The following is a 57,671-nucleotide window of genomic DNA, read 5'->3' as shown; positions in this document are numbered from 1 at the left end:
GCCCTGGAGATTCAACAACTTCGCCAGTCACGATCACAGAACAACCAGCGGTTAGCTTAAGAACATCATTCTCATAATTGGAAAGGGTATTAGGCGCTACGGCTTGCACGGCGTCAAAACATGAGCCGTCGTGTACCGCTAAAAATGAAAGACCTGCTTTTGAATCACGACGAGTACGGATCCAACCCTTGATAGTAACTTGTTGACCAACGCTGAACTTACCGCCCAAAACGTCTGTCACTGAGGAATGCGTCATAGCAAACAACTGCTCCAATCTGATAGTGCTAATATTGTAAGGGAACCAATGTTACTTCTTGAGGCTAAAGACTCAAGTAAAAATTGATAAAACACAGGAAATCTATAAGTTATGTTAATGAAAAGGACTAACAACGGGATTAATTAGGGTAGGAAATGCCACAAAATAGAAAAGAACGAAGAAAAGGCCCCGACGGTTTACAAAAATTGTTTGTGTTGTTCTCGCTACTCGCTTGGACAATGTTTCTCGGTTCGCTCATCGTTTATCACTATGCTAGACCAGAAATTGCCTATAGCGCCTTTCAGCCATCAGACGGGCAAGGGTATCGCGACCATTGGCATGAAGACTTACGCCAAATATTTGTTTATTTGTTGTGGGGCTGCTGTGGAATTACCCTTGGGGGAATTTTTATAAACTGGAGCCGCTCTCGCCGCAAAACTGACCATTTTAAAATCAATATGGGTTTATTGGCGATGATTGTGATTACTGTGCTGCTTTCTTATTACTTAAAACTGTTCAACTAATTAGTCACTCAGTACTTGGTAAATGGCCGAGCACAGCTTGGCTAATTGAGTTTCGCTAATCGTGTAGGGCGGCATAATGTAAACCAACTTACCAAATGGCCTAATCCAAACACCTAATTCAACAAATTTAGCTTGTATACTGGCTAAATCATTAGCGGTTTTGGTTTCAACCACACCTATCGCGCCTAGTACCCTAACATCAGCGACGGTGCTTAATTGCCTACATGCGTTTAGTTGTTGTTTAAGTTGTTGCTCAATTTCAGCTACGCGAGCTTGCCAATTACTATCTAGCAGTAGCTTTATGCTGGCGTTAGCTACCGCACAAGCTAAAGGATTACCCATAAAGGTGGGACCATGCATAAACACACCCGCTTCGCCGCCACATATTGTATCTGCAACATGTTTCGAGGTGAGGGTAGCCGCTAAGCTCATATAGCCGCCGGTAAGGCCTTTACCTAAACACAAAATATCTGGGGTAATGTTGGCGTGTTCGCAAGCAAACAGCTTACCGGTTCTGCCAAACCCAGTTGCAATCTCATCGGCGACTAATAGCAAACCATAGTGGTCACATAGGGCTCTTAACTCGCTCAGATACTGTGGATGAAAAATCCTCATTCCGCCTGCACCTTGCACAACAGGCTCGATAATTACCGCAGCGATGTCTTTATGATGCTTATCCAACATGGTTTTCATCGGGGCGATATCTTGTTCTTGCCATGGTTCATTAAAACCAATCTGCGGGGCTTCACAGAATAAGTGCTCAGGCAAAAATCCTTGGTAGAGTTGATGCATTCCCCCTTGTGGATCACACACCGACATCGCGCCAAAGGTATCGCCGTGATAGCCATTTCGGACAGTGGCAAACTTAGCGCGTTTTTCACCTTTGGCATGCCAGTATTGCAAAGCCATTTTTAAGGCAACTTCTACGGCTACTGACCCTGAATCGCTAATAAAAACTTGTTCTAAATTGCCAGGGCTTAAGGCGACAAGGTGTTTGGCTAAATCTACAGCGGGTTGGTGGGTTAAGCCACCAAACATTACATGAGACATTTTACTTAGTTGCTCGCTGGCGGCCTTATCAAGTTGCGCAACTTTATAACCATGAATGCACGCCCACCAAGAGGCCATGCCGTCTACCAAGCGTTGACCGTTTTCTAATTCAATCTCACATCCTTCGGCCGATGCCACTGGATAACAAGGAATAGGATTGATTGAAGAAGTATATGGATGCCAAAGATGTTGTTGGTCGTAATGTAAATCTATGCTCATTTAATAACCGTCGGTAAAGTTGTTGGTTTTAAAAAGTTGACAGCGAGGTGGCTGTGGATAGACTAACGGAATATTTTTTCTAAAGAAAGCTTAACCAATGACTCAAGCACTCCGCCACGATTGGACCGTACAGGAAGTAAACGACTTGTTTGCTTTGCCATTTAATGATTTGTTGTTTCAAGCCCAGTGCGCTCATCGCGCAAACTTTGATCCAAACCAAGTACAGGTTTCAACGCTACTTTCTATTAAAACGGGTGCATGCCCTGAAGACTGTAAATACTGCCCGCAAAGTGCACACCATAAAACCGATTTAAAAACAGAACGCTTACTAGAAGTAGAGCACGTGTTAAAAGAAGCAGAAAAAGCCAAAGCAAACGGCTCAACCCGTTTTTGTATGGGCGCTGCTTGGAAAAACCCCAAACAACGAGATATGCCTTACCTAGTAAAGATGGTAGAAGGCGTAAAAGAGATGGGAATGGAAACCTGTATGACTTTAGGCATGTTAGAAAAACAACAAGCCGATGAGTTGGCAGTAGCGGGCTTAGACTATTACAACCATAACCTTGATACTTCGCGTGAGTACTACCAAGAAATTATTACTACACGGACTTATGATCAGCGCTTAGACACGCTTGATAACGTGCGTTCAGCCGGAATGAAAGTATGTTCGGGCGGAATTATGGGCATGGGCGAAACCGCTACAGACCGCAGTGGTTTGTTGGTGCAACTGGCTAATCTGCCACGTCACCCAGAAAGTGTGCCGATTAACATGTTAGTTAAGGTAAAAGGCACCCTACTAGAAGATGTTGATGACATGGACCAATTTGAGTTCATTCGTTGTATTGCCGTTGCTCGAATCATGATGCCTCGTTCACATGTGCGCTTGTCTGCAGGGCGCGAGGAAATGAATGAACAAGTGCAAGCCTTGTGTTTCATGGCCGGTGCTAATTCAATATTTTATGGTTGTAAACTGCTTACCACACCAAACCCTGACGAAAACCAAGATATGCAGCTATTTAAAAAACTGGGTATCCGCCCTGAGCCTGCGGCACTAAAAAACGGTACTGAGGAGCAGGAAGAAGCGCTTTATCAAACTTTAGTGAAGCAACAACAGCAAAGCTCCCAGTTTTATGACGCATCTTAATGGCCTTTGAGTTTGTTAAAGAACAGCTAGTAAGCCGTAAACAGCAACAGTTATTGCGGACCAGGCGCTGCCAAAGTAGCGCACAGGGCAGGGTTATCGACATTGCTGGCGAGCGTTTATTAAACTTTTCTAGTAACGACTATTTGGGTTTATCTCATCACCCTAAGGTGATTAATGCCTGGAAAAAAGGGGCCGAAAAGTATGGCGTGGGCAGCGGTGGTTCGCCCTTGGTCACCGGATTCCAAACGCCACATTATGCGTTAGAGCAACAACTGTGCGAATGGCAGGGGCGTACAGGTGCGTTACTATTCAATAGTGGTTTTTCCGCTAACCAAGCGGTGATCAAAGCCTTGTTTAAAAAGGGTGACTTATTAGTTCAAGATAAGCTCAATCATGCATCCTTACTTGAAGCGGGTATGCTGTGTGAAGCACAGCAAAAACGCTTCGCTCATAACGATATAGATCAATTGAATCATCGATTATCTTCCCATGGAAACAATAAGTTAGTGGTCACCGAAGGGGTATTCAGCATGGACGGTGATCTTTCTCCTTTAAAAGAAATAAGCTCACTGTGTAAACATCACAATGCTTGGCTAATGGTAGATGACGCTCATGGCGTAGGCTGCCTAGGAGCCCAAGGTCGGGGCAGTATTAGTGACGCCAACATGCGCGCCGAAGATGCTCAAATACATATGTTCACTTTTGGTAAAGCACTGGGCGTATCTGGCGCGGCTGTATTATGTGATGAAGAACTTAAAGATTACTTGGTTAATTTTAGTAAGAGTTATGTGTATTCCACCGCTATGCCAGCAGCACAAGCGTGTGCGGTCAGTGCTGCTATCAAGGTAGTGCGCACAGAACCTGAATTTCAAACTAAATTACAAAATAATATTGGTTTATTTAAACGCTTAGCTGAACAGCTTGGTTTAACGCTAGCTAATTCTAATACTGCCATTCAACCCATTTTGTTAGGTTCAAGTGAAAGAGCTTTGGCGATCAGCCAACAATTACAGGAAAAGGGCTTTTTTGTTAGTGCTATAAGGCCACCTACTGTGCCCAAAAACACCGCGCGTTTGCGTATTACCTTAAGTAGTCACCACTCAACGCAAGACATTAGTGATTTATTGACGGTGTTGGTTGGTTTATTAAGCGGTGAAAAATGATTATCGATAAAGAGCAAGTTGCTAGGCACTTCTCTAAAGCAGTTGATACCTATAATGATTTTGCGGGCTTACAGCGTGATATTGGCCATCGCTTGTTACAAGAAGTGCCAAATAAGCACTATTCGCTAGCAATGGACCTTGGTTGCGGTACAGGTTTTTTTGCTAAAGCACTGCAAACTAGAAGTAGTCAGGTTATTGGTATTGATTTGGCCCACGCCATGGCCTCGCAAGCTAAACGGGCTAACACTGGGATCGTTGCGGTGGTTGCTGATGCAGAGCAACTAAGTTTAGCGAACGATAGCGTAGATTTGGTTTTTTCTAATTTAGCGCTGCAGTGGTGCAACGAATTAAGTACTGCATTAAGCGAAATTAAGCGCGTTCTAAAACCTGGTGGAGTAGCAGTTTTTTCAACCTTGCTAGACGGAACGTTGTATGAACTCAAACAAAGTTGGTCTGAACTTAACCAATACCGACATGTGAATCACTTTATAAGTGCTGATGACGTCGCAGCTTGTATTCAATTATCGGGATTTAAGAATTCTCGATTGATATTTGAAACCGAGACGCTTTGGTACCAACAAGCACTAAGTTTACTGGCTGAGTTAAAAGGCATTGGTGCTAATTATGTGATTGACGGTAAACCCAATGCCAGTAACGCCACTCAGTTGAAAAAAATGGTGAGCAGCTATAAACAGCAATTTGCTAATCCTGCCAAGGGTAATCGAGTCAGCGCGACTTACAAGGTGTGTTACGGAGTACTAATTAATGACTAAGGCTATCTTTGTCACTGGCACTGATACAGAAGTAGGTAAAACAGTGGTGAGTTGTGGGCTTATTAAGGCCTTACAAAAACACTCTTCTGGACTGATGGTTAATGGCTTTAAGCCGATAGCAGCGGGGGCCGAGCAGAGTGAGCAAGGTTTAGTCAATGAAGATGGCTTAGCCATTCAAGCAGTATCGTCTTCTTCGCTAAGCTATCAAGCCTTCAACCCAGTGGTGTTGGAGCAGGCTATTGCCCCCCATATCGCTGCTCGGTTTGCCAAAAAACCGATAGACACCCACTTAATGGATAGAGGCTTGAATGAGCTTAAAGCCTCATCTGATTGTGTCGTTGTAGAAGGCGCTGGCGGTTGGCATGTGCCATTAAACGATAACGCTGGCACCATGTCTCAATGGGTGGCTAATCAACAGCTCCCGGTGTTGTTGGTGGTAGGGGTAAAGCTCGGTTGTTTAAATCATGCTCTGCTGAGTGTCCAAGCAATTAAAGCCAGTGGCGTGCGCTTGATAGGTTGGGTTGCGAACGTGCTAAACGATGATGAGCAAATCTCTATGCTTAACATTGAGTATTTACAAGGTGCTATTGAGGCACCATGCGTGGCCACCGTTCCTTATAAAACTGACCTCAAACCTCAATCAATAGAAAAATATTTCGATATCAATAAACTTATTGGTGAAATGTAAATCAAAAAAAGTAGTTGTTAAACCATTGAAAATTGTGAGCTATGCCCAATATTATAGTAGTTGGGCTTTTCCACGTTTTTAGAGGAAGACGATGAAACGTATATTGTTGTTTTTAGGTACTAACTTAGCGGTAGTTTTAGTGCTAGGTATAGTGATGAACATAGTATTCTCTGCTTTGGGTATTTCTACTCAAAGTATTGGTGGGCTATTAGTATTTTGTGCCATTTTTGGTTTTGGTGGCTCAATTATCTCCTTACTTATATCTAAGTGGATGGCTAAGCGTTCTACTGGCGCTCAAGTCATTACCACCCCAAGAAACGAAATCGAGTCTTGGTTAGTTAACACTGTAGCCAAGCAAGCAAAAGCTGCCGGTATTGGCATGCCTGAAGTAGCTATTTATCACGCTCCAGATATGAACGCTTTTGCGACAGGTGCTAAACGCGATGCAGCTTTGGTGGCAGTAAGTACCGGTCTATTAGAAAATATGAACCGTGAAGAAATAGAAGCGGTTCTGGCTCATGAAGTGAGTCATATTGCTAACGGCGACATGGTTACCCTTACCTTAATTCAAGGCGTAGTGAATACTTTTGTAATGTTTTTCGCTCGAATTATTGCCAATCTCATTAGCTCATCAATGAGCAACAATAATGAGAATGGCCAAGGTATGGGGACTTTAGCCTATATTGCTACTGTGTTTGTGTTAGAAATGGTATTTGGTATTTTAGCCAGCATTATTGTTATGTGGTTTTCTCGTCAGCGAGAGTATCGAGCAGATGAAGGCTCGGCTAAGTTAGTTGGTAAAGAGAAAATGATTAACGCCTTACAGCGTTTAGGCGGAAGTCGAGAGCCCGAGATGGAAGGTTCAATGATGGCGTTTGGTATTAATGGTAAGCGCGCAATGAGCGAACTGTTTTTAAGCCACCCTCCACTTGAAAAACGTATTGCTGCTTTGAAAGCGAGATAAGCCTCTGCAGGAAGACCGTAAACTTTAGTAAAAGTGCCGTTTTAACGGCACTTTTTTGATCTTAAGCTTAATTTTTGAGCGTAAACATTTAAGTTTGTAATATCGGCGTAAATTTTTACACTGTTCGCTTTCTTTTTAGGCTAAGCGCAAGCAGAATGGTTACATCAGTTTTGGTTGTGTACTCAGGACGAGTAAAGCACTACGCAGGGATATGAAACTTTCGCTTTTATTAAATAGTTATTTCAAACAAGGGCTGTTATTTGTACTCGGCTACTTGTTGGTTGCTTGTCAAAATCAAACCCAACAGCTACGTGTTGCCGTATCGCCGTGGTTGGGTTTCGAACCCATTTACCTGTCTAAGCAACTGGCTTACCCCGGTTCAGACGAGTATCAAGTTAATGAACTCACCACGCCAAGTCATGTAATGCATGCTTTAAAAAGTGCACAAGTAGATGCTGCATTTTTAAGCCTCACTGAAGTGATTAGCCTTTTAGCTGAACGTGTAGATTTAACTGTGGTTGCGGTAATTGATCGCAGCGTAGGCGGGGATGCCTTAGTCACTCAACAGCCTATTAACGACATAACTCAACTTAAGGGTAAACGCATCGGCTATGAAAGCTTATCGGTTGCCTCTCTAGTGATGGACGATTGGCTAAAAGATACTGACGTAAATGCCGATGATTTTGTTCTCGTTGAAGCAAAGCTGGATGAGCAATTAGGCTTATTTCGCCGAGGTGAAATAAGTGCAGTAATGACCTCTGGTCCTATACAAAGCCGCTTGGTAGACAATTTATCGGCCAATGTCCTTTATCAAAGTGCTGCTCAGGGCCAACCTTACTATCGTGTGTTAGTTGTAAGAACGGCGGTACTACAAAATAAACGCCAACAGGTTTCAAAGCTGCTGACTAATTTCTATGCTGCAAATAATTGGCTAGAAGAGCACTCACGAGAAGGGTTTAAATTAATTGCTAAACGCACTCAGTTATATAGCAAAGAAGTAAGACAAGCCTACAGCAAGATTCAAGTACTTAACGCTCAACAAAGTATCGCCTTGTTTTCTAGCAAATTTATCTTAGGGCATGCCCAAGAAAAAGCGCAACGAATGGCTGAGCTAGAATTAATTCATCGAGCTCCTGATTTGTCTCGTAACTTCAACAGTCAGTGGTTGATGGAGTTAACTGGTGTTTAAGTTTAAACGTATATCTCTCAGTGTAGTAATACCCATTTTGGCGTTGGTATTATTGCTTATTGCCCAAGGTTTGTTATTGCTGGGAACCTTAAACGAGCAACAGAATAAAATGGCTGATCACGCAAGCCAACGTTTGCTGCATATTGGTTATCAATTGCAACAAAGTTTGTCAGACAGTTTGTCCCGTCATCAGTGGGATATTGCTGAACGGCAGCTAACCTTAGTCGCACTCAATCAACAGCTAGATTCCTTACAAGTTATTGATCCGCAGGGCTTGGTCCAGCTTTCAAATAAACGAGCAGAAAAAAGCTTGTTTGCTGCCGATAACGCCAACTACTTTAACAGCGAGTTGTTTAATCAAGTTAAAACCAAACGTTCTCCAGTGACTCAAGTTTTGCCAGAGCAATGGCAGGTTAATTTGTATTTGCCGCTAGATATGGGACCAAGAGAAGACAGCTTACGCAGAGCTGATCAAGGTGCCATCTTCGTTAGTTATAATCTTAAAAACACCTGGTTAGTTAAGCGCCAAATTATTTTAGACGAAGCAGTAAAAACCTTTGTCTATATGGCAGTCGCCATGCTGTTACTGGTATTGATGCTAAATAGAATGCTGGTTAAGCCTATTAACAAATTAGTAGGGCGCACTAAGCAAATTCAAACGCATAATAACGCCAATATTAACGCTAAGAGTCAGGGCGAAATTGGTGCTTTAGAAAACGCTATTGGAAAAATGGCCAGTGGTATTCACACTAGTTTTGCTCAATTGCAACGCAGTGAACAGCGCTGGCAGTTCGCCTTAAGTGGATCTGGCGACGGTATTTGGGATTGGAACCTGATAACAAACACTGTTTATTATTCACCTCAGTGGAAAGCCATGCTTGGTTATCAAGAGCGTGAAATTGGTGAAAAGATTGAAGAGTGGGAATCTCGCATTCACCCCGATGATCTAGACAAAACCTTAAATGAACTTCGTAAACACCTTAAAAAGAAAAACAAAGTTTATGAAACGATGCATAGGGTTAAACATAAAGATGGCCATTACCTATGGGTACTATCTCGAGGCATGGTAGTAGAGCGCAGCGAGCGTGGACTGCCATCGCGGGTCATTAGTACTCAAACCAATATCTCAGAAGTACGCTCAGCGCAAGAGCTTGTGCGTTTCCAATCATCACATGACGATATTACTCGTTTGTCGAATCGCCGTAAGCTTCTTGAAAACTTAGATTTAGAAATTGAGCGAGGCCGCAAGAGCAATAAAGTCGGTGCGTTAATTTACTTAGACATCGACCACTTTAAAAATGTTAACGATATGCTTGGTCATGCCGCAGGGGACTTACTGCTACGGTTAATTGCCCACCGTTTACGCGAAGGGCGCAGTAGTTCAGAAACTGTGGCGCGCTTAGGTGGTGATGAATTTGCCTTATTGGTTCCTAATCTGTCTAGTAATAGAGAAGAAGCTCAAGAACTTGCCAGAAAAATGGCTGAGCATCTCGGTAGAGTTATTCATAAAGAGTTCGTGATCAAAGGTAATCAAATTTCGTTAAATTTGACTACTGGTGTTGCGCTATTCCCTAATCATGACAACAACGCTACTGAGATTTTACGCCAAGCGGATATTGCACTTTACCACGGTAAAGATAATGAACGTTCAAGCGTGCATGTATTCTCAGACAAAATGGCTGACGAAATTCAAGAGCGCCACGTACTTACACGAATGATGCGAGAAGCCTTAGAAAACGAAGACATGGTGGCTTACTTTCAACCGCGTTATAACGACAATTATGAAATGGTGGGCGCAGAAACATTGCTACGTTGGTTTGATGCCAAAATGGGCTGGATTTCGCCAGGCCGCTTCATTCCTCTTGCCGAAGAGACTGGCCTTATCGTGACGCTAGGTGAATGGGTAATGCGCAGTGCCTGCGAAACCCTTAAAACCTGGCAAGACCGCGGCTTACCCGATAATTTTAAAACCCTGTCGATCAACGTAAGTCCTAATCAGTTCCACCGGGACACTTTTGTTAAAGAAAGTTTAGCTATTATTCATGCCTCGGGCTGTGATCCTAAGTTAATTGAATTAGAGATTACCGAAGGTGTATTGGTAGATAATGTTCAAGATACCGTAGAAAAGATTCAAGCTTTGCGCGATATTGGTGTACGTTTCTCAGTAGATGATTTTGGTACCGGGTACTCATCGCTGGCCTACCTTAACAAGCTGCCAATTAACTGTTTAAAAATTGATAAGTCATTTGTTAGTGAGTTACAAAGTGGTGGTAGTGAGTGTGCCATTATTACTACTATTATTTCTATGGCAGAAAACTTAGACCTAGAAGTGATTGCTGAAGGGGTAGAAACGGAGTACCAACTAGAGTTTCTTAAATATCGTCGTTGTACTGTGTATCAGGGATTCTATTTTAGCGAAGCGCTTGAGCCGGAGATATTTGAAGAGAGATTGTTTGTTGGCCAGGCTGAAACGGAAATAGCCTGACCATTATTACCAAGGCCTAAAGCTTAGGCCTTTCTTGTCCATTTATGAAACTTCTCTAAATACGATAACACCTTCTCTGGAGCGTGATTGCGCTTCCATTCACCGGCTACATATTTATTGGCTTCCATCATAGTCGGGTAGGCGTGAATCGTGCCCAATATCTTGTTTAGGCCTAAACCATGTTTCATTGCCAAGGTAAACTCTGCTAATAATTCACCGGCGTGTTCAGCTACAATTGTCGCACCCAATATTTTGTCTTTACCGGGTACGGTGAGTACTTTAATAAAGCCATTGGTTGCTCCCTCTGCGATTGCTCTGTCTAGCTCTTCTAGCTGAAACTCTGTTACCTCGTAAGCAATCCCTTGTAGTTTCGCGTCTTGTTCATTGATCCCTACGCGAGCAACTTCAGGGTAGGTGTAGGTTGCCGCCGGTATTACCGAGTAGTCAGCTTTAAACTTCTTAAAACGCCCAAATAGCGCATTAACTGCAGCGTACCACGCTTGGTGTGCGGCAAAGTGCGTAAATTGGTAGGGGCCTGCCACATCGCCTACAGCGTATATGTTAGGGAAGTTTGTTTGCAGGTGAGCATTAACCGCTACTGTGCCGCGTTCCGAGTTTTCAACGCCGAGTTCTTCTAGGCCGAATCCTTTGGTATTTGCTACGCGACCTAGTGCGAGAATGACCTTATCAAACTCTATTTCTTGTTGCTCTTCACCTTTAGTCAGCTTAACGCTTTGTACTTGGTTGTTATTGTGGAAGCTAATGGCTTTCCAGCCCAACATCAGTTCAATACCTTCTTTGGTAAACTGTTCTTCAAGTAGCTTACTCGCTTCAAGGTCTTCGCGGATCAATAAGTGGTCAGCCATTTCTATTTGGGTTACTTGAGCGCCCAATCGTGCAAAACTTTGGGTCAGTTCACAACCAATTGGACCGCCGCCTAATACCAATAGCTTTTTAGGCAGTTCACTTAGTTGCCATAAGGTATCAGAGGTTAAAAAATCAACATCTTGTAAGCCGGGAATAGGGGGCACAAGAGGGCGAGCACCGGTAGCAATAACAATGTTTTGCGTGGTTACTGTTTTACCATCTATCTCAACTTCCCATGGGCTACGAATATGGGCTGTTCCTTGTACACAGTTAACGCCCAGCTTTGTGTAACGCTCTACAGAGTCATGTGGTTCTACTTGCTTAATTACTTGATGTACTCGCTCCATCACTTTTGTAAAGTTAGCTTGAGCGTCTACTTTCTCGTAGCCAAAGTTTTCAGCATTTTTCGCTTCATATGCAAACTTTGCGCTGCGGATTAAGGCTTTAGATGGGACACATCCTGTGTTTAGACAGTCACCTCCCATTAAATGTTTTTCTACTAAGGTGACTTTAGCTTTAACCGCGGCAGCAATGTATGAACTCACCAGCCCGCCAGCGCCAGCGCCAATTACCAATAGGTTATTGTCAAAGGTTTTGGGTTTGTTAAAAGGCGCATACACTTTACGCTGCTTAATGCCATTTAGGATGGCTTTGCTGATATAAGGCAGAATGCCTAGTAGGGTAAAGGCAACCAATAATGAAGGAGATAAGATTCCAGATAAACTGTCTAGCTTCGCTAACTCGGTTCCAGCATTTACATATACAACAGTGGCCGGGAACATACCTAATTGGCTTACCCAGTAAAATGTTTTTAATGGTAGCTTAGTTAATGCCATAACTAAGTTAATAAGAAAGAACGGAAAAATTGGGATTAAACGTAAGCTTAATAGATAAAACGCGCCTTCTTTTTCTATACCGCTATTAATGCTTTTTAGTTTTTCAGCATAGCGTTGCTCTAGACTGTCTCTAACTAAATAGCGCGCCACAATAAACGCCAAGCTAGCACCAATGGTACTGGCGAACGACACCATAATCACACCATTTACAACGCCAAATAAAGCGCCGGCTAACAGTGTTAATAGAGCAGCTCCGGGGATGGAGAAGGCAGTTACAAATACATATAGGAAAAAGTAACCGATAATCGAAATAAGGAAATGTTGTTCTACGTTAGCCTGCAAGCTTGCTTGGCTTTGCTTAATTGTGTCGAAATTAAGCCATTGTCCTAAATCAAACCACCATATCAGGCAGACAACAACGGCAAGCACCGCAACAACAATCAGTTTATTTGGTTTCATATTTAATTCTCTGAACGGTAGTGTCAGTTTATAGACCTTTAAGTGAATGATTCTATTTCACTATTTTTTCACTGTTAGTATAGGTCACAATAAAATCACACACTGCCTTGGGATCATTTAAATCAAATTTTGGTAGATGGCTACTTAGTTCGTCGGTACTAGCAATGGCAATAATTTGAGCATCGTTTAAAGACAGCAAAGGTTTGTTTAGCGCAGACCTATGTACTTCAATTTTGGGTATTTGACTATGGCGATAACCTTCTACTAGTACAAGATCACAAGCCTGCCAGTTAACCCAATGTAGTTGCTCTTGTATCTCGTCGTGTTGTTGCTGTTTGCTAAAGTGGTAGCGCTTGTGAGGGCAAGCCAAAATCACTTCGCTCGCGCCAGCAGTAACAAACTGGTGGCTATCTTTACCTGGTTTATCTAATTCTAATTGGTGGTGGCTGTGCTTGATCACCGATACCTCAAGCCCTCGTTGTTTAAGTAGAGGAATGAGGGCGCTTAGTAAGGTGGTTTTTCCACTTCCGCTATATCCCGCTAAACCTAACACCGGTTTTGGCCATTTTTTATCCATTTAGAAACACCTTTATACGTTTTTAGCTCGATTATTAGAGCTTACCTAGATAAGTAGTTTTAAACTGTAAAAAAATCTTTAAACTTAAGCATTCATGGATGTTTATTCGAGGAAGAGTGCAATTGTTTTTTCGCTTGTGGCCGATATTGCTAGTTTTGTTTACCGCTTCGGTAACAGCGATTGATTTTGATTACCAAGGATTATCAGGCGAAACCAAAGATAACGTAAAAGTGTATTTGGAAGCACAAACTTTCCCAGAAAACAGTAGCGTACGTCGCATCTCATCTGCCAGTGCTGAACAAACTAAACGTGCCTTGCGCGCGTTGGGTTATTACCAAAGCAAAATAGATGTTAGCGAGAAAGAAAAAGATGTTTACTTGGTTGAGGTGGAACTAGGCGAACGCTTAGTGATAAGCAAATTCGACTTTACATTTGAAGGCGAAGCCAACAAAGACAGTCGATTCACTAGCGCTGTAACAAAGAGTGGGCTAGCTGATGGGCAAGTGTTCTCTCACGCTGCTTATGATGGCTTAAAGTCAGAGTTTAATCGACTGGCCGCGCGATATGGATATTTTGACGCTGAGTACCACCAATCCGAAGTGAAAATCAGTATTAAAGAAAACACAGCCAGTATTTATTTAAGTTATGACTCCGGTCATCGTTATCGTTTCGGCGACATCATATTTACCAATCCCGATTTACCTAAAACAATTTTTGCTAATCTTGCCGAGTTTAACAAACAAGATCGTTATGATTCGAAAAAAGTCGGGGAGTTTAATCAACGCCTGGGTGAGACTGACTACTTCCAAGTCATATCAGTAAGGCCAGATCTAGAAAATCGCCACGACGACAAGATAGATTTATTGGTGGGATTGGCACTAAAGCCTCGAGACACCTTTGAAGTGGGTGGGGGTATCACTACTGATATTGGCCCGCGGGTACGGTTAAAGTGGACTCGACCTTGGGTAAACGATAAAGGCCATAGCATTGCCTTTGAAATTGAAGCTGCCGAGCCAAAACAAAGCGCGTTGTTTGTATACCGTATTCCCATGAACAATCCGGTTGATGATTACCTTGATATTCAAACCGGCTACATTCGCGAAAAAACTAACGATACTGAAAGTGAAAAGACCGTTGTGTCTACCACTAGGCAGTGGCGCTGGGATAACGACTGGAAGCCTTCCATTTTCCTTAAGTGGCAACACGAGGAATATCGTCAGGCAGACCAGTTTGATGTTACCGATTTGGTGCTGCCTGGTTTTAACTTTGCTCGCTTACGTACGCGCGGTGGATTAGATCCATATTGGGGAGATAACCTTCAAGCCAGTGTGGAAGTCGGGCATCCATATTGGGGCTCTGATGTTGAAATGTTGCGCTTAGCCACTATTGGAAAATGGCTCCGCTCTTACCAAAACCATCGACTGTTACTGCGTGCAGACGTTGGTGGAATATTGGCCGAAGACATTACTGACGTTCCAGCGTCTATGCGTTTCTTTGCCGGTGGTGACCAAAGTATACGCGGGTACGATTACAAAACAATTAGCCCAAAAAACGAAGAAGGCCAACTGATTGGTGGTAAATACCTCACTGTGGGAAGCATAGAATACAATTATCAGTTTGCTGAAAAATGGCGCTGGGCAACCTTTGTAGATGCGGGTACTGCAACTAATGATTTCTCAGAGCCTGTGTCGGTTGGCGTGGGAATGGGTATTCGATGGCTTACCTTAATTGGTCCGCTGCGGATAGACGTGGCAAAAGGTTTACAAAATGAATCGGATCCATGGCGTGTCCACTTCTCGTTAGGGCCTGATTTATGATTTTTAAAGCTTTAAAGTACTTGCTGGTTTCAATTAGCGCGCTGTTATTTTGTCTGATTCTCGGTTTATCGTTAACTCCTAGTACTCAGTGGATTTTAGGAAAAGTGAGTAACTTGGTTGATGGACTGACCATTACCCAGCCAGACGGAAACTTATATAAAGGCATTTCAGCAAAACAGGTTATTTGGCAACAAGCCGGGTTGCGTGTAGAGCTGGCCGATCTTGATCTCGCCTTAGATTGGGTATGTATGAGTAAAACTCAGCTTTGTGTAGAAAGGTTGTTAAGCACAAAATTATTGGTTGCCGTTGATACCGCGGCCATGGCTGCAGCCTCTAACATTGACGACCCTGAACCACCGGTAGAATCCAGTACCGGACCGTGGACACCACCTTTCCCCTTTGTGTTAAACCGCTTAGCATTAAATAACGCTGCAATTACCGTTGATGGTATTGATATTTCTTGGCAAAGCTTACAAGTTCAAGCCAACTGGCAGAAAAGTACTATTAGTGTTGACCAGTTGTATTTGGATAAATGGAAACTAGCACTGCTTAATCAAGATAGCGCAGCTAAACCATCTAACGAGACATCTGAATCTAAGCCTCTTGTTCCTCTGCTTATCGAGGTGCCTGACGTGACGATGCCTTATCAAGTGATGGTCAATGACTTAGTACTTACTCAAGGGGAGTTAGCACTAAGTGAGCCTGCCTTGGCGTTTCCTTCACTGGAGCTAATAGGGAAGTTAGATTTTTCTTATCTGGAATTAGAAAAGCTAAATGCAATAACTCCTTGGGGAGAGTTAACACTAAAGGGGAGTCAAGGTTTCCAAAAGCTTTACGCATCTGATTTAGCAGGTCGTTGGGATATGAAAGTTGACGAGCAGCCCTTAGGTGTAGACTTCCAACTGGTAGGTGATGGCAAGCAGCTAGATGCCGAACTGTCGAGCGACGGATTCATCGCTTCAGAAGTTGGGTTAAATATAGCCTGGCAGAAAACCAACATTCCCTTCGAAATAACCACAGAGCTAAAGCAAGCTTTTAGTGTTTTGCCAGAACAGCTTTCGGTTAACGCGCTTAGCTTGCATGCCGACGGTGATTTGTCTGGTTACCAGATGCAGCTGCAAAGTGATTTGTCTGGCTTGCAAGATCTATGGTTAAACGCCCAACTCACTGGTGATTTATCGCAAATTGAGCAACTGGCCATTCAGGGTGAACTGCTAAAACCCAAGACCCTATTGGGCAGTAGTCAAAAGAATGGTGAAGAAAAGGCTAGCAAAGCAAATGAAGTCGAAGCTACCGGCTTAGTTGTCGAGCAAACAGCGGTTCGCGACCAACAAGCGATTGGTGGATTTAATATTTCCGGTTCTGCGGCATGGCAACCTGAGTTGAACGCAGAGATCGCTATCAGTTTAGATAACTTGCAACTCAGTCATTGGGCTGACTTAGGCGAGGAAATGGCGCTGCCTGATTTAGACGGTGACATTAAAGCCAAACTAGTGGCTAACCTCTGGGAATTACAGCAAGCCAGTTTAAGTGGAGAGTGGTTAAACTTGCCGCTTAACATCGAGCTAGTGGGCAAGGGTGATGTAGATAAGCAGGCTCACCAAGCGAAGTTAAACCTTAATCTGGCTAATACTCAAGTTAAGGCAGACGCAAACACGAATGCTGAAAACGTAGAAGTAACTGTTAATGTTGACGCTAAGAACTTGGCTGAGCTCCCTTGGCTAGACAGCGGTGTGCTGGATGCAGATATAAGCGTTGCTGGCGCAGTTGATAACCCAGTATTCACTTGGCGTATTGCGGGTGACGAGTTAAATAACCAGGATTTCACTTTAGTTAAGCTCAATACCCAGGGAAATCTATCCTTGGACGAAGCCTTTACTGGTCAAATTGATTTAGCGATATCGCAGTTATTGGTGGCCGGAGAGACTATTCAAACTGCTGATTTGAACTATTTCAGCAAAGATACAAAACAACAGTTAGCGATTAATGTTGAACAAGCTCAACGAAGTGCCCATGTTAAACTTGCGGGTAGTGGCGGTTTAGAAAGCTGGCAAGGGCAGTTAGCCAAAGCTGACCTTAACGCCGAACTCGGCAATTGGTCGCTGTCTAACCCCGTCGATATAGATTATCAGCAAGCGGTGGCCACTATCGGAACACACTGTTGGTCTAGAGAGCAAAGTGAATTTTGTTTGTTATCTCCTTTTGTGAGTGACGGAAACAGTGAAGTGGACCTTACCATTAAACAATTCGATTTTGCTGTGCTGAACAAGCTCATTCCAGAAGACCTCCATCTTGAAGGACAGGCGTCTGCTGAAATATTTGCGAAGCTGAATCAATGGACACCAGAAACAGCCCGTTTAGCGCTTAAACTAAGCCCTGGTTCACTTACTCAAGATGCCGAGAGCGGCGAAATAACTTTAGCTTATGAATCCCTTGATTTAAACGCAGATATTAAAAATGAAAAACTACATTGGCAGGCTTTGTTTAGCTCAAAGCAACTGGGCGAATTAGTCACTTCAGGAGCCGCTTCAATTGATAAAGAGGGAAGTATAGACGGTGAGTTACAGTTAAATCATCTTACCTTATCGCCGTTACTGCCTTTTGTTAATGTGTTAGATGAGCTGGATGGTGACATCAATGGTTTGGTAAAGGTATCGGGTAAGCTAAAGTCACCGGTATTGCTCGGCGAAGTTAAATTGGAAAATGGTTTGGTATCGGGTCCTGATGTGCCCCTTACGATAGAGCAACTGCACACAGAGCTGAGTTTCGATAACCAATTAGCGCGTTTAAACGGTGGCTTTAATAGCGACGGGAAAACCGCTCAGTGGACTGGTGAGTTTAGTTGGCCTAACAATCAGTTGTTTGGTCAACTAGATATAGATGCTAGTCAACTCCCCATTAACGTAGACCCTTATGCCAGTTTATCTGTTTCTCCAGATGTGAGTATTAAGTTTGCTGATAATCTGATTGATGTAAGTGGCACCATTGCGGTAGAAGACGGAGCGATCGTAGTGAAGTCGCTACCCGAGTCAGCCGTATCAGAATCATCTGACGCCATTGTGATTGAAGAGCAATCGGAAACGGTTGCCTTACAGAAAACCAAGATTGACCTAAATGTCACATTATCGGAAACCATTACCTTAGAAGCCTTAGGCCTTAATACTAACCTTAAAGGCCATTTAAACTTAAAACAACAACCTTTAGAGCCGTTGCGAGCCAATGGTCGGATTGAATTAGTTGATGGTAGCTTTAAAGCCTACGGACAAAACTTATTGATAGAAAAAGGTTGGTTAATGTTTACCGGGCCTTTAGAGCAACCCTATCTAGATTTTGAAGCGGTGAGAAACCCAGACACTATTTCAGACAGTGTTACTGTGGGCGTTAAAGTTGTAGGTTTAGCTGATGCCCCTCAAGTTACGTTGTTTTCAGATCCATCTATGTCGCAAAACGAAATGTTGTCTTACTTATTGCGCGGCCGGGCCTTAAGCGACAGCGAACAGGATGATAATGCTCTTTCTTCTATGTTACTTAGTGCGGGAATAGGCAGGGCAGAAGGGTTAGTCGGTAATGTGGGAAGTACCCTAGGTTTAAACGATTTAGCCTTAAGTACCGCGGGTTCGGGCAGCACGACTCAAGTTGAGGTGAGTGCCTATGTATTACCTGGCGTACAAGTTCGTTATGGCATGGGGGTATTTGATCCGGTTAATGAATTAACCGTGAAATATGAGATTTTACCTAAACTGTTTATTGAGGCATTTTCTGGCTTGCATAGTGCGTTAGATGTTTATTACGAGTTCTATTTAGATTAAGTGTTAGCGTGGTCTCGGTTAATTAGAGTGAGGGTTGAAGAATACATGAACAAAAAAATTGCTAAACGGGCGCTGCTGGTAGCGTTAATAGTCGGGTCTTTATTAAACCTAATAAACCAGTGGGCTGTTATTAATGGCGCCGCGGCTAATTGGGGAGCGCTGCTATTTACTTACTGTGTGCCATTTATCGTTTCTTACTTTAGCGGTGTTATGGCTAATCAAGCGCCTGCCGCCAATAGTAATACCGCTAAACAGCCACCAGCAGAAACTGTATTAATCCAAATTAACCAGTCGTTGTCTGAAATTGGTCAAAAATTACGTTGTTCTATCAACGATACCGGTGATTATGAAACACTCGCCGACAATGCTGAAGAAACCATAAAAGACTTAGCAATCCAACAACAAGCTTTGCTAGCGGTCGTTAAGGCATCTAAACCGTCACAATAAAGTAACCTCTTATTCATCTAACAAGCGGCTCGCTTTAACCTAAGTCGCTAATTTGACCTTGTGTTTCTGTTTATTAGCTGACAAAAACTTTTCTATAGTTTGCTGTACCTCACACTAGATATATATCGTAATATTCGCAACCCTTAACATAATAGTCTGACAATTCTTCGTCAAAGAGAATACTACTCGACAAAACATGTTTTATTGCGGAGATTTTATGAGCACAATTAACCTAACGGTTAAGGAAAAAATTGCCTACGGCTTGGGCGACACGGGATGTAACTTTGTATGGCAAACTGTCATGCTATTTTTGGCTTATTACTACACCGATGTTTATGGTTTATCACCTATCCATATGGGAACTATGTTTTTATTGGTTCGGTTTATCGACGCTGTCACTGATCCCTTAATGGGCTCGTTGGTTGACCGCACTCGAACCAAACACGGACAATTTCGTCCTTATATTCTTTGGATGGCGGTGCCGTTTGGCGTGGCGTGTATGATCACTTTCTACACGCCTGATTTAGGCTCTACCGGCAAAATTATTTACGCATACTGCTCGTATATTCTGCTTACCCTAATGTACACCGCGATTAACGTGCCTTATTGCGCTATGGCTAACGCTATGACTAACGACCCTAAGCAGCGAGTTTCATTGCAGTCTTATCGTTTTGGATTAAGCACTGCGGGTGGTTTAGTTGTGGCATTAGTGGCTTTACCTTTGGTTGACTACATTGGGCAAGGAGATGAGCAGAAAGGCTATTTAGGCGCCATGATCATAATGGGCATTGGTGCAATGTTGTTATTTTTCTATTGCTTTGCCAATACAAAAGAACACCACACAACAGAGCCTAGTGAAGCGAAGAAAGGTTCAACGTTTAGTGATGTAAAACTACTGTGGAAAAACACCCAGTGGCGAGTATTGTTTATTTTAAATATTGTGCTGCTAACTGGCATTGTGCTTAAAGCAGCTTCAACGATGTATTACGTAAATAGTGTAATGGGTCGCCCTGATCTAGCGACGATGATGATGGTGGCTGGCATGCTCGCTAATATTGTTGGTGCACTTGCTTCTGCGCCAGTACTAGGGCGTTTTGACAAAATAAAAACCTATAAAGTGCTGATTGGCATCTCTGGTATTTTATCAGCGTCGATGTTCTTTATTGGACCCACTAACATTATGTTGATCTTTGTGGTGATGATAGTGCTAAGTGTGGTTCAAATGAGTACCACGCCATTGCTATGGAGCATGATGAGTGACGTTGTAGATTACGAGAAATCGCGCAGCGGTCGCTCGCTAAGTGGAATGGTATTTTCAACTAACTTGTTTGCGATTAAAGCCGGTATTGCAGTAGGTGGCGCAATGGTAGGTTGGATACTAGCTGGAGCCGGTTACGTTGGCGGAGCGGAATTACAATCTAACCAAGCAATTACGTGGATCAACTTACTGTATACCTTTATCCCTGGTGTGTTCTTTATCTCGTTAGTTTTTGTTATGCACTTTTATCGTTTAGACGAGAATAAACTGCAACTGATAAAACAACAAAATGAACAAGCGGAAACCAAGTTACAAGCTCAAGTTGTTTAATCTGTTTTGAGTATCCCAAAAAAGCCAATATCAGTGATATTGGCTTTTTTAGTTTGGCGCGCTTTGATGTTCGCTTAATACAGTAAGCTAAAGTACTTACGTCTAAATTGTGAAGACAGTGGGTCACCGTTTAAGGTCGCCAGTATATCTAAGAAGTTTTTCTTAACTTGGCCGTCTGCGGCCTCTAGATTGCTTTGTAAAATCGCATACAGCAACTCTAATGCTTCTTGATTACGGCCTGCTTGTGAGTATTGGATGGCTAAACTTACGCGTAGCTCTGGGCTATCTTCACTGCCATTAAGCTTTTCTTCCAAAGCCTTAATCTCTGGGCTTTCAGCAGCAGCTTGTAATAACTCTAATTGGCTTTTCAGCTCATGGTAATCAGCTTGTTGTTCTTCAAGTGGCAAGGCATTAAGCAAGGTTTCTGCTTCGGCGGCTTGTTGGTTATTTAACAAGGCCTGGATCAGCACCAAAATAATATCGTTGCGTTGCGGTGCTAGCTGGTGTGCTTCTTTAATGACACTTAAGGCTTCACTTTGTTGGTCGGCTTCCAGCAAGGCTTTTGCTTTAGCAAAAAGTTGCTCTTCTGGTGGCGGTAAATGGCGCACAATAGTTTGCATCACTTCTTCTGGAGACGGGATGTCGGCAAATCCGTCAACTGGGCGACCTTCTTTAAGAATGACGACTGCTGGCGCTTGAGTCACGCCAAGTTGCTGCGCTAAGGGTGCAAGCTCATCCATATTCACTCTAGCAAGAACAAAACTACCACCGGTTTGCTGGTGGATTTGCTGCAACAAGCCAAATAGCGGTTCACATTGCGGACTAGAAGGAGACCAAAAGTGGGCGACCACAGGTTGGTTTAGTGAACCTTCAATAAGTACCTGTTGGGCATTCTCAAAACTAATATCGATAACAGACGGTGTAGGCTGCATAGTGTTTTCCGTTAATTGTTTAGCCTTAATTTGGTGACTAAATGCATGTTTTTCAAGTAAGAGTTCTAGATTAGCAAATTAGCGATAAAAAAGCGGGCTTTAAAGGAGTAAACTACATCATCATTTGAAAGTTCAAACAGGGTGTTATGGAATCATTGTCGTTAGCAGATCTTACGATCTTATTGGTAGAGCCTTCAAACATGCAGCGTAATATCATTCGTACTCGCTTACACGAAGCAGGCATTGATAACTTCTTAATGGCAGAGAACTGCCAACAAGCGCTGGAACTCGCGATTAAAACGGCACCAGATTTGGTGGTAAGTTCGATGTACTTTAGCGATGGTACCGCTACGGATTTAGTGCAACAACTTCGCGCAAACGACTTAAGCCGAGATATTGCATTTATGCTTATTTCTAGTGAGGCTTGTCACCATACTCTAGACGCGATAAAGCAAGCTGGTGTTATTGCCATGCTGCCAAAGCCTTTTGAGTTTACTCACTTGTTAGCGGCTTTACAGGCTACGATTAGTTACATTGAGCCAGACAGCCAAGTAATTAATAATCTCGACATTTCCGATAAAACCATTTTGGTCGTTGACGACAGCCAAACTGCGCGTCGACACATCTCTAAGGTGCTTGAAAATATTGGATTGGTTAATTTGTTAGTGGCTGAACATGGCCAAGAAGCGCTAGCTATTTTGGAGCAGAATGAAGTTGATTTGGTCATTACTGACTACAACATGCCGGTTATGGATGGTGCAGCGTTAATCGAAGCCTTAAGGCAACACCCTAAATTTTGTGATATTCCAGCCTTGATGGTGACATCGGAAAATAACTGCGCCAAGTTAGATGGGGTTCGCCAAAGCGGTGTTTCTGCTTTAGTGGATAAACCCTTTGATATTGACGCAGTGAAACAGGTGCTTACTCGACTGTTTGAAAACGTGTAAATTTAGTCGAAGATTTGATCGCCCATCTGATCAATAAAGGTTTTGCACTTATGCATTGCTAGCTCGGCCGCATCGTCTGAGCTAGCACAAGTGTCTGAACGAATAAATGTATGTTCTTTTAACTCGCCATTTATTGTTTTACTAATTACCGCTGCCACTCGGTACTGGCCATTTGACGACTGAGGGCTAGGGGTAATAGTAAACTCATTGTATAACTCTTCTGGATAGCTTTTTGCCTGAACAGGCGCGGCTTGAAACATTTTCTTTAAAGCTGAAAAGATACTCATCTTAATGATTTTCCTAAATTTAAGCTAAAACATGCGAAACAGCCACGAGCTTAACGAGCTGTTTACGGTATGATGCATGATAACGAGCAAAACACCCTAACCGCAATGGAATTACTGTGAACTTAGAGCTTATTTCTTCTCAATTTAACCAAGTTAGCGCTTTAATTACCTTATCTCTCGCTATTCTTATTTTATTACTGTTGCTGATAAATAGCATAAAGGGCAGTCAAGCTAACAAGCAAAAGGCCGCGCTTGATATGCAGATTGACCAGATACAGCAAGAGCAAGCTGAGCTAAAACTAAACCTCGACAATACTCAACAAAGTTTGCAAGAGCAGCTGATCAGCAATGCTGGTTTACGGAATGAAGTTGAATACTTACGTGAAATAAAAGAGCAATTTGAAACTAGCCAGCAATTGTTACAACGTGAGCAACAGCGGTGCGCGTTGCTTCAACAAAAAGACCTTACCTTGCAAGAGCGCATTACTTACCTAGAAAAAAGTGAAGAACGGGTAAAGGCCCAGTTTGAATTATTGGCAAACCGAATTTTTTCTGAAAAAGGTTTGGAACTACAGCAACAAAGTAAACAAAGCATAGAAACTGTGTTGCAGCCTTTAAAGCAGCAGTTAGATGGGTTTAAACAGCAAGTTCAACAGAGTTATGAGAACGAAGCTAAACAGAGACACTCTCTAAAAGACCAAATAGTGACCTTGCAACAGCTCAACCAACAGATGAGTGATGACGCGTTGCGTTTAACTAAAGCGCTAAAAGGTGACAACAAGCAACAGGGGGATTGGGGCGAGTTAATCCTTGAGCAAATCCTTCAATCTTCAGGATTGAGAGAAGGGCATGAATATCAGACTCAAGTAGTGGGTGTGAATCAGCATGGACAAACAATTAAACCAGATGTAGTGGTTAAACTGCCAGGTGATAAGGCTGTAATTGTTGATTCTAAAGTGAATTTGGTGGCTTACGAGCGTTACTTCAACAGTGACGATACAGAAGTTAAGAAAACAGCCCTAAAAGAGCACGCAAAAAGTTTACGTAATCAAATCATTGGCTTAGGCAAGAAAGATTACCATACTCTTTATCAGCTACAGTCTTTAGATTATGTATTGTTATTTGTGCCGATTGAAGGTGCATACTTGAGTGCGCTGGAGCAAGACCCCTCTTTAGTTCAGTTTGGTGTAGAAGCGAATATTTTGCTGGTTAGCCCAAGTAGTTTAATGGTGGCATTGCGAACGATTCAAAATTTGTGGAGAAGCGAACATCAGCAGCAAAACGCTCAAGTTATTGCGCAACGCGCTGGGAAATTGTTTGATAAGTTTGTGGCATTTACTGAAGATTTGCAGAATCACGGTCAACAATTGCAGCGGTCAACTGATAGCTATAATAGTGCGATGAACAAACTGAGTACTGGCAAAGGGAATTTAGTTAGACAAGCCCAACAGTTAAAAGATCTGCAGGTTAATACCAGCAAATCTTTAGACAATAAGTTGCTGGCCGATAGCCAGCAACATGAGACAGTTTAGATACTGCTTAATATCAACGACGATTGCGCTTCCAACGACAATGAAAGTTGTTGTTGGTTGGGCTGCAATTCTTCATTACTTCCCATCAATCTATAACGCGCCGATTGCTGCATATTGCTTAAGTTTAAGGTGATATCGGTAGTATCTCCGCGATTGATTACCACAATAGAATGGTGTTTTGGTAACCAACGTATAAATACCCACACATCATCACTTTCAAGCAAACTGATGATATCGCCTTCTTGAAATTCTTTTCGGTGTTTGCGTAAGGCGATTAACTGCTGGTAATGAGCTAACAATGGTTGTTGCCACTGTGATTCATCCCATGGGAAACAACGACGACAATCTGGATCGTTAGCGCCGGTTACACCCACTTCATCGCCATAATAAATTGACGGTACACCTACATAGGTAAGTAATAGCGTGGCGGCCACTTTATTGAGATCTATGCCATCATTAACTAAGTGACTAAAGCGGGGAGTATCGTGACTGTCTAAGAGGTTATATTGGGCTAGTTGATTAGCAAAAGGAATTGAACCGCGAGACTCGGCTAGCCACTCTGCTAATCCTTTTGCATCAAGTTTAATTGGCGAATAACGCGGCACATCCATTTTGGCTAAAAAGGCAACAATGGGTTGGTTAAAACCGTAATAGTTCATTGCCGCATCTTCTTGGTCACCCTGTAACCATTGAGTTGCTTCGGCGAAGTGCTCGCCAATCATGTAAGCATCCGGGTTAGTGTCTTTAATAGACTTTCTAAACTCTGCTACGTAGTGAGCATTATTTTGTGCACTGTTATGTTCACCCAGCATATGAATCACATCAAAGCGCCATGCATCGATAGAGAAGGGGGGCTTTAACCAATGTTTAAGTACCGACTGCTCACTTGAGTAAATCGCTTTTTGTACTTCTAGGTTGGCAAAGTTAAGTTTAGGCAGGGTCTCTACGCCTTTCCAAGACCAATAGTTACCGCTGTCGTCAAAGTGGTACCAATCTTTAAACAAAGAGTCACTGTTGTGATAAGCGCCGCCCGTTCCTTGCTGGTAGTAGTCCATCCAATGGTGTTGATTAGAAGTGTGGTTGACTACCGCATCTAACATTAACTTCATACCACGTTGCTTCATGTTCGCAGATAAGCTAATAAGCGCATCGTCTCCGCCAAAATGAGGCTCTACTTTAAAGTAGTTACTGCAGTCGTACTTGTGATTACTTGGCGAGCAAAAAATGGGGTTTAGGTAGATGGCGGTAACCCCTAGCTCGTCTAAATAATCGAGCTTTTGTTCGATACCTATTAAATCACCACCATAAAACTCTGTTGCTCCGGTTCCTGAATGAGATTTGGCTACCGGTTCTCCCCATTTCTTTTGAACCACCGCACGGCCATCGCGATGGTAGCTATAACTGTCATTTGTTGGCGTTAGGTTTGGGTCTCCATTAGCGAAACGCTCAGGAAATATTTGATAAAATACTTGCTGTTTTACCCAAGCTGGCGGTTTAGCATTGTGGTTAATTTTAAAATGGAAATGTTTTTGAGGAAGCCTAGATGACTCGCCAGCGGCGTGCAAAAACACTTGCTGGTCTTGGCACAAGAACTTGAAGCAATACAAGGTTAACGGGCTATGAGGGCTAACGGGGATTTTGGTTTGCCACTTTAACCAGTTTCCTTCTTGTTTAGGCTTTGTTAGCTCAATCAACCATTCTTCATGATCAGGCTCTACACGCACAAAAATTTGAGAGTAGGGGTGATTAATAGCGGTGTATAGAGTAATTAAATAGCTGTCTTGCTGCTGAACAACCTGACTTTGTGGATGGAAGCGAAAATCAGTCATGAATTTACCTTTATGTTTTTCACCAGTATCGTTGGCTCAGTTGTGGCATTCAAGTATGAAAACTGAAAAAACCATTATTTGTTTTAATGTGTAATTATGTGCATTGGTGGAAGTTAAAAAAACAGCAAAAACTGTTTAAATGTTTAATAATAGGTTGTAACTAAAACATTTTCTTAAAGTGTGCAATTGAAGCAATCAACTCTTCTAAATAGCTGGTCATGGAAAAAACGCGCCTCGTTATGGGCACTATTGGTGACTTTGTTGTTCTCTGCTGTCGTTTCTCATCGTTATCACACCGTTAAGCATCAAATCGACGAAGAGGTGGAGCTGTCTTTTCGTGGCTTTAGTACAGCAAACAAGCATTTGGTGAGTTTGTTATCTCAACGTTTATCTTTACTCACTCGTACTTTAGGTTTGCTTAACTACGTAAACGATGAAAATGAGCTCACTTTAGTGTCTTTAGCAACTGAATGGCAGCGTATTGCTAAAGACGTCAATCTAGAAGGTAATTTCTATTATATTCATCGAGACGGTCGTGTTGATTTAGTTTTAGACCAAAACAAGCAAGGCCACGAACTTAAATGGAATAGCGAAGTTAACCCTCTCATTACTAATTATTTTAAAGAGCTGGTATGGCGTGGCGAGGGTGTAATTTCTTCAAAAGCATTGCTAGATAGGTCTTCTAATACTTACTTCTACCTTCTTTATATACCGGTGTTTGATAAATGGTCAAAACTAGTAGGTTGGATGGTAAACGAATACGACCAGCAAGCAATTAATCAAACGGTGCATTTTGTAGGACGACCACAGCTTGTAGAGAGAGCGATAATCTTAACCGAAGAAGGAGTCATCATTGAGGGAGACTATAGTAAACCTACTTACAATAAGTTAATCGAATTGGTTGGCCGTATCGATTATGAGTTGACACAAAGTTATTTCTTAAGAGACGATTTTGTAAACAAAAAAGACCCTTACTCGGTAAGTGGAGGGCTAATGTTTACCAAAGAAACAGGAATAGAAGAAGACGAGCCCAACTTAACATTCCTGTATATTTCTTATCGTGATTTGATAATAGACAGTAAATACTGGTTAGTGTTTTTCGCTGTTGTATATATTGCTGCGCTGTTTAGTTGTTTTATCGGCTCTTACCTTACCGAAGTCATTCGCCGTGAAAAAGCAGTGGTTAGAAAACTTAATGCTCTGAGACAGGCTGCTTTTGAGGGAGAGTTTTCTCAGCTTATTACCGATGTTGACGGTGTTATTGTGAAGGTGAATCGCTACCTAGCTGAAAAAATGGGCCTTACTACTGAATCCATGATGGGTAAAAAGATGACTGATTTTGGTCATTCCTCTCCCAGCTTTGAATCCATTTTACAATTGGCCAAAAATCAAGGTAGTTGGTTAGGTGAGATATCTATTCATGATTCAAACGGTGCAACTTCTATTCAGCAAATGACAGTTACTGCGGTATATGCCGACCAAGAAATAAAAAATTATGTTTGTTCTAGTATCGATATTAGTGCGCAAAAGTCATTAGAACGAAAATTACAGCGTCTAGCGAATACCGATCCGTTAACGGGTGTATCGAACCGCAGGCACTTTGAACACTCAGTATATTTAGAACAAAGTCGCAGCGATCGCAACGGTTCGCGCTTTACCATCTTGATGTTGGATGTCGATCATTTTAAACAACTAAACGATAAACATGGTCATGACGTGGGTGACTTGTGTTTGATTAGGTTGGTAGAAAAAGTGAACGAACTAAAACGCGAGACAGACTTGCTGGCTCGCTGGGGTGGAGAAGAATTCATTATGTTACTGCCTGAAACTGACGTTTCTCAGGCATTGAATTTGGCGGAACGTTTACGATTGTCTTTTGAAAATGATCTCAATGACCCAAGTTTTACCTGTAGTTTTGGCCTAAGTGAAAATCAAAAAGACAGTAGTTTTGCAAAACTGTATAAGCAAGCAGACAGTGCCCTTTATCAAGCTAAGTCACAGGGTAGAAATCAAGTTGTGTTGTATGTAGAGGAAGCTAAAAACAGCTAATTTCTTCGGCCCTTAAAGCGCGATATTCACCTGGCTTTAGCGAAGCGTCGAGGCCTATGTCGCCTATCTTTTCTCTGTGTAAACCCACAACTTTGTTACCCACTGCGGCCAGCATGCGTTTTACTTGGTGATAGCGTCCTTCACTAATCTGCAAAACTATTTGCGTGGCGTTTATGTGCTCAACCAGAGCCGGTTTAGTTGGTTTGTCTTCGCCGCGTAGCATTAAACCATCGCGTAATTGCTGCAGTTCTTCTTCGCCGATTGCATCCGCTAATTCCACTCTGTATTGCTTAAATTTATTCGCTCGAGGGCTAGTCACTCGGTGTGACCATTGACCGTCGCTGGTTAGCAGTAACAATCCGGTCGTATCAACATCGAGCCTTCCGGCAGAATGTAGTGGATTGCTTAACTCTGTAATTAACGATAATGCGCTAGGGTGGTTAGCTTCTGCTTCTGTACTTAAATACCCACTGGGTTTATTCAGCATAAAGTAACAGTGCTCTTGTAGACTAAGTAGTTGGTCGTCTAGAAATACACTGTCATCTTGCTTTATGGCTAGCTGTGCATTTATAGCAAGTTGTTGATTTACCTTAAGTCTATTGCTTTTTATTAGCTTTTTGGCATCGCTACGAGAAATCAGTTTTGCTTTCGAAAGGTATTTGTCTAATCGACAAGGGTATTTCATAATGGCCTAGTACAGAAGGTAAAAACAGATAGTAACGTTATCTGAATGCTTCAACAAACCCTATATAGTAGTGTGGAGAAAGATTTTTGCAGGTAATTTGTCGTTCAAATATTGAAATACTTGGCAACCTTGTGACTAAAGATGTCACGCTTCGCTATTTTGGTGATGGAACTGCGATCACTCAGTTTGAAGTATTGGTAAAAAAGAAAACCAAATCATCAGCGAAAGAGCAGATTGAAGTGTTTCAAATTACTGTTCGGGGCGAGCAAGCTGAGCGACTTAAAAGCTACGCAAAAGCTGGGGATGGTGTGGTAATTAATGGTCGGCTAAGAAACCAGAGAGATTCCGCAGGGGAGATTGTTAGCGCAATAGACGCTGAACAACTTAGTTTCGTCGGTGGACCAACTCAGCTTTATTGGAATAAAGCCACATTAATTGGTGAAATCGCTCATGCTTCTACTTTACGTAAAAGTGTCAACGACCAAAGCTATATTAAACTACAACTTGCTACAGACCTTAGTGACACCCAGCATCGAGTAAACTGTAATTTATGGGCTTACCCAGCAGAGTTGATTGCCAAAAAAGCAAAGTTGGGCGATAAGTTAGTGGTTGAAGGGAGCCTAAAAAAGGCTTTTGCCGATGACCAGAAAGTTTCACCTATATTGGTAGATGGGCACACCTGCTTGCACTTTCTCGACTAATACTTTGCTAGTTGAGTCTGATGGTATTGGCTTGTGTCAATAACAAGCCCTTGAGCTTGAGCTAGTTCATCTAGCTTTTGTTCACTTAGCGCCAGTTCACTCAGCATTAAGGTGTTGTCGTCTAATTCCCATATCTGCCTGCTGCCTAAATAGCTAAATTTAATAATACTGAACGCTATCGCATCACCGTGTTTTGAGGCTCTTGATAGCGAAGCCATCTTACGGTTAATTTTGTTTAATTCTTGTTTCAGCTCCCAGACATAAATGACTTCGGCAAACCATGGCTTTGTTTTACAAAAAAGTACTACAGGCACAATCGACAATACTGCCGCTACAACGCCCATTAAATTGAGGTAAAAGTTATCTGATCCTATAGAGAATAGGGCTATGAACAACGTTGACCATACTAAGGTGAATAGGGTCAACAAGGCTGAAATACCAATATAGCTGTAACGAGAACGTGTTTGATAAATGTCTTTATTTACGGGTTTAAGTTGCATATTGCTGCCTAGCTAAAACAAGTGGAGCAATAGTAACAAAGTGTATTAATGTGGGTAAATGAAAACAGCTTGATTGTATGTAAAGTAAGCTGTTGTTTACTATTTAAAAAAATGTACAGTTAAAACTAGACTATTGGTTTTCATGTAACTGTTTACGGTCTATCATTACAATTGATTTAACTAGGTACACATTAATAAACACAAGGATCGTTTATGAACCGCACACCTGTTGTAGCTCGTGTGGCTAAAGCGTTAGGATTGACGCTAGCCTCACTTTCATTATTAAGTGCGTGTGACACTGCACCACCACCTCCTCCAGAAGTTAAAGCAAATGTTAAAGTGCTCGAAGTTACCATGCAACAAGTTACGCCAAGTAACGATTTTGTTGGCCGAACTGAAGCGACTCAAGACATTACTTTAAAATCTAAAGTTCGCGGCAATCTTGCAAAAACTAATTTTCAAGAAGGTAGCATCGTAGAAAAAGGCGATTTACTGTTTGAAATTGACCCAGAACAGTACGATGCAGCTTTAAAATCTTCTAAAGCAATGGTAGCGCAAGCGAAAGCCGCTTACGATACTGCTGTACTGAACTTTAAACGTGGTGAAGGGCTAATCAAAGACAACTTTATTAGTCAGTCTGATTACGACAATCTGCTATCTCGCAAGTTACAAACTAATGCTGCATTGCAAAGTGCTAACGCAGAATTGGATAACGCGAAACTAGAATTAGGCTACACCAAAATTTACGCACCTTTTACAGGTCGTATTAGCCGAGCAGCTGTTTTCACCGGTGATCTCATCATACCTGATCAAACTGAACTTGCAGACCTAGTGCAAATGGAACCAGTTTGGGTGAACTTCCAGTTACCAGAAAAAGTGTTAATTGAAGCTCAACGAGCGCATAAATCAGTTACCACGCCATTTAAGTTAAGTGATTTCCCTGTAAAAATTCAGTTTCCAGACGGCTCTATGTTTGAAGAAACCGGCAACATGGATTTTGTAGATAACCGAGTAGACGCTACTACTGGTACCTTGGCAATACGCGCTGAGTTTCCGAATAAAGAACACATTATTGTTCCTGGTTTGTATGTGACGGTAATTATTGAATCTCCAGAAATGGAAGAAGTGTTGTTAATCCCACAACGTGCTGTTCAAGAAGATCAGCAGGGACGTTACGTTCTTACGGTTGATAAGAAAGACGTTGTGACTCGAAAAAATGTTGAGCTTGGTCAGCGTTACGGTATTGACTGGGAAGTGGAGAAAGGTTTAGAAAAAGGCGATTTAGTTATCTCTGAAGGTTTACAGAAAGCCCGAGTAGGCGCTGAAGTTGACCACGAAATGGATACTATTCAGCCATTTTCTGACACTAAATCTTAAGGAGTCGGTGATGATTAGTAAGTTTTTTATTCATCGACCCAAGTTTGCCTTTGTTATTGCGATTGTTTTAACACTGGCGGGCTTCTTGTCGATTCCGGTTTTACCGGTAGCTGAATTTCCAAATATTTCGCCACCTATGGTGTCTGTAACCACTAGCTACCCAGGTGCGAGTGCCGAAGTTGTTGCGGATACCGTTGCTAAGGTAATTGAAGCCGAAGTAAATGGTGTTGAAAACATGATTTACATGGAGTCAAAAGGCGCTAACGACGGTAGTTATTCTCTAAACGTGACCTTCGAGGTAGGCAGTAACGTAGACATGGCACAGGTAAACGTGCAAAACCGCGTTCAGCAAGCTATGCCGCGCTTACCATCTGAAGTACAACGAAATGGGGTTAAAGTTGAGAAACAAGACCCTAGTATCTTGATGATGCTTAACCTTGTTTCTCCTAATGAATCTTTAGATAACTTGTTCCTTAATAACTACATGGGGATCAATATTAAAGATAACCTGGCACGGGTTAACGGTGTATCTAAAGTAAGCATTATTGGTGGCATGGACTACTCAATGCGAGTGTGGTTAAACCCAGACCGTATGGCGAGCTTAGGTGTTACCGTTGATGATGCAATAGCGTCAATTCAAGAGCAGAATATTCAGGTTGCGGCTGGCCGTATTGGTGCTGCTCCGGTGCCTAGAGATCAGCAGTTTCAGTATACTTTGTCTACCAAAGGTCGTTTAAGTCACCCTGAAGAGTTTGAAGAAATTATTGTTCGCTCAAACCCTGATGGCAGTGCAGTTTATCTTAAAGATATTTCACGCATCGAGTTAGGCGCAGCAAGTTACGATGCTGAAGCTATGTTAGACAATAAAGCTTCTGCCTTATTGTTTATCTATCAAGCCAGTGGTGCAAACGCACTTGAAGTCGCTAAAGGTGTGCGAGAAGAACTCACCCGTTTGAGCGTTCAATTTCCAGAAGATATGGACTACAAAGTGTTGTACGACACCACTGAGTTCGTTGAAACCTCAATTGATGAAATGCTTGAAACGCTGCTGATTGCTATCGCTTTGGTTATTTTTGTTGTTTATATCTTTCTGCAAGATGTTAGGCAAACGCTAATCCCAGCGATTGCTATTCCAGTATCACTGGTTGGCACATTTGCTTTCTTGTTAGCTACTGGCATGAGCATTAACACGGTATCGTTGTTTGCACTGATTCTCGCCATTGGTATTGTGGTAGATGATGCGATTGTGGTGGTAGAAAACACCACGCGGTTAATGCAAGACGAAGGATTAAACGCAGTAGACGCGACCACTAAATCGATGCAAGAAGTGACCGGTCCGGTTGTTGCTACAACATTGGTACTCTTAGCTGTGTTTGCTCCTACAGCGGTTATGCCTGGTATTACTGGTCAAATGTATGCTCAGTTCTCAGTTACCATTTGTATTTCAGTACTTATTTCTTCGATTAATGCATTAACACTAAGCCCAGCTTTATGTGCATCGTTGTTGAAAACGCCAAAAGTACACGAAAAAGGCTTCCATGCTTTCTTTAACAAGCACTTTGATAAGGTTACTGGCAAATACACTGGTTTTGTTAGTGGAATGGTACGAAAACTGTCTATTGTAGGCATTGTTTATGTATTGCTGATTGGTGCTACTGGTTATTTAGCCACTTCGTTACCTTCAGGCTTTGTACCTACAGAGGATAAGAAAGCCTTCTTTATTGATGTGCAGCTGCCTAATGGTGCTTCTATCAACCGTACTAAAGACGTTGTATCTAAGATGGTTGATGAGCTAAATGACCTTGAAGGGGTAACCAATGTTATTTCTGCAAGCGGTTATTCCATCATCTCAGGAGCCGTTTCATCTAATGCTGGTTTAATGGTTGTTATCTTATCTCATTGGGATGAACGTAAAGACCCTGCATTAATTGAATCTAACATTGTACAAAAAGCTAACGGCGTTTTAGCCGGATATAACGAAGCACAAGCCGTAGGCTTCTCGTTACCCGCTTTGCCTGGTGTAGGTACCGTAGCCGGTGTCGAATTCTTTATTCAAGATACTTTAGGCAGAACTCCAGCAAGTCTTGCTAGTGTGATGCGAGCAACAGCAGTAGAGGCGGGCAGTGCACCAGAATTAGCTGCAGCATTTAGTACATACCGAGCTGATGTACCACAACTATTCGTAGATGTGGATCGCCAGAAAGCGAAAGTACAAGGTGTTCAATTAAGTAGTATCTTCATGACCTTGCAAACCATGCTAGGTTCTATGTACGTGAATGACTTTAACCGCTTTGGTAAAGTGTTTCGCGTGAACATGCAGGCTGAAACAGAGTATCGAAATTCAGAGCAAGATATCGCTCGCTTCTATATTCGAAATAAGTTTGATGAAATGGTACCGCTAAATACCTTGGTTAAGGTTGAGCCTAAACTTGGCCCTGAGTACATTAACCAGTTCAACTTGTATGGCGCAGTGAAAATGAACGCTTTCCCTGCTCCCGGTTTTAGTTCTGGCCAAGCAATTGATGCCGTTAAGCGAATAGCCGAAACGACGTTCCCCGCAGGCTACACTTACGAGTGGTCTGGTCAGACTTACCAGGAATTAAAAGCAGGAAACCTAGCGCCATTTATCTTTAGCTTAGCGCTTATCTTTACTTACTTGTTCTTGGTGGCACAGTATGAGAGTTGGACAGTTCCTATTTCGGTGATGTTAGCGGTTCCAATCGCGATTTTGGGTGCCTTTATTTATATTTGGATCATGGGTTCAGACATAAACTTGTACACTCAAATCGGACTGGTGTTGTTGATAGGACTAGCCTGTAAAAACGCTATTCTCATCGTAGAGTTCGCGAAACAGTTACGCGAAGGCGGAATGAGTATTCGTGATTCTGCAGTAAAGGCTGCTCGATTGCGCTTCCGTGCGGTATTGATGACTGCCTTTTCGTTTATCTTAGGCGTAATACCTTTGGTGATAGCCACTGGTGCTGGCGCGGCGAGTCGAATATCGCTGGGTTATGCCGTTATGGGTGGGATGATCGCAGCTACTATTGTTGGTACTTGTTTAGTGCCTGTTTTCTACGTGATGCTGCAAGGTTTACGAGAAAAAGTTAAAGGTATCGAAGATGCTGAAGACAGCTAATTAGCTGCAATAAAGTAAATTAAAAAAGCCTGATGAAATCAGGCTTTTTTTGTTCTAAGAGTTTTTATTGTCCGGGGTCGAAAAAGTAACAGCAACGTAATTTCGGGTCAAAGTTCTTTATCAGAACAGCAGGAACATCCTCCCATTTAACCGTTTTGTTTATCTTAATGTCTTCTTTAGTTAGGTCTGCTACGTTGGCGTTACTAAAGTTTTTTCCTTTTTCTAACAGTAATACTCTTGGTTTAAGTTTTTCTTTAGGATTACTCGACATCACCATTGCATAACCATCGTTAGATAGGCTTACAATTGAGCCAGGCGGGTATATGCCTAAGGTATTCATCAGTTGTTCTAAGTACAGTTTGTTGTACTTGGTTCCTGCGCTCTTGTACAAAAAAGCGAATGCTTCTTGTGGGGTCATTCTTTTTTGATTCGCTAAAGGGGCGCAAAGGTGTTCAAAGCTATCTACTATGCTCAGCAATTGTGTTGCTTTGTCTAGTTCGCTGGCTTTACGTTGGTTAGGGTAACCACTGCCATCTAAAAGCTCATGGTGATTAATCACAATGGGTAAAACTTCTGGAGGAAAAGACCCAGCTTTTTTAATTAACTCTGCACCAAATTTGGGGTGAGTTTGGTAAAAGTTTTGCTCAGCTTGGCTCCACTCGCTAGGTTTTCGGCGTATTTGCTGAGGTACTTTTAATTCACCAATGTCATGAATCATCCCAGCTATACATAAGTGCTGGCACTCTTTTTCTGAAAACCCCAAGTTTTTTGCCACTAAGATGGAAAGAACAGCAACGTTTACACTATGAAAAAATATATCTTCGTCGCTACTGGGCTCTAAACTCACATAAACACTGTGGGCATCCGCAGACTTAAACATAAGCTGAAGGGTGATATTTACTTGTTCAAAAATGCTGTAGTAAGCTTCTTCGGGTTTACTGGTGAACTTGGTCAGTGCTGAGCGAAACTTTTCTGCGTTTTGTAAATAGGCTTTGTTGGCGCGTTTCTGTCCGTTACGTAACTCATCTAGCCAAGCCTGATCAGGGTCGATTTCTGGCTCTTCTTGGTCAGCCCCTGCTAAGTCGTCTTCATTATTAGTATCAGGTACCGCTACTTTAGATTTACTAGGAATAACGGCAATGTTGTCTAAACCTAAGGAGCGAACAACAGTAAGTTGCTCTTGGTTTTTAATGATGAAGTTATTGCGCATAAAAGGGTGAGCAGTCCAACCTATAGGCAGGCTAATATAATGCCCAACTTGCAATGAATCGGTGGGTATTTCTATCTTAGACATAGTCCCAACTTATTAAGTCCTTTAGATAATTGTAGTAAATAGTCACAGATTTATAAATGGCTGATTGTTCATAACAAGTCGCCTCGCACACTTATTGGCGTTACAATCTGTGGCTCAGCGTTCATCTGTCTTCTTTTCATTGAAAGTGCTAATTAAATGAATAATAAACAAATCACCTTAGCGATAACTGGAGCGTCCGGAGCTCCTTATGCTTTATGTTTACTTGAACAGTTAGTAAAAAAGCAATTTACCATTCATTTGCTCATATCTAGCGCAGCGAAAGTGGTGCTAGCTACTGAGGCTAACCAGCAGTGGCCAAGCCAAAATGACAAAGCTCAACAGTTTTTAGAAAACAAGTTTGGTGCTCAGCCAGGCCAGATATTAGTGCCTGGCAAAAGTGATTGGTTTTCTCCGGTAGCTTCCGGTTCTGCTGCACCAAAAACCATGGTGATATGTCCTTGTAGTATGGGCACGCTGGCCTCGGTTGCTATGGGATTGTCTGATAACTTACTTGAGCGCGCAGCGGATGTAGTTATAAAAGAAAAGGGAAAATTGATTCTGGTTCCTCGAGAAATGCCATTTTCAGCCATTCATTTAGAAAATATGCTTAAGCTCGCTAAGTTAGGTGTAGATATTCTTCCGGCTTGTCCAGGTTTTTATCATAAACCTGAGTCGATACAAGATTTGCTAGAGCACGTTACGGCTAGAATCTTAGATCATATTGGTATTGAGAATGATTTAGTTGAGCGGTGGGGTTACTCAGGGGAGAATAAAACAGGTGCTTAGCACCTGTTTCCATTTTAATCTTCGCGGTTTTCGCAATCCACTTTAGTGCAGTTTCCGTAAAGATATAAACTATGGTTAGTTAGTTGAATATTGTTTGTTTTAGCAATATCTTTTTGTCTTTGTTCAATGGTGTCGTCATTGAATTCGATAACTTTTCCGCAATCTAAGCATACCAAGTGGTCATGGTGTTGCTGGCTATTTAGTTCAAATACTGATTTACCACCTTCAAAGTGATGGCGGGTAACAATGCCGGCGTCATCAAACTGATTAAGTACTCGGTAAACGGTAGCTAAACCAATCTCTTCACCTTGGTCTATCAGTAATTTGTACAAGTCTTCGGCGCTAATATGTTGATTAGACGGAATTTGTAGTAGCTCCAAAATTTTCATTCGGGGCAGGGTGACTTTAAGGCCTGCTTTTTTTAGAGCTTGATTATTATCAGACATAGGTGAAATATTTTCCGTTGCTGTTATTCATTCCATAACTGCGGTAAGTATACGGACTTACGAGACAAACAGAAAGCTTGATAAGAAAACTTGTAGCGCAGTTAATTATTTATTAACCTATCGTTAACATGTCTGACCAGTTGAGCTTATGGAACATCTACTTAAAAACGCCAACCTAGCAAAAAGTTTACTCAATCTGTGGCCTCCTTTCTGGGGGGCTGGGATTAAGATCTCTAAACTATCTAAAGATTTTCACACTTGCGAGGTGAGGCTCGCGTTTAGATGGTGGAATAAAAACGCTAATCGGTCTCAGTTTGGTGGTTCTATGTTTTCGATGACCGATCCTATTTACCCGTTAATGTTGATGGCGATTTTGGGTAACAAGTATCATATTTGGGATAGTGAAGCCTCGATCAAGTTTGTTTCTCCAGGTCGAGGAGTGGTTTATGGCTACTTTAAACTTGAAGAAGCGTTTATAGAAGATATTTTGCGTAAGGCCGAGAGTGGAGAGAAGTATCAACCAGAGGTAAGCACCGAGGTTGTTGATTCAAAAGGTAAAGTTATCGCAGTAATTACTCGTAAGCTCTATATCCGTTTAAAGCGACAGCATAGACCAAGCCTTGAACAAGTTGCTTAATGATTACTGAACAAGGCTTAGGTTTTTTTTGTAGCGCTCAATGACTTTAGTCACGTAGTTCTGAGTCTCTTTATAGGGAGGAATCGCAAAGCCGTAGCGTTTTACGGTGTTTTCTCCCGAGTTATAAGCCGCTAAAGCGAGCTGAAGTGATTCAAATTCATTCAGTAGCCAGCGCAGGTAGCGTGTTCCTGCTTCTATATTTTGTTCAGGCATAAATGGGTCTGTCACTGAAAAACGTTCGGCTGTAGCAGGCATTAACTGCATCAATCCCATTGCACCAGCGCGAGAAACTACGTCGGCTCTGTAATTGGACTCAGTTGCTATCACAGCATGAACGAGCGCAGGGTCAAGTTTATGGCGCCTTGCGCTTGCAACAATAAGTTGGTGATAAGGGCGTTGATTAGGTGCTTTTTGTTGGGTACTTTTTGCTTTGGGTAGGTCGAGCGATTTAGGCGTACGCATCAGCAAGCGCCATTTAGAGCCCTTTTTTTCCTGAGCAAAGTGCATCACACCGTTTTGGTCTTCATAAAACCAAACGTCTGCATTTACACAACTGGATATTCCCAGGAAAATTATAAATAGATACTTAAACACATTTTTCTCCCTCTGAGCCAAGTTAAGCATAAACTTGGCCAACTATACGAGGGTCAGATACAAAAACTGGGCTTTCGCCCAGTAGATTTTTAGTCGGCTAATTCAGCTAAGCACATTTCTTCATATACTTGCTTGCACCAACCTTTAACACGCTCTTGGGTTAACTCAGGCTGGCGATCTTCATCGATACCTAAACCAACAAAGTGAGCATCATCTGCTAGCGCTTTTGATTCTTCAAAGTCATAACCTTCGATGGGCCAATGACCAACAACCGTAGCGCCTTTGGTAGTAACGATATCGTTGATAGTACCCATAGCATCAAGAAAATACTCGGCGTAATCTTCTTGATCACCACAACCAAATATTGCGACTAACTTTTCTGAAAAGTCTATTTGCTCAAGATCTGGAAAGAAGTCATCCCAATCACATTGTGCTTCGCCGTAATACCAAGTGGGAATACCTAAAAGAATCAATGAAAACTCATCGATGTCTTCTTTAGTAGATTTTGCAATGTCTTTTATTTCTACTAGTTTTTTGCCTAGCTCTTTTTGGATCATTTGTGCAACTGCTTCGGTGTTACCGGTGTCGCTACCAAAAAATATTCCTACGCTCGCCATAAATATTACCTGTATTACAAACTATTGATTTGTTGAAAATTGATTAACTTGGTTGTTCAGCATCTTTTCTATCAGTTCACTTCGGCTTATGCCCGATTCATTGGCTAACTGATTTAAGGTTTCGAAAAGCTGTTGTTCAACTTTCAACTCGATTCTTTTAAGCCCATTCGCACGATCTCTTTTAAGTTGATTTCGTTTATTGGCTTTTAGCTGATCTTTACGCTCTAAAGGGTTAGTTCTCGGTCGACCAACTCTTTTTTCACTTGCGAATAGATCAATAGTAGTTCGATCTGTATTTTGTTTTGCCATTAATATTGAAACAACCGTCTAACCTAAACCAGTGCCTTCCCAAGACATTTGAATTAGGCCTTTTGCAATAAAGCCTGCACACCCTAAAAACAACACTAACCAAACCACGGCGCGGCCAAATGGGGGAACGTTGCCTTTTTTAAGTACGTCTTGAATAGCCATGCCGATAAAGAAAAATAGAATTACAAAACCTATATTTAGAGCAAGGCTTTCGATTAAATCTATATGCTTCGCGAACATCACTATCCTTGAGAGAAAAATTCGACGCGCACTATACCATAAAGCGCGTTAGGGTGTTAAATATGCTTGGCTAAAAACTGTTCGGTTAAACGATTAAAAATAGCTGGCTTTTCAGCATGTAACCAATGCCCGGTGTCGCTGATTATTTTTAATTCAGCTTTAGGAAATTGCTGAGCTACTTCTTGTTGATACTGGTTAACAATATAGTCTGAGTTTTGCCCTTTGATAAACAAGCAAGGTTTGTTAAACGCGCCAAAGGTTTGCCACCCAGTGATGTTGGTATAGTTTTCCGCAAGTAAGGGAACATCAAACAGCCAATGCCAGTGTTGTTCACTTTTGGTTAAGGATTTAAGAAGAAATTGCCTGACTCCAGGTTCTTTTATATGTTGGGCAAGTAATCCATCGGCTTGTGAGCGAGAAGTGACTTGGCTTACATCAAAACCATTTAAGCCTGCGAATACAGCCTGATGATTATGGTTATAGGCCACAGGAGCGATATCTGCTGCGACTAAAGTGCTAACCAAAGTAGGGTAAAGTTGCGCGGTTGTCATCGCCACTTTACCGCCCATAGAGTGACCTACTATGGCGCACTCTTCTATATTAAGAGTGTTACACAGGGTGTATATGGCTTTAGCTTGTGTTTGATAATCCATTTTCGGCGCACGAGGGGATAAGCCGTGATTAAGCGCATCTACGCTAATCACTCTATAACCAAGACGTTCCAAGTGTTTGGCCAACAAGCCCAAATTAGACAAACTACCAAACAAGCCGTGAATCAATAAAATAGGGTAGCCAATACCTTGATCTTTGTAGTGCAGATCCAAAACAACACCTCTTATGTAATTGGATTGTTAGTCTGCCTTTGCAGCTTTATTACTACAAGTCTTTAAAAGCAAATTGTTTGCGCATTATTTGTGCTTTTAGCGCTGGCAATTCGGATTGTTGATGAGTTATTAACTTTGCTATGTATAATCATTAGCTATGTTAAGTACAGAGCATGACTTGAAAGTAGCGATGAAAACCATAGAAATTGAAGAAGACTTGTATTTATATATTGCTGGCCAAACTAAACATATTGGCGAGAGCGCATCAGATATTCTTAGGCGCTTACTTGAGGTAGACGCCGCTATTCAAGCAAGCGCAGAACCAGAGCCTGTTGAGTTGAACAGTCAAGCGTTTGACGATGTTCCCCCTGAGCAACCCACTCAAGAAAGCTCTGTATCTGAAAACTTTGAAGACGTGGTTACAACTCCGCAAGACCCTGATGTCCTCAGTTACTTCAATTTTGAGCTTATCGGTAATGCGGGCAGTTCCACTAAACGCTTCCTTGCTTTACTCGCCAGTCTTTATAGCGTTAATAACGCAATGTTCGCTAAAGCTTGTGTGATCAAAGGCAGTAAGCGAGAGTACTTTTCTCAAGACAAAGATTCATTACTTGCGTCAGGAAAAACCAGTAAACCGCAAGCCATCCCAGATACCCCATATTGGGTGATTACAAACACTAATACCGCGCGTAAACGCCACATTCTGCATCATGTTGCTAGCGAAATGGGTCTACAAGAATCTCAAATTGAACGCTTATGTGAAGCGATCTAATCATTTTTTATTTTTAACTTAAGCATCGGAGAAGCTATAAATGGCTATTCACCCTCTAGCAGGAAAGCCAGCTCAGGCTGAGCATCTTGCAAATATCCCACGTCTTGTGGCCGACTATTACTTACTAAAACCCGACGTAGCGGTTCGAGAGCAACAAGTTGCATTTGGTACATCTGGCCACCGCGGCAGTTCTAGTAAAAAAGCCTTTAATGAAAATCATATCTTGGCGGTTAGTCAAGCATTAGCAGAATACCGTTTAGCGCAAGGTACTACCGGGCCTTTATATATAGGTAAAGACACCCACGCTTTATCGGAGCCTGCATTTTGCTCAGCGATTGAAGTGTTTGCAGCAAACGGTGTTGAAGTTCGTTATCAAGAGGGTTTAGGTTACACACCAACGCCAGTTATTTCTCATGCAATTTTGGCTTACAACCGCTTAGGTAAAGATCAGGCGGATGGCGTGGTGATTACACCATCTCATAACCCACCTGAAGATGGCGGTTTTAAGTACAACCCGCCAAACGGTGGCCCGGCAGATGGTAATGTAACTAAGGTTGTTCAAGACCGTGCAAACGAAATATTAGCGAATGGCCTAAAAGACGTTAAACGTTTGTCATATGACGAAGCCATTGCATTACCTTCTATTGTTGGTATTGATTACATCAAACCGTATGTTGATGATTTAGCCAACGTATTAGATATGGATGCGATTGCTAAATCTAAAGTGAAGATTGGTGTAGATCCCTTAGGCGGCAGTGGCATTGCTTACTGGTCGGTAATTGCAGAAACCTATGGTTTAGACATTGAAGTGGTGAATGAGCGCGTAGACCCAACGTTTTCTTTCATGACTCTAGATAAAGATGGAAAAATTCGTATGGATTGTTCATCTCCGTACGCTATGGCCAGCTTAATTGCATTAAAAGACAAGTTCGATGTAGCGGTAGCCAACGACCCTGATTATGACCGCCATGGTATTGTGACCAAAAGTAGTGGATTACTAAATCCTAATCACTACTTAGCAGTAGCGATTAACTACCTTTACTCTCATCGGAGTGAGTGGGGCGCTAATGCTGCAATTGGTAAAACCTTGGTGTCTAGTTCGATGATTGATCGCGTTGCAGCCAGTTTAGGGCGTGAACTAAAAGAAGTACCGGTTGGTTTTAAGTGGTTCGTAGACGGCTTGTTTGACGGTAGCATTGCTTTTGGTGGCGAAGAAAGTGCCGGTGCTTCTTTCTTACGAAAAGATGGTGGTGTGTGGAGTACCGACAAAGACGGTATTATTTTGGCATTGCTCGCGGCAGAGATTATCGCTGTTACTGGGAAAGATCCTGGCGAACACTACCAAGGTTTTGTCGAACAGTTTGGCGAGCCTTGTTATAAACGGATTGACGCGCCGGCTAGCATAGAGCAAAAAGCTGTATTGAGCGCCTTAGACCCTGCGATGGTTGAAGCTGAAACCTTAGCAGGGGAGCAGATCACCGCAAAACTTACTGCTGCTCCGGGTAACGGTGCTGCCATTGGTGGTTTAAAGGTTGTCACTGAAAACGGCTGGTTTGCTGCCAGACCGTCTGGAACTGAGGCTATCTATAAGATTTACATGGAAAGCTTTAAAGGCGAAGAGCATTTAGCGCTTATCGAGCAAGAAGCACAAACAATTGTTTCTGCCGCATTGGCTAAAGCTGGACTATAATCTATAAGCGCCGACTGAAGGGTATTGAATAAATACCCTTTTTTTGTGCATAAAATCCGCCTGAAAACGTATGCCAACTGCTTTAAATTGCAAGTTCTGTAATAGTTTTGTTACAAAGGCAGATTACAATGTATCAGCTCTTATTTTTGGACGAATTGGCACAAAAGCCCCGTTTTAATTGATTCCGATCAAGATTACTGCCGATTCGCGTATGAAAGCATTTTCAAATGCTGGGCTTTTGTTGGGTTTTCTTTACACTTCATTTCGGTTCTTTGAGTGAAAAAGCATTTTTTCCAAAAAATGCATAAAAATTTAGTCTTGAGAGAGGCTTTTTTACCTAAATGTGATGTAGAACGTATATAATATCGTTTCGCATCGGTAACATGAGCTCGGATTTTTGAGCACATACAGTCTTTTGTAGCATTTGCTGTTCGGTTAACCATCGAATGCTACGTTTGAAGATGTCACCACAAAGGTTAGATACAAAGGAAATTCACATGGCCGCTAAAAAGGCAAAAGCAAAAAACGCACTAGCGTTATCGAAAGTTGAATTTAAAGATTCAATTATTAAACACTTGCGCAGTACTCACGGTACTGATGAAGGACGTGCTAACAACCAAGCTTGGTGGAAAGCAACGTGTTCTGCAGTAAACGAATTAGTGTTTGATCGTTTAACTGAAACTTCTAAAGCGAATGCAGAAAACGATTCTCGTGCTGTACATTACTTTTCTTTAGAGTTCTTGATGGGTCGTTTAACTATAAACAACCTTCACAACGTTGGTGTGTTCGACGCTGCACGTGATGCACTTACCGATTTAGGTAAAGACATTAACGACATCTGTGACGAAGAACCTGATATGGCTCTTGGTAACGGTGGTCTAGGTCGTCTAGCTGCTTGTTTCATCGATTCTTTGGCTACGCTTAACTACCCAGCGGTAGGTTACGGTATCCACTACGAGCACGGTTTATTCCGTCAAGAAATTCAAGGCGGCCGTCAAATCGAACGTCCTGATAGCTGGCGCGAATACGGCAACCCTTGGGAAATCTGCCGTCCAGAATCAATTCAAGAAGTACCTTTATACGGTTACGTAGAAACGGTATTTGGCGAAGATGGCAAAATGCGTAAAGTTTGGCATGCTGGTCGTCAAATTAAAGGTGTGCCATGGGATATCCCTGTAGTTGGTTACGAAGCTAAAACTGTAAACGTACTACGTTTATGGGAATCTAAAGCTGCTGACTTCTTCGACTGGGATGTATTTAACGCCGGTGGTTACATTGATTCTCAATCTGAGAAATCACAAGCTGAAGCAGTATCTAAAGTACTTTACCCGAACGACGAAAGCGAACAGGGTAAAGAACTTCGCCTTATCCAACAGTACTTCTTCTGTGCTTGTTCACTAAAAGACATCATTCGTCGTTACAAACGTAACCACAGTGATTTCTCTCAGTTCTCTAAGCAAGCTGTAATTCAGTTGAACGATACTCACCCAACTGTAGCTATTCCTGAGTTGATGCGTATTCTTATCGACGAAGAAGGTCTAGTTTGGGACGACGCTTGGAAAATCTGTACAGAAACTTTCGCTTACACTAACCACACTCTATTGCCAGAAGCACTAGAAAAATGGGCTGTGTACTTGTTCGAAAAAGTACTTCCACGTCACCTAGAAATCATTTACGAAATTAACCGTCGCTTCTTAGAAGACGAAGTTGAAGCTAAATGGCCTGGCAACGACGAAATGAAACGTCACCTTTCTATTATTGAAGAAGGTGAAACTCGCATGGTTCGCATGGCGTTCCTATGTGTTGTTACTTGTTTCAAAACTAACGGTGTTGCAGCAATGCACTCAGAGTTGGTTAAAGAAGATTTGTTCCCAGAGTTTTACGAACTATGGCCTGAGCGCTTCGTAAACGTAACAAACGGTGTAACTCCTCGTCGTTGGTTGCTTGCATGTAACGAACAGCTAGCTAATATGTACAACGATACCGTTGGTACTGATTGGCCGCGTAAACTAGACGAGCTAAAAGGCGCAGCTAAGTTTGCTGATGATCCTAAGTTCCAGAAAAACTTCATGGCGATTAAACGCGAGAAGAAAGTAGAACTAGCAGACAAGATTGAAGAGCTATGTGGCATCAAAGTAAGCCCTGATGCAATGTTCAATGTTCTTATTAAGCGTCTACACGAGTACAAGCGTCAGCACCTTGCATTGCTACATATCCTTGCACTTTACCGTCGTCTACTTGAAAACCCAGATTATGATATGGGCCCACAAGTATTTATCTTCGGTTCTAAAGCTGCACCAGGTTACAAGCTAGCTAAAGACATTATCTACGCAATTAACAAAGTTGCAGATAAAGTGAACAACGACCCACGCATTAAAGACAAGCTGAAAGTTGTGTTCATGCCTAACTACCGTGTAACGCTAGCTGAGAAACTATTCCCAGCAGGTGACGTATCTCTGCAAATTTCTACCGCAGGTTACGAAGCATCTGGTACTGGTAACATGAAGTTTGCCCTAAACGGTGCCCTAACTCTTGGTACTCTTGATGGTGCAAACGTTGAAATCGCAGAAGAAGTAGGCGACGACAACATCTTCATCTTCGGTCTAAACTGTGACGAAGTTAAAGCGCTTAAAGCTGCTGGTTACAACCCATGGGATTACTACTACGGTAACCCTGAGCTGAAAGCTGTTCTAGATTGGTTAGAAACAGACTTCTTCACGCCTGGTGCTCCTGGTGAGCTAGCTTCAATCAAGCACAGCTTGCTAGAAGGTGGTGACCCGTACCTAGTATTGGCAGACTTCGAGTCTTTCACTACTGAGTACGCTGCAGTTGACGCAACTTACCGTGATCAGAATAAATGGGCTAAGATGGCTATCATCAACTCAGCGTCAGTAGGTAAGTTTAACTCTGACCGCTCAATTGAAGATTACGTAAGCCGTATCTGGAAACTTGAAAAAGTTATGCCTAACTAAGCTTTGTTTAAGCCTTAGTTAACAATAGAAAGGGAGACTATGTCTCCCTTTTTTTATGCCTTAAAAACTAGCATACTGTTGCTTACTTCGTTTACATCTAAGGATAAGATGTGCCTAAAGAAAGCTTACTCCAACTTGGTCTACTTAAATTCACTTTAAATGCGCCAGAAAGTTCTGAGACTTTTAGTTTCAATTTAGCCAGCCAAACCAAAGTTAGTTTACTAAGTACTGGTGTATTGTTGTTTGAACCAGCAGCCAAGATAAGCACCAGAGCAGTGGTGCTCTCTGCCGGTATTCACGGCAACGAAACCGCTCCCATCGAATGCATCGACGAGCTTGTAAGCAAAATACTAAACATGGAGGTCGAATTACAACAACCTTTGTTAGTCATCTTGGGTAATCCTCCCGCAATGGTTGAGGCAAAACGGGAGCTAGTGCTAAACCTAAACCGTTTATTTATTGGCAAGCATGCTAATTACGATGATTGCTATGAAGTACGGCGAGCAAAACATTTAGAAGAAATAGTGAAACAGTTTTTCACTCGTTACAGCCTTTTAGCTGCTTACCATTTAGATCTACATACTGCCATTAGAAGTTCACAACACGAGAAATTTGCCGTGCATCCCTTTACTCATGGGAGAGCACGGAAACAAAGTAGCTTAGCTTTACTGCAAGCCTGTGAAGTTGATTGTGTGTTGTTTTCAAATGAACCTGCGTCAACGTTTAGTTATCATTCAAGCTATATCCATAATGCAGTGGCGTTTACTGTTGAACTTGGAAAGGTGCATCCATTTGGCCAAAACGATCCCAATAAACTGAAGGCATTGAGTCAAACCTTAACTACCTTGTTGGGAGCTAGTGATTTATCTGAGCTACAGTTCAACCCTTCGGGTGCCACCTTATTTGAAGTGAGTGATGTGCTTAATAAAACCACCGATGATTTCAGTTTTAGTTTCAACCAGAGTCAGGCTAACTTTACTGAATACCCCAATGGTTACCGTTTAGCTAAAGATGGTTCGCGCATTATTGAAGTTGAAAGTGGTCCAAAAGCAATAGTGTTTCCTAACGATAAAGTAGCAATTGGCCAGCGAGCAGTGTTATTGGTTAAGCAAATGACACAAGCCGATATACAACAAGCAATAACAGATAAAAATCTCATATAAACCATCTACCACGCAGGTGAGGCTGGTTCGTACTTTTTTAATAAGGCCAGCTAGTAATTAATACTAGTAAGCCAAGAAAATGCTTTAGTGATTCGCTGTAACCAAGGCGATTTAAAGAACAACCCTTTGTTAGTAGCAAAGTCTTACAGAAGCGAGAAATCACGTGATATAATCCCCCCAATTTTTAATACATTAGAGTGGGACAACGGATTTATGATCCCTAAGTTAAGCCCTCAGCATTCTCTTGAGGCTCTGTATTTAGATTATTTAACCAAGCTTGAAGTTTCTGCATTTTCCGGCGAAATTCATACTTCTTATGCTAGCCGATTGGCGGTAGCGACTGATAATTCAGTGTATCAATATTTGCCACAAGCCGTGGTATTCCCGAAAAGCACAGCAGACATTAAACAGCTTTGTAGATTAGCCTCGGCCTCGGCGTTTGAATCAATAAAGCTCACTCCTAGGGGAGGCGGTACGGGTACCAATGGCCAGTCGTTAACCCAAGGTATTGTTGTAGACTTATCTAAGTTTATGAACAAGGTTATCGAACTTAATGTTGAAGAGCGTTGGGTTAGAGTTGAAACGGGTATTGTAAAAGATAAGCTTAACAGCGTGTTAAAAGAACATGGCTTGTTTTTTTCTCCAGAGCTTTCAACCAGTAACCGCGCGACACTTGGAGGGATGATCAATACTGATGCTTCAGGTCAGGGATCGATGGTTTACGGTAAAACCAGTGATCATGTTTTGTCCGTTAAAGCAGTGCTGGCGAGTGGGGAAGAGCTCGATACCGAAGCGGTGAGTGTAGATCACATAGATCAGCAGCGCGAGTCGCTTATTGATATCTACTCGGCGGTTAAACACGCTTGTGTAGATAAGCGCTCGTTAGTAGAAGAAAAATTCCCTAAACTTAATCGCTTTCTAACAGGCTATGATTTAAAAAACGCTTACAGTTCAGAGGATGACAGTCTCGATTTAACTCGCATTTTATGTGGCTCAGAAGGTTCATTAGCCTTTATTTCTGAAGCTAAGTTAGATCTCACCGCTATTCCAAAATTCAGAACTTTAGTCACGGTTAAATATGACTCGTTCAATTCGGCACTTCGTCATGCACCAAGCTTAGTTGCAGCTCAAGCATTGTCGGTAGAAACCATCGACTCTAAGGTGCTTAACCTAGCTCAGCAAGATGTTGTTTGGGATAGCGTAAGAGAATTAATTAGCGATGTAGAAGATGCCGATATGCAGGGCATTAACATTGTTGAGTTTGCAGAAAATGACGAATTATTGCAGCAGCAAAAAGTATCTGAGCTGCTAAGCACTTTATCTCAGGCAAATGTTGCTGATTTAGGGGTTATTGGCTATCAAAGTTGCGATGACCTCACTAGTATCAACGCTATTTACAATATGCGAAAAAAAGCCGTTGGTTTATTAGGCAATACTGCTGGCGCCGCTAAACCTGTCGCCTTTGCTGAAGATACTTGTGTACCTCCTGAAAATTTAGCTGACTACATTGTTGAGTTTAGAAAACTGCTTGATGATAAAGGCTTGCAGTACGGCATGTTTGGTCATGTTGACTCAGGGGTATTGCATGTTCGACCGGCCTTAGACTTGTGCGACCCAGAGCAAGAGCTTTTGATGCGTGAAGTGTCAGACCAAGTGGTCTCTTTAACAGCTAAGTACAAGGGCTTAATGTGGGGCGAGCACGGTAAAGGCTTCCGTTCGGAATACAGTCCAGCATTTTTTGGTGATGAGTTGTTTGCCGAATTAAGAAAAATTAAAGCAGCGTTTGATCCGCATAATCAAATCAATCCCGGCAAAATTTGTACGCCGCTGCATAGTGAAGAAAAACTGGTATCGGTAGACGGCACTAAACGTGGTAAATACGATAGAGAAATAGCTGTAGAAGTACGAGACAGCTATAAGAATGCCATGGAATGTAATGGCAACGGTTTGTGTTTTAACTACGACACTTCGAGCCCTATGTGTCCGTCGTTTAAAGCCACTGGTGATAGACGTTATTCACCAAAAGGTCGAGCGGGGTTAATGCGCGAATGGTTACGCCAACTTGCTGCGCTAAAAGTTGACCCTTTGGCCCAAGAACAAAAGTTAACGTCTAGTTTTATCTCACCGGATAGTATTTTGCTTAAGATACGTAATAGCATTGCAAAATCTAAAGGTGAGTACGATTACAGCCACGAAGTTTATGATGCCATGCAAACCTGTTTAGCATGTAAAGCGTGTACCACTGGGTGCCCAATTAAAGTTGACGTACCTACGTTTCGTTCACGCTTTCTAAATATTTATCATGGTAGATATTTACGACCGATAAAAGATTATTTTGTTGCTTATGTAGAAACCTATGCGCCGTTAATGGCGAAAGCACCCCGTTTGTTTAACGCTGCTATGGCACCTAAGTGGACCAGTAGTTTAGTGACAAAAACTATCGGTATGGTTGATATCCCTACGCTTAGTTTCCCTACGCTGGCACAGCGAGTTCCAGAAAGCCTAACCAGCAAGTACGACTTTAAAGCGTTGCAGGCGTTAAGTGATGAGCAAAAACAACGCACGGTGTTAATTGTGCAAGATCCGTTTACCACTTTTTATGAAGCAGAGTTAGTTGAAGATTTTATTCACTTAGCTAAAAAGTTGGGAATTAATCCTGTTCTTCTGCCTTTTAAACCCAATGGTAAGCCGCAGCATATTAAGGGCTTTTTAAGCAAGTTTAATAAGTCTGCTCAAACAAGCGCTGCTTTTTTAAATCAAGTGAGTGAACTTGGCATTAAAATGGTAGGGGTAGAGCCCGCACTCGTACTTTGTTATCGCGATGAGTATAAACATGCGCTTGGCGAAAAGCGGGGAGATTTTGAAGTACAGGTGGTTCAAGAATGGTTAGATGGCTTAGCTCCAGAGTTATTTGAAAAGCAGCAGGTGAGCGATACCAATACCTGGTACTTATTTGGCCACTGTACTGAAAAAGCTTTAAAGGCTGATGCTTTCAAACAATGGCAGCAGGTGTTCACGCGATTTGGCGCTAGTTTAGAAGACGTAGCGGTGGGGTGTTGTGGTATGGCGGGTACTTATGGCCATGATGCAAAGCAATTAGCCACTTCTAAAGCTATTTATGAGTTGAGCTGGAAACAGAAAATGGCGAGCCTACCTCGGGAGCGTTGCATGGTAACGGGCTACTCTTGCCGTAGCCAGGTTAAGCGCTTAGAAGGTGACAAACCAAAACACCCCCTCCAAATATTGTTGAGCTTGCTGCCTTGAGTATTTGGAAGTTGCCAATGAACCTCGAGAGCTTAAACCAAATGGGCGAGGGCAACATGCTCGCTTTTTTGGATATTAAGTTTACCGAGGTGGGCAACGATTACTTAGTCGCTACCATGCCTGTTACTGCAAAGGTAAAACAGCCTATGGGCTTGTTGCATGGTGGGGCTAACGTTGCATTGGCAGAAAGCATTGCTAGTTGCGCAGCTTATTGCGTTGCTGGTAAGGGCTCTATGGTGGTGGGCGTAGAAATAAATGCAAACCATCTTAAAGCAGTACGTAATGGAGAGGTGAGTGCCAAGGCTACACCTGTTAGATTAGGTTCTACCTTACAGGTATGGCAAATCAATATTACCCAGGGTGACCAGTTAGTTTGTAGCTCAAGATTGACCGCAATGGTTAAACCAATTAAAGCTTAATATATTATCTAACATCAAACTTTGTTCCACATTCCGCTCGGCTTGCTAGAACATTTCCTAACAAACTGAACTTTAAACAATTTCAGTGTCTAATTTACCTCAATAATTTTGTAGAACGGTCGTTATGCGACTAACTTTTATATGTATCGGTAAATCAACTTAGGGATCCCTATGACGCGCAACGCATACTTAGGTCTTGCTTTTGTTACTTGCAGTAGTTTGTTACTGCTGAGCTGCAAAAAAGACCCCGTAGAGTCTGTAGAAAGTTATCCACGCCCCGTTAAAGTAGAACAAATTGAAATTGGAGATGGCAAACGAATACGAACACTGCCTGGGGAAACCTTTGCTTCTGATACAGCGCTTTTATCATTTCAAGTCTCAGGACGATTAGATGAAATCCTCGTTAGACCGGGCGAAATGGTTAAAGCAGGTCAGCCATTGGCGAATATTGATCCGGCAATGTATAACCAAGAGCTAGAAGTAGCCAAAGCAAACTATGAATTAGCTAAAGTGTTGTTTGATAGAGCAAACCAATTGGTTGAACGAGGGGTGATTTCTCGAAGTGATTTTGATAAATCTAAAAGCCAATATGCCATTAGCAAAGCCGCTTTAGACAAAGCAAAAGTGAATCTTAGTTATACCAAGCTTGTTGCACCCTATGACGGAGTAATCGCTCGTAAGTATGCAGAGCAATTTGAGTATGTTTATGAGAAACAACAAGTATTAAGCCTGCAAACTGAATCGACTATAGATGTTAACTTTCAGTTACCTGAGCGGTTGATAAGTATTTTCCAAGAAGCCCGTCGAAACGGACAGCTCGCACCGGAGCTCGCAGTGCAGTTTCAAGGCCGACAAGATTGGTACGTTGCATCATTAAAAGAGTTAAGCACGGTGGCGGATCCTTCCACTGGTAGTTACACCATCGTTTTAACCTTACCGATACCTAATGAACTTAATATTTTCCCTGGTATGACAACACTAGTGCAGATTGAATCTAGTACTCAGTTGATTGGAAAAGATTTGGTCGCTCCTGCAGGAAGCTTGGTTGAAGACGCGGGTCAAAGTTTTGTTTTTACTTGGAATCCTGAGACTAAAATAGTGACTAAAACGCGAGTAACAATTGATAAGGGTAATATATCAACTGGGCTCAATGATGGTGATTGGTTAGTGGTAGCTGGTGCTCAAGAGCTAGTTGATGGCCAAGCTGCGATCCAATGGGTAAAAGAGAGGGGGCTCTAATATGTTCATTAAAACAATTACCACTAGCTTAATCACTCTTATATTAGCCGGGTGCAGTGTTGAGGAATCTATTGAGATGCCTGAACAGATCGTCGAAATTTATAGCTTACCTACGGAAGTGAACTCTGTACAGAGAGATTTTAATGGTATTGCTCGTGCACATGATCTCGTTGATTTGGCTTTCAGGGTAGATGGTGAAATAAAATCAATAAATATCAATAAGGGCCAGAAAGTTAACAAAGGAGATGTGCTAGCAGTATTAGACAAACGCGATTATCAAATTGTAGTCGATGACAGAAAGGCTCGCCTGGTGTTGACTGAACAGCAGTTTGAGCGCGCTAAAGCATTGTTAGACAAAAAACTTTTATCGCAAAGCGAGTATGACAAAATGCGAGCTGAATATTTGGTGGCGCTAGCTGATTATAAAAAAGCAACACTAATGTTTGAATACACAGAACTTAAAGCCCCTTTCGATGGGATTATTGGTGACGTGTTTTCAGACCCATTTGTAAATGTACAACCTGGATCTGCAGTATTAAGCCTTCATAAGGTCGATTTTGTAGAAGTTGATGTGCAATTGCCAGATATGATTTTGGCAGTGGCTAAGTTAGGCGAAAACAGAATTAAAAACTTGGATGTAAAAGTGACTTATGAGGCTTTCCCAGATAAGACTTTTACTGCTACACCCTATGAGCTAAACCTTGAAAAAGATACAAGCACTCGTAGTTATATAGCTACCTTTTTAGTGCCTTTTGATAACCAGTTTGGTGTATTAGAAGGGATGCCAGCTAAGGTATCAATAGACTTATCAGATTTGACCTACACCTACTCAAGAGATTTCTTGGTACCGGTGGCAGCGGTAGTAATGCCCGATGGTTCCCGAATAGGCCAGCAGCGGCCCGTGGTGTGGCGTTACAAAGATGACCAAACTGTTGAGTCACAAGAGGTAGAACTAGGGACTCTGTCCGGCGATATGATTGAGATTAATCAAGGTCTAAACGACGGTGATGTGATCGTTTCAGTTGGTGCCAACAAATTGGTAGATGGTCAAAAGGTTGTTTTAAAGAAGGGTAAACGATGAACATTGCAGGCTATTTCGTAAAAAACTCCATTATAAGCTGGATGTTCACCCTGATATTACTTATTGGTGGAATACTATCGTTTACTGGCTTAGGTCAATTAGAGGATCCTCCGTTTACTATTAAAGATGCCGTGGTTGTCACAATGTATCCAGGCGCTACTTCAACAGAAGTGGAAGAAGAAGTGACCTATCCCGTAGAAAAAGCAATTCAAGCCTTACCTTATGTAGACGAAATCGTATCGTTAAGTACACCGGGGCTATCGCAAATTACCGTTTCTATGAAGAAAACTTACGGCCCAGAAGAACTACCTCAAATTTGGGATGAACTGCGCCGAAAAGTGGGGGACATGCAATCGCAGTTACCTCCGGGAGTCGCGGCTCCTTTAGTTAATGACGATTTCGGTGATGTATACGGCATTATGTATATGGTGTCTGGAGAAAACTACGATTACAAAGACCTACAAGACTATGTTGACTACATTAAACGTGAAATCGAATTAGTACCTGGTGTGGGTAAGGTAACTTTAGCAGGTGAACAAACTGAACAAGTTTTTATAGAAATTTCGATTCAAAAACTCGCCACCTTTAATCTTGACCCTGGTTTGATTACCAGCTTACTCAATTCACAGAACATGGTAACTTCCGCGGGTAACATCAAAATTGCTGGTGACCAACTTACCATTCGTCCTACTGGCGCATTCAAGTCAGTGAATGAGTTAGGCGACTTAATTATTCCTGGAACCAGTGGTGACAAGCTCATTTATTTAAAAGACGTCGCTACCATTAGCCGAGGTTACCAAGAAATACCCACTAACTTAGTCAGCTATAACCAACATCAAGCCATTAATATAGGTGTGGCGTTTACCAGCGGTGTGAATGTGGTGGAAGTGGGTAAGGCAATCGAAATTAGGTTGAATGAAATTGATTATGCTCGACCAGCGGGAATGATCGTTGAATCTATGTACAATCAACCTCAAGAGGTTGATAAATCGGTAAGCTCTTTTGTCTGGAACTTAATTCTCGCGGTTGTCATTGTGATCGTGGTGTTGCTGTTATTTATGGGCCTAAAGAGTGGTATTTTAATTGGTTTAATTTTGTTCCTCACATGTTTAGGAACATTTATTTTAATGAAGCAAGCTGAGATAGAATTACAGCGTATTTCATTAGGTGCTTTAATCATTGCACTAGGCATGCTGGTCGACAACGCAATCGTGGTGGTTGAAGGTATCTTGATGGGCCGTAAAAAAGGCTTAAGTACCTTAGATTCTGCCCAGCAAATTGTTGGTCAAACCATGTGGCCATTATTGGCGGCTACAGTTATTGCGATAACTGCATTTGCACCGATTGGTTTATCACCTGATGCGACTGGCGAATTTGCGGGATCACTATTTTGGGTGTTGTTGTTCTCATTATTTTTATCGTGGGTTACTGCTATTACCATTACCCCATTTTTTGCCCAACTATTTTTTGGTAAAGAAGGTGAGGCGCAAGTTGATGGTGAGAACAATGATCCATATAAAGGTGCATTTTTTAATGCTTACAAGGTCCTGCTAGATTTTTGTTTACGTTTTAAATGGCCAACGCTAATAGTTGTTATCTCTTTATTCATTGTCTCGGTACTAGGTTTTGGTTACGTAAAACAAATGTTCTTTCCTCCTTCGTCTACACCGATATTTTTGGTAGATGTATGGATGCCTGAAGGGACTGACATACGAGAAACAAGTGAGTCGGTGGGGGTAATGGAGCAATTAGCTTTAGATACCAACGCAGTCGAGTTTGTGTCGTCATCGGTAGGTAAGGGCTTTCAACGTTTTATGTTGACCTATTCGCCAGAGAAAAACTACGGAGCTTATGCGCAAATAGCAGTGCGAACAACAGATCCTCAAACCGCGGCTGCAGCGATGTCTTCTCTTCGTAAAGAATTTGAGCAACAGTTTCCGCAGGCTCAATTCAAGTTTAAAAATCTTGAAATTGGCCCGTCTACCGACGCAAAAATCGAGGCTAGAGTGTTAGGTGCTGACCCTGATGTACTTCGCTCAATTGCAGCTGAGATAAAGCAAATCTTTAACGATACACCGGGCACCGTAAACGTTCGTCACGATTGGCGTGATAGGGTTAAGTACATTGAACCAAACTTCAATGAAACTCAGGCTAGGCGCTTAGGCATCAATAAATCTGATATCGACCAAACCCTAGAGTTTGCTTTTGCGGGTTTAAGTTTTGGTTTGTATCGTGAAGGTACCACTTTACTGCCGATAGTTGGGCGTTTACCTAATGATGAACGAATTGATATTGATTCGTTAGAAAGCTTACGAATTTGGAGCCCAAGTTTAAAAACTTATATACCTATTCAGCAAGTAGTAAATGGTTTTGACGTTAAATTTGAAGATCCTATTGTACAACGTCGCGACAAAAAACGGACATTAACCATTTTTGCTGATGCTGATTTTGAATACGACATATTGCCAGCAGAGTTATTTGCTAAGGTTCGGCCGCAAGTTGAAGCCTTGGAATTACCGCCTGGTTATGAGCTGCAATGGGGTGGGGAATATGAGTCTTCTGGGGATGCTCAAGAAGCCTTGTTTGCTTCGTTGCCAATGGGTTACTTGATCATGTTTATGATCACGGTGTTCCTATTTAATTCTGTCAAAAAGCCATTAGTTATATGGTGTTGTGTGCCTCTAGCACTTATAGGGATTACCGCAGGGTTATTGTTTTTAGGCAAGCCGTTTGGGTTTATGGCCTTGTTGGGAATGCTGAGCTTATCAGGGATGTTGCTCAAAAATGGTATTGTGTTACTCGATCAAATTAACGCTGATATAAATGCTGGTAAAGAAGCTTACCAAGCGGTATTTGAATCTACCGTTAGCCGGGTCAGACCCGTCTGCATGGCTGCAGTGACTACCATTCTGGGTGTAGCACCGCTGATCTCAGATGTATTCTTTGAATCAATGGCTGCGGTAGTGATGTTTGGTTTGGGTGTGGCCACCGTGCTTACATTACTTATTGTTCCGGTATTGTATGTCATCTTTTTTAAGGTGGAATACCGAGACTATAAACAGTTCTAACTCCTCTTTAAACTATGGCCGAGCATTGCTCGGCCTTTAACCACACAAGCCCATTACATAACGTACAAACGGCTTAGCTTCTTGTAGATCAAAATAACCATCTTTTTTGCGGGTTGTGCGCAAATACTGATAAGTCGCTACAATGACCTTCATCACTTTCTCATTTTCTACACTTAAATCATTTTGCTCGGCAGCAGATAAAGTGAGTTCAACGGCTTTCTCTAACGCTTCCATATCAACTACTTCAGCTTTACGGTATTGGTAACCTTCGCCAGTAGCTAGCCATTCCAATGAACAGTTGGCTTTTTGCGCTATTTGGTTAGCTTTAGAAAGGCTTGGCTCTGAACCTTTTAAATATTTGCGTATTAAGCTTTCATTTAACTCTACTTTTCGAGCAAAGCCACTAACACTCTGTTCACCCATGAGCTCTTTCAAACGTTCAGAAAACTGTGCCATTAATCCTTCCCATAAATGTCGTTGCCTTACTATAGTGCGAGTTGATTAGTACTATAGTATTGATTCTAGGATTATAAGCAGCAAAATACTAGCGACTTTTAAGATAAAGGAACCCGATGGATGGAAAACTTAACAGGCAAATGCGCAATTGTAACTGGCGGCGGAAGTGGAATTGGCTTAGCGATAGCAAAGGCATTGGTAGAGCAGGGCGTAGGTGTGGTGATTAGCTCAAGAGATTTTGCCAAGCTAAAACAATCAGCGGAATACCTAAGTAAACAAACGGGTACGAAGGTACTTCCTTTTGCTGCAGATATACGCAGTAAACAACAAGTACAAGATCTTAAAAACTTCGCCTTAAGCAGCTTTGGTAAAATAGACATACTTATTAACAATAGTGGCTTGGGTGTTGGCGATACCATTGAAAACTGCAGCGAAGATGATTGGGATTTAGTGGTAGATACGTGCACAAAAGGCACCTTCTTAACTAGCCAGGCAGTATTACCCACTATGCGAGAGCAAAAAAGCGGTCATATACTAAACATTGCATCGCAAGCAGCCAAAAATGGTTACGCGAATGCCGGTCCATATTGCGCGGCAAAGTTTGCGGTACTGGGTTTAGCTGCAGCTCTACAAGAAGAAGTAAGAGAGTATGGTATCAAGGTACATAGTTTGTGTCCTGGCTTGGTTCAAGTACCAGCGCCGACGTGCGAAAGTCAAATAAAACCAGGTTGGTTGCAAGTAGAAGATCTTGCTGAATCAGCGTTGTTTGTACTTAGACAACCTAAACGTGTGCAGCTAGAAAATATCGGTTTGTATGGATTTTAGAGATTAACAAGAAAGCAGCTGCGAAAGGTGGCTGTTTTAAAGAATAAGCTGAAAGAAGGTATAGAAAAACCAAGAATTGGTTGCGGGAGCTGGATTTGAACCAACGACCTTCGGGTTATGAGCCCGACGAGCTACCAGACTGCTC

General features: G+C 42.2%; 47 protein-coding genes (1 of these 47 running past the window's edge). 30 read left to right on the top strand and 17 right to left on the bottom strand.

Going from position 1 to position 57,671, the window contains the following annotated elements; translation table 11 throughout:
* Positions 1 to 256: the 5' portion of an asparagine--tRNA ligase gene (gene asnS, locus Q4549_RS19775; protein WP_137674544.1), read on the bottom strand. Its footprint begins 1,145 nt before the window's first position; the window shows 256 of its 1,401 coding nt (coding positions 1–256); its start codon is at positions 254 to 256; the stop codon falls past the left edge of the window.
* Positions 257 to 411: 155 nt separating this feature from the next.
* On the opposite strand from asnS, the gene Q4549_RS19770 reads away from it, so the two are divergent.
* Positions 412 to 780, top strand: coding sequence for a hypothetical protein (locus Q4549_RS19770; RefSeq protein ID WP_137674545.1), 369 nt, complete (start codon positions 412 to 414; stop codon positions 778 to 780).
* Here Q4549_RS19770 and bioA read toward each other — a convergent pair whose 3' ends face one another.
* Positions 781 to 2,049, bottom strand: a complete 1,269-nt coding sequence (bioA, locus tag Q4549_RS19765) for an adenosylmethionine--8-amino-7-oxononanoate transaminase (RefSeq protein WP_303554097.1) — start codon at positions 2,047 to 2,049, stop codon at positions 781 to 783.
* 97 nt (positions 2,050 to 2,146) lie between these two features.
* Between bioA and bioB the strand changes: the two genes are divergently transcribed.
* The 7 genes from bioB to Q4549_RS19730 all read left to right on the top strand — a co-directional run bounded on the left by bioB (position 2,147) and on the right by Q4549_RS19730 (position 10,455).
* Positions 2,147 to 3,193, top strand: coding sequence for a biotin synthase BioB (gene bioB / locus Q4549_RS19760; RefSeq protein ID WP_137674547.1), 1,047 nt, complete (start codon positions 2,147 to 2,149; stop codon positions 3,191 to 3,193).
* Complete coding sequence (bioF, locus tag Q4549_RS19755; RefSeq protein ID WP_303554100.1) at positions 3,193 to 4,356, top strand: 8-amino-7-oxononanoate synthase; 1,164 nt, start codon at positions 3,193 to 3,195, stop codon at positions 4,354 to 4,356. Before bioB ends, bioF begins: the two co-directional genes overlap by 1 nt.
* Positions 4,353 to 5,129 (top strand): malonyl-ACP O-methyltransferase BioC, encoded by a 777-nt coding sequence (gene bioC / locus Q4549_RS19750; RefSeq protein ID WP_303554102.1) that lies wholly within the window; start codon positions 4,353 to 4,355, stop codon positions 5,127 to 5,129. The genes bioF and bioC overlap by 4 nt, the downstream gene beginning before the upstream one ends.
* Positions 5,122 to 5,817, top strand: a complete 696-nt coding sequence (gene bioD, locus Q4549_RS19745; RefSeq protein ID WP_303554104.1) for a dethiobiotin synthase — start codon at positions 5,122 to 5,124, stop codon at positions 5,815 to 5,817. The genes bioC and bioD overlap by 8 nt, the downstream gene beginning before the upstream one ends.
* Positions 5,818 to 5,908: 91 nt before the next feature.
* On the top strand, positions 5,909 to 6,781 hold the full coding sequence (gene htpX, locus Q4549_RS19740) for a protease HtpX (protein ID WP_303554105.1): 873 nt from the start codon (positions 5,909 to 5,911) through the stop codon (positions 6,779 to 6,781).
* Between the two features lie 211 nt (positions 6,782 to 6,992).
* The gene (locus tag Q4549_RS19735) at positions 6,993 to 7,970 is read left to right on the top strand and encodes an ABC transporter substrate-binding protein (RefSeq protein WP_137674552.1); all 978 of its coding nucleotides are present in this window, start codon (positions 6,993 to 6,995) and stop codon (positions 7,968 to 7,970) included.
* A complete protein-coding gene (locus tag Q4549_RS19730; protein WP_303554106.1) occupies positions 7,963 to 10,455 on the top strand; it encodes an EAL domain-containing protein in 2,493 nt (830 codons plus the stop codon). Before Q4549_RS19735 ends, Q4549_RS19730 begins: the two co-directional genes overlap by 8 nt.
* Before the next feature lie 23 nt (positions 10,456 to 10,478).
* On the opposite strand, the gene Q4549_RS19725 is transcribed toward Q4549_RS19730, so the two are convergent.
* Both Q4549_RS19725 and mobB read right to left on the bottom strand, forming a co-directional pair.
* Positions 10,479 to 12,617 (bottom strand): FAD-dependent oxidoreductase, encoded by a 2,139-nt coding sequence (locus Q4549_RS19725; RefSeq protein WP_303554108.1) that lies wholly within the window; start codon positions 12,615 to 12,617, stop codon positions 10,479 to 10,481.
* A gap of 52 nt (positions 12,618 to 12,669) precedes the next feature.
* Complete coding sequence (gene mobB / locus Q4549_RS19720; RefSeq protein WP_303554110.1) at positions 12,670 to 13,194, bottom strand: molybdopterin-guanine dinucleotide biosynthesis protein B; 525 nt, start codon at positions 13,192 to 13,194, stop codon at positions 12,670 to 12,672.
* A 98-nt stretch (positions 13,195 to 13,292) separates the two neighbouring features.
* Between mobB and Q4549_RS19715 the strand changes: the two genes are divergently transcribed.
* From Q4549_RS19715 to Q4549_RS19700, 4 genes are all read left to right on the top strand, one after another.
* Positions 13,293 to 15,011, top strand: a complete 1,719-nt coding sequence (locus tag Q4549_RS19715) for an autotransporter assembly complex family protein (protein ID WP_303554112.1) — start codon at positions 13,293 to 13,295, stop codon at positions 15,009 to 15,011.
* Entirely contained in the window at positions 15,008 to 18,820 is a 3,813-nt protein-coding gene (locus Q4549_RS19710) for a translocation/assembly module TamB domain-containing protein (RefSeq protein WP_303554114.1), read from the top strand. Before Q4549_RS19715 ends, Q4549_RS19710 begins: the two co-directional genes overlap by 4 nt.
* Positions 18,821 to 18,865: 45 nt before the next feature.
* Positions 18,866 to 19,267, top strand: a complete 402-nt coding sequence (gene nrtS, locus Q4549_RS19705) for a nitrate/nitrite transporter NrtS (protein ID WP_303554116.1) — start codon at positions 18,866 to 18,868, stop codon at positions 19,265 to 19,267.
* A 217-nt stretch (positions 19,268 to 19,484) separates the two neighbouring features.
* Positions 19,485 to 20,855 carry a glycoside-pentoside-hexuronide (GPH):cation symporter gene (locus tag Q4549_RS19700; protein ID WP_303554118.1) on the top strand — a complete coding sequence of 457 codons (1,371 nt, stop codon included), beginning with the start codon at positions 19,485 to 19,487 and terminating at the stop codon, positions 20,853 to 20,855.
* A gap of 74 nt (positions 20,856 to 20,929) precedes the next feature.
* Here Q4549_RS19700 and Q4549_RS19695 read toward each other — a convergent pair whose 3' ends face one another.
* Positions 20,930 to 21,787: a tetratricopeptide repeat protein gene (locus tag Q4549_RS19695; RefSeq protein WP_303554119.1), complete on the bottom strand. Its 858-nt coding sequence runs from the start codon at positions 21,785 to 21,787 to the stop codon at positions 20,930 to 20,932.
* A 146-nt stretch (positions 21,788 to 21,933) separates the two neighbouring features.
* On the opposite strand from Q4549_RS19695, the gene Q4549_RS19690 reads away from it, so the two are divergent.
* Positions 21,934 to 22,734: a response regulator gene (locus tag Q4549_RS19690; RefSeq protein ID WP_137674561.1), complete on the top strand. Its 801-nt coding sequence runs from the start codon at positions 21,934 to 21,936 to the stop codon at positions 22,732 to 22,734.
* Positions 22,735 to 22,736: 2 nt separating this feature from the next.
* Here Q4549_RS19690 and Q4549_RS19685 read toward each other — a convergent pair whose 3' ends face one another.
* Positions 22,737 to 23,021, bottom strand: a complete 285-nt coding sequence (locus Q4549_RS19685) for an HlyU family transcriptional regulator (RefSeq protein WP_303516483.1) — start codon at positions 23,019 to 23,021, stop codon at positions 22,737 to 22,739.
* A 116-nt stretch (positions 23,022 to 23,137) separates the two neighbouring features.
* Between Q4549_RS19685 and rmuC the strand changes: the two genes are divergently transcribed.
* A complete protein-coding gene (rmuC, locus tag Q4549_RS19680; RefSeq protein ID WP_303554121.1) occupies positions 23,138 to 24,553 on the top strand; it encodes a DNA recombination protein RmuC in 1,416 nt (471 codons plus the stop codon).
* Here rmuC and malZ read toward each other — a convergent pair.
* Positions 24,550 to 26,382: a maltodextrin glucosidase gene (malZ, locus tag Q4549_RS19675; RefSeq protein ID WP_303554122.1), complete on the bottom strand. Its 1,833-nt coding sequence runs from the start codon at positions 26,380 to 26,382 to the stop codon at positions 24,550 to 24,552. The genes rmuC and malZ overlap by 4 nt on opposite strands.
* Before the next feature lie 186 nt (positions 26,383 to 26,568).
* On the opposite strand from malZ, the gene Q4549_RS19670 reads away from it, so the two are divergent.
* On the top strand, positions 26,569 to 28,431 hold the full coding sequence (locus Q4549_RS19670) for a sensor domain-containing diguanylate cyclase (protein ID WP_303554124.1): 1,863 nt from the start codon (positions 26,569 to 26,571) through the stop codon (positions 28,429 to 28,431).
* On the opposite strand, the gene Q4549_RS19665 is transcribed toward Q4549_RS19670, so the two are convergent.
* Positions 28,418 to 29,116, bottom strand: coding sequence for a pseudouridine synthase (locus tag Q4549_RS19665; protein WP_303554126.1), 699 nt, complete (start codon positions 29,114 to 29,116; stop codon positions 28,418 to 28,420). The genes Q4549_RS19670 and Q4549_RS19665 overlap by 14 nt on opposite strands.
* A gap of 86 nt (positions 29,117 to 29,202) precedes the next feature.
* On the opposite strand from Q4549_RS19665, the gene Q4549_RS19660 reads away from it, so the two are divergent.
* On the top strand, positions 29,203 to 29,817 hold the full coding sequence (locus tag Q4549_RS19660; protein ID WP_303554128.1) for a single-stranded DNA-binding protein: 615 nt from the start codon (positions 29,203 to 29,205) through the stop codon (positions 29,815 to 29,817).
* Here Q4549_RS19660 and Q4549_RS19655 read toward each other — a convergent pair.
* Positions 29,814 to 30,317 carry a DUF3087 family protein gene (locus Q4549_RS19655; protein ID WP_303554129.1) on the bottom strand — a complete coding sequence of 168 codons (504 nt, stop codon included), beginning with the start codon at positions 30,315 to 30,317 and terminating at the stop codon, positions 29,814 to 29,816. The genes Q4549_RS19660 and Q4549_RS19655 overlap by 4 nt on opposite strands.
* Before the next feature lie 213 nt (positions 30,318 to 30,530).
* Between Q4549_RS19655 and Q4549_RS19650 the strand changes: the two genes are divergently transcribed.
* On the top strand, positions 30,531 to 31,694 hold the full coding sequence (locus tag Q4549_RS19650; protein WP_303516475.1) for an efflux RND transporter periplasmic adaptor subunit: 1,164 nt from the start codon (positions 30,531 to 30,533) through the stop codon (positions 31,692 to 31,694).
* 10 nt (positions 31,695 to 31,704) lie between these two features.
* A complete protein-coding gene (locus Q4549_RS19645) occupies positions 31,705 to 34,830 on the top strand; it encodes an efflux RND transporter permease subunit (RefSeq protein WP_303516473.1) in 3,126 nt (1,041 codons plus the stop codon).
* A gap of 64 nt (positions 34,831 to 34,894) precedes the next feature.
* Here the strand turns inward: Q4549_RS19645 and Q4549_RS19640 are convergent, their stop codons facing one another.
* A complete protein-coding gene (locus tag Q4549_RS19640) occupies positions 34,895 to 36,124 on the bottom strand; it encodes an HD-GYP domain-containing protein (protein WP_303554131.1) in 1,230 nt (409 codons plus the stop codon).
* A 156-nt stretch (positions 36,125 to 36,280) separates the two neighbouring features.
* Between Q4549_RS19640 and Q4549_RS19635 the strand changes: the two genes are divergently transcribed.
* Entirely contained in the window at positions 36,281 to 36,910 is a 630-nt protein-coding gene (locus tag Q4549_RS19635) for a flavin prenyltransferase UbiX (protein WP_303554133.1), read from the top strand.
* 14 nt (positions 36,911 to 36,924) lie between these two features.
* Here the strand turns inward: Q4549_RS19635 and fur are convergent, their stop codons facing one another.
* Positions 36,925 to 37,356 carry a ferric iron uptake transcriptional regulator gene (gene fur, locus Q4549_RS19630; RefSeq protein WP_137674573.1) on the bottom strand — a complete coding sequence of 144 codons (432 nt, stop codon included), beginning with the start codon at positions 37,354 to 37,356 and terminating at the stop codon, positions 36,925 to 36,927.
* Between the two features lie 148 nt (positions 37,357 to 37,504).
* On the opposite strand from fur, the gene Q4549_RS19625 reads away from it, so the two are divergent.
* On the top strand, positions 37,505 to 37,993 hold the full coding sequence (locus Q4549_RS19625) for a DUF4442 domain-containing protein (RefSeq protein ID WP_303554135.1): 489 nt from the start codon (positions 37,505 to 37,507) through the stop codon (positions 37,991 to 37,993).
* Positions 37,994 to 37,996: 3 nt separating this feature from the next.
* On the opposite strand, the gene Q4549_RS19620 is transcribed toward Q4549_RS19625, so the two are convergent.
* The 5 genes from Q4549_RS19620 to Q4549_RS19600 form a co-directional block, all read right to left on the bottom strand.
* Positions 37,997 to 38,587, bottom strand: coding sequence for a lytic transglycosylase domain-containing protein (locus Q4549_RS19620; protein WP_303554160.1), 591 nt, complete (start codon positions 38,585 to 38,587; stop codon positions 37,997 to 37,999).
* 89 nt (positions 38,588 to 38,676) lie between these two features.
* Entirely contained in the window at positions 38,677 to 39,204 is a 528-nt protein-coding gene (fldA, locus tag Q4549_RS19615) for a flavodoxin FldA (RefSeq protein ID WP_137674576.1), read from the bottom strand.
* Between the two features lie 21 nt (positions 39,205 to 39,225).
* Positions 39,226 to 39,513: a LexA regulated protein gene (ybfE, locus tag Q4549_RS19610; RefSeq protein ID WP_137674577.1), complete on the bottom strand. Its 288-nt coding sequence runs from the start codon at positions 39,511 to 39,513 to the stop codon at positions 39,226 to 39,228.
* A gap of 18 nt (positions 39,514 to 39,531) precedes the next feature.
* Positions 39,532 to 39,753: a DUF2788 domain-containing protein gene (locus Q4549_RS19605; RefSeq protein WP_137674578.1), complete on the bottom strand. Its 222-nt coding sequence runs from the start codon at positions 39,751 to 39,753 to the stop codon at positions 39,532 to 39,534.
* A 56-nt stretch (positions 39,754 to 39,809) separates the two neighbouring features.
* Complete coding sequence (locus Q4549_RS19600; RefSeq protein WP_303554167.1) at positions 39,810 to 40,577, bottom strand: alpha/beta fold hydrolase; 768 nt, start codon at positions 40,575 to 40,577, stop codon at positions 39,810 to 39,812.
* A gap of 190 nt (positions 40,578 to 40,767) precedes the next feature.
* Between Q4549_RS19600 and seqA the strand changes: the two genes are divergently transcribed.
* The 9 genes from seqA to Q4549_RS19555 all read left to right on the top strand — a co-directional run bounded on the left by seqA (position 40,768) and on the right by Q4549_RS19555 (position 56,245).
* Complete coding sequence (gene seqA / locus Q4549_RS19595; RefSeq protein WP_303554169.1) at positions 40,768 to 41,349, top strand: replication initiation negative regulator SeqA; 582 nt, start codon at positions 40,768 to 40,770, stop codon at positions 41,347 to 41,349.
* Positions 41,350 to 41,389: 40 nt separating this feature from the next.
* Positions 41,390 to 43,039: a phosphoglucomutase (alpha-D-glucose-1,6-bisphosphate-dependent) gene (gene pgm / locus Q4549_RS19590; protein WP_303554171.1), complete on the top strand. Its 1,650-nt coding sequence runs from the start codon at positions 41,390 to 41,392 to the stop codon at positions 43,037 to 43,039.
* A gap of 497 nt (positions 43,040 to 43,536) precedes the next feature.
* Positions 43,537 to 46,011, top strand: coding sequence for a glycogen/starch/alpha-glucan phosphorylase (locus Q4549_RS19585; RefSeq protein ID WP_303554173.1), 2,475 nt, complete (start codon positions 43,537 to 43,539; stop codon positions 46,009 to 46,011).
* 110 nt (positions 46,012 to 46,121) lie between these two features.
* Positions 46,122 to 47,174: a succinylglutamate desuccinylase gene (astE, locus tag Q4549_RS19580; RefSeq protein ID WP_303554175.1), complete on the top strand. Its 1,053-nt coding sequence runs from the start codon at positions 46,122 to 46,124 to the stop codon at positions 47,172 to 47,174.
* A 213-nt stretch (positions 47,175 to 47,387) separates the two neighbouring features.
* Complete coding sequence (locus tag Q4549_RS19575) at positions 47,388 to 50,438, top strand: FAD-binding and (Fe-S)-binding domain-containing protein (protein ID WP_303554177.1); 3,051 nt, start codon at positions 47,388 to 47,390, stop codon at positions 50,436 to 50,438.
* 17 nt (positions 50,439 to 50,455) lie between these two features.
* Positions 50,456 to 50,857, top strand: a complete 402-nt coding sequence (locus tag Q4549_RS19570) for a hotdog fold thioesterase (protein WP_303554179.1) — start codon at positions 50,456 to 50,458, stop codon at positions 50,855 to 50,857.
* Positions 50,858 to 51,028: 171 nt separating this feature from the next.
* Positions 51,029 to 52,096: an efflux RND transporter periplasmic adaptor subunit gene (locus tag Q4549_RS19565; RefSeq protein WP_303554180.1), complete on the top strand. Its 1,068-nt coding sequence runs from the start codon at positions 51,029 to 51,031 to the stop codon at positions 52,094 to 52,096.
* A gap of 1 nt (position 52,097) precedes the next feature.
* Positions 52,098 to 53,177 (top strand): efflux RND transporter periplasmic adaptor subunit, encoded by a 1,080-nt coding sequence (locus Q4549_RS19560; RefSeq protein ID WP_303554182.1) that lies wholly within the window; start codon positions 52,098 to 52,100, stop codon positions 53,175 to 53,177.
* The gene (locus tag Q4549_RS19555; protein WP_303554184.1) at positions 53,174 to 56,245 is read left to right on the top strand and encodes an efflux RND transporter permease subunit; all 3,072 of its coding nucleotides are present in this window, start codon (positions 53,174 to 53,176) and stop codon (positions 56,243 to 56,245) included. The genes Q4549_RS19560 and Q4549_RS19555 overlap by 4 nt, the downstream gene beginning before the upstream one ends.
* A 36-nt stretch (positions 56,246 to 56,281) precedes the next feature.
* Here Q4549_RS19555 and Q4549_RS19550 read toward each other — a convergent pair whose 3' ends face one another.
* Positions 56,282 to 56,701 (bottom strand): helix-turn-helix transcriptional regulator, encoded by a 420-nt coding sequence (locus Q4549_RS19550; protein WP_174235969.1) that lies wholly within the window; start codon positions 56,699 to 56,701, stop codon positions 56,282 to 56,284.
* A 120-nt stretch (positions 56,702 to 56,821) separates the two neighbouring features.
* Between Q4549_RS19550 and Q4549_RS19545 the strand changes: the two genes are divergently transcribed.
* Complete coding sequence (locus Q4549_RS19545; protein WP_303554186.1) at positions 56,822 to 57,526, top strand: SDR family oxidoreductase; 705 nt, start codon at positions 56,822 to 56,824, stop codon at positions 57,524 to 57,526.
* The last annotated feature ends 145 nt before the right edge of the window (positions 57,527 to 57,671 follow it).

The organism is Agarivorans sp. 2_MG-2023 (assembly GCF_030548085.1).
Taxonomy (GTDB): domain Bacteria; phylum Pseudomonadota; class Gammaproteobacteria; order Enterobacterales; family Celerinatantimonadaceae; genus Agarivorans.
Note: the sequence above shows the minus strand (reverse complement) of the source record. Positions and strands in the feature narration are given on the sequence as shown.

Bases quoted from the DNA above. Each gene is read 5' to 3' on its own strand.
- Q4549_RS19770 (WP_137674545.1), top strand. From the start codon at position 412: ATGCCACAAAATAGAAAAGAACGAAGAAAAGGCCCCGACGGTTTACAA.
- bioA (WP_303554097.1), bottom strand. From the start codon at position 2,049: ATGAGCATAGATTTACATTACGACCAACAACATCTTTGGCATCCATAT.
- bioB (WP_137674547.1), top strand. From the start codon at position 2,147: ATGACTCAAGCACTCCGCCACGATTGGACCGTACAGGAAGTAAACGAC.
- bioF (WP_303554100.1), top strand. From the start codon at position 3,193: ATGGCCTTTGAGTTTGTTAAAGAACAGCTAGTAAGCCGTAAACAGCAA.
- bioC (WP_303554102.1), top strand. From the start codon at position 4,353: ATGATTATCGATAAAGAGCAAGTTGCTAGGCACTTCTCTAAAGCAGTT.
- bioD (WP_303554104.1), top strand. From the start codon at position 5,122: ATGACTAAGGCTATCTTTGTCACTGGCACTGATACAGAAGTAGGTAAA.
- htpX (WP_303554105.1), top strand. From the start codon at position 5,909: ATGAAACGTATATTGTTGTTTTTAGGTACTAACTTAGCGGTAGTTTTA.
- Q4549_RS19735 (WP_137674552.1), top strand. From the start codon at position 6,993: ATGAAACTTTCGCTTTTATTAAATAGTTATTTCAAACAAGGGCTGTTA.
- Q4549_RS19725 (WP_303554108.1), bottom strand. From the start codon at position 12,617: ATGAAACCAAATAAACTGATTGTTGTTGCGGTGCTTGCCGTTGTTGTC.
- mobB (WP_303554110.1), bottom strand. From the start codon at position 13,194: ATGGATAAAAAATGGCCAAAACCGGTGTTAGGTTTAGCGGGATATAGC.
- Q4549_RS19715 (WP_303554112.1), top strand. From the start codon at position 13,293: ATGTTTATTCGAGGAAGAGTGCAATTGTTTTTTCGCTTGTGGCCGATA.
- Q4549_RS19710 (WP_303554114.1), top strand. From the start codon at position 15,008: ATGATTTTTAAAGCTTTAAAGTACTTGCTGGTTTCAATTAGCGCGCTG.
- nrtS (WP_303554116.1), top strand. From the start codon at position 18,866: ATGAACAAAAAAATTGCTAAACGGGCGCTGCTGGTAGCGTTAATAGTC.
- Q4549_RS19700 (WP_303554118.1), top strand. From the start codon at position 19,485: ATGAGCACAATTAACCTAACGGTTAAGGAAAAAATTGCCTACGGCTTG.
- Q4549_RS19695 (WP_303554119.1), bottom strand. From the start codon at position 21,787: ATGCAGCCTACACCGTCTGTTATCGATATTAGTTTTGAGAATGCCCAA.
- Q4549_RS19690 (WP_137674561.1), top strand. From the start codon at position 21,934: ATGGAATCATTGTCGTTAGCAGATCTTACGATCTTATTGGTAGAGCCT.
- Q4549_RS19685 (WP_303516483.1), bottom strand. From the start codon at position 23,021: ATGAGTATCTTTTCAGCTTTAAAGAAAATGTTTCAAGCCGCGCCTGTT.
- malZ (WP_303554122.1), bottom strand. From the start codon at position 26,382: ATGACTGATTTTCGCTTCCATCCACAAAGTCAGGTTGTTCAGCAGCAA.
- Q4549_RS19665 (WP_303554126.1), bottom strand. From the start codon at position 29,116: ATGAAATACCCTTGTCGATTAGACAAATACCTTTCGAAAGCAAAACTG.
- Q4549_RS19655 (WP_303554129.1), bottom strand. From the start codon at position 30,317: ATGCAACTTAAACCCGTAAATAAAGACATTTATCAAACACGTTCTCGT.
- Q4549_RS19650 (WP_303516475.1), top strand. From the start codon at position 30,531: ATGAACCGCACACCTGTTGTAGCTCGTGTGGCTAAAGCGTTAGGATTG.
- Q4549_RS19645 (WP_303516473.1), top strand. From the start codon at position 31,705: ATGATTAGTAAGTTTTTTATTCATCGACCCAAGTTTGCCTTTGTTATT.
- Q4549_RS19640 (WP_303554131.1), bottom strand. From the start codon at position 36,124: ATGTCTAAGATAGAAATACCCACCGATTCATTGCAAGTTGGGCATTAT.
- Q4549_RS19635 (WP_303554133.1), top strand. From the start codon at position 36,281: ATGAATAATAAACAAATCACCTTAGCGATAACTGGAGCGTCCGGAGCT.
- fur (WP_137674573.1), bottom strand. From the start codon at position 37,356: ATGTCTGATAATAATCAAGCTCTAAAAAAAGCAGGCCTTAAAGTCACC.
- Q4549_RS19625 (WP_303554135.1), top strand. From the start codon at position 37,505: ATGGAACATCTACTTAAAAACGCCAACCTAGCAAAAAGTTTACTCAAT.
- fldA (WP_137674576.1), bottom strand. From the start codon at position 39,204: ATGGCGAGCGTAGGAATATTTTTTGGTAGCGACACCGGTAACACCGAA.
- ybfE (WP_137674577.1), bottom strand. From the start codon at position 39,513: ATGGCAAAACAAAATACAGATCGAACTACTATTGATCTATTCGCAAGT.
- Q4549_RS19605 (WP_137674578.1), bottom strand. From the start codon at position 39,753: ATGTTCGCGAAGCATATAGATTTAATCGAAAGCCTTGCTCTAAATATA.
- seqA (WP_303554169.1), top strand. From the start codon at position 40,768: ATGAAAACCATAGAAATTGAAGAAGACTTGTATTTATATATTGCTGGC.
- pgm (WP_303554171.1), top strand. From the start codon at position 41,390: ATGGCTATTCACCCTCTAGCAGGAAAGCCAGCTCAGGCTGAGCATCTT.
- Q4549_RS19585 (WP_303554173.1), top strand. From the start codon at position 43,537: ATGGCCGCTAAAAAGGCAAAAGCAAAAAACGCACTAGCGTTATCGAAA.
- Q4549_RS19575 (WP_303554177.1), top strand. From the start codon at position 47,388: ATGATCCCTAAGTTAAGCCCTCAGCATTCTCTTGAGGCTCTGTATTTA.
- Q4549_RS19570 (WP_303554179.1), top strand. From the start codon at position 50,456: ATGAACCTCGAGAGCTTAAACCAAATGGGCGAGGGCAACATGCTCGCT.
- Q4549_RS19565 (WP_303554180.1), top strand. From the start codon at position 51,029: ATGACGCGCAACGCATACTTAGGTCTTGCTTTTGTTACTTGCAGTAGT.
- Q4549_RS19560 (WP_303554182.1), top strand. From the start codon at position 52,098: ATGTTCATTAAAACAATTACCACTAGCTTAATCACTCTTATATTAGCC.
- Q4549_RS19555 (WP_303554184.1), top strand. From the start codon at position 53,174: ATGAACATTGCAGGCTATTTCGTAAAAAACTCCATTATAAGCTGGATG.
- Q4549_RS19550 (WP_174235969.1), bottom strand. From the start codon at position 56,701: ATGGCACAGTTTTCTGAACGTTTGAAAGAGCTCATGGGTGAACAGAGT.
- Q4549_RS19545 (WP_303554186.1), top strand. From the start codon at position 56,822: ATGGAAAACTTAACAGGCAAATGCGCAATTGTAACTGGCGGCGGAAGT.